This is a genomic window from uncultured Brevundimonas sp. (genome assembly GCF_963975535.1).
GTDB lineage: Bacteria > Pseudomonadota > Alphaproteobacteria > Caulobacterales > Caulobacteraceae > Brevundimonas.
Map to the genome: position 1 here is coordinate 1 of NZ_CAXBHE010000007.1, position 54,869 is coordinate 54,869.

General features: G+C 69.5%; 54 protein-coding genes and 1 tRNA gene (1 of these 55 running past the window's edge). 27 read left to right on the forward strand and 28 right to left on the reverse strand.

The genetic code is table 11. The annotated features are described in order from the left end of the window. The 4 genes from lpxK to AACZ75_RS10785 all read right to left on the reverse strand — a co-directional run. The coding region (lpxK, locus tag AACZ75_RS10770) for a tetraacyldisaccharide 4'-kinase (protein ID WP_339872858.1) at positions 1–1,021 on the reverse strand (1,021 nt) is incomplete at its 3' end. Further along, on the reverse strand, positions 1,018–2,313 hold the full coding sequence (locus tag AACZ75_RS10775; protein WP_339872859.1) for a 3-deoxy-D-manno-octulosonic acid transferase: 1,296 nt from the start codon (positions 2,311–2,313) through the stop codon (positions 1,018–1,020). The genes lpxK and AACZ75_RS10775, both read right to left, overlap by 4 nt. A 1-nt stretch (position 2,314) precedes the next feature. Further along, positions 2,315–3,001: a lysophospholipid acyltransferase family protein gene (locus AACZ75_RS10780; protein WP_339872860.1), complete on the reverse strand. Its 687-nt coding sequence runs from the start codon at positions 2,999–3,001 to the stop codon at positions 2,315–2,317. 52 nt (positions 3,002–3,053) lie between these two features. Then, complete coding sequence (locus AACZ75_RS10785; RefSeq protein WP_339872861.1) at positions 3,054–4,898, reverse strand: ABC transporter ATP-binding protein; 1,845 nt, start codon at positions 4,896–4,898, stop codon at positions 3,054–3,056. A gap of 210 nt (positions 4,899–5,108) precedes the next feature. On the opposite strand from AACZ75_RS10785, the gene AACZ75_RS10790 reads away from it, so the two are divergent. Next, complete coding sequence (locus AACZ75_RS10790) at positions 5,109–6,695, forward strand: PAS domain-containing protein (RefSeq protein WP_339872862.1); 1,587 nt, start codon at positions 5,109–5,111, stop codon at positions 6,693–6,695. 64 nt (positions 6,696–6,759) lie between these two features. Further along, complete coding sequence (locus AACZ75_RS10795; protein WP_339872863.1) at positions 6,760–7,428, forward strand: sulfur transferase domain-containing protein; 669 nt, start codon at positions 6,760–6,762, stop codon at positions 7,426–7,428. A gap of 3 nt (positions 7,429–7,431) precedes the next feature. On the opposite strand, the gene AACZ75_RS10800 is transcribed toward AACZ75_RS10795, so the two are convergent. The 12 genes from AACZ75_RS10800 to folE form a co-directional block, all read right to left on the reverse strand. Beyond that, on the reverse strand, positions 7,432–7,644 hold the full coding sequence (locus AACZ75_RS10800; protein ID WP_339872864.1) for a hypothetical protein: 213 nt from the start codon (positions 7,642–7,644) through the stop codon (positions 7,432–7,434). Positions 7,645–7,722: 78 nt separating this feature from the next. Next, the gene (locus tag AACZ75_RS10805) at positions 7,723–7,971 is read right to left on the reverse strand and encodes a DUF4170 domain-containing protein (protein ID WP_339872865.1); all 249 of its coding nucleotides are present in this window, start codon (positions 7,969–7,971) and stop codon (positions 7,723–7,725) included. Positions 7,972–7,993: 22 nt separating this feature from the next. Continuing rightward, on the reverse strand, positions 7,994–8,800 hold the full coding sequence (locus AACZ75_RS10810; RefSeq protein WP_339872866.1) for a 3'(2'),5'-bisphosphate nucleotidase CysQ: 807 nt from the start codon (positions 8,798–8,800) through the stop codon (positions 7,994–7,996). Next, positions 8,797–10,158 carry a TldD/PmbA family protein gene (locus AACZ75_RS10815; protein ID WP_339872867.1) on the reverse strand — a complete coding sequence of 454 codons (1,362 nt, stop codon included), beginning with the start codon at positions 10,156–10,158 and terminating at the stop codon, positions 8,797–8,799. The genes AACZ75_RS10810 and AACZ75_RS10815 overlap by 4 nt, the downstream gene beginning before the upstream one ends. A gap of 54 nt (positions 10,159–10,212) precedes the next feature. Further along, the gene (locus tag AACZ75_RS10820; RefSeq protein ID WP_339872868.1) at positions 10,213–10,632 is read right to left on the reverse strand and encodes an MAPEG family protein; all 420 of its coding nucleotides are present in this window, start codon (positions 10,630–10,632) and stop codon (positions 10,213–10,215) included. Positions 10,633–10,634: 2 nt separating this feature from the next. Continuing rightward, positions 10,635–12,473: a M14 family metallopeptidase gene (locus AACZ75_RS10825; protein WP_339872869.1), complete on the reverse strand. Its 1,839-nt coding sequence runs from the start codon at positions 12,471–12,473 to the stop codon at positions 10,635–10,637. Positions 12,474–12,525: 52 nt separating this feature from the next. Next, complete coding sequence (locus AACZ75_RS10830) at positions 12,526–14,055, reverse strand: UbiD family decarboxylase (RefSeq protein ID WP_339872870.1); 1,530 nt, start codon at positions 14,053–14,055, stop codon at positions 12,526–12,528. Positions 14,056–14,131: 76 nt separating this feature from the next. Further along, a complete protein-coding gene (locus AACZ75_RS10835) occupies positions 14,132–14,380 on the reverse strand; it encodes a helix-turn-helix domain-containing protein (RefSeq protein WP_339872871.1) in 249 nt (82 codons plus the stop codon). Positions 14,381–14,429: 49 nt separating this feature from the next. Next, entirely contained in the window at positions 14,430–15,266 is an 837-nt protein-coding gene (locus tag AACZ75_RS10840; RefSeq protein ID WP_339872872.1) for an aldo/keto reductase, read from the reverse strand. Between the two features lie 59 nt (positions 15,267–15,325). Further along, a complete protein-coding gene (locus tag AACZ75_RS10845) occupies positions 15,326–15,814 on the reverse strand; it encodes a hypothetical protein (RefSeq protein WP_339872873.1) in 489 nt (162 codons plus the stop codon). A 120-nt stretch (positions 15,815–15,934) separates the two neighbouring features. Beyond that, positions 15,935–16,378, reverse strand: coding sequence for a biopolymer transporter ExbD (locus AACZ75_RS10850; RefSeq protein WP_339872874.1), 444 nt, complete (start codon positions 16,376–16,378; stop codon positions 15,935–15,937). 147 nt (positions 16,379–16,525) lie between these two features. After that, positions 16,526–17,140 carry a GTP cyclohydrolase I FolE gene (gene folE / locus AACZ75_RS10855; protein ID WP_339872875.1) on the reverse strand — a complete coding sequence of 205 codons (615 nt, stop codon included), beginning with the start codon at positions 17,138–17,140 and terminating at the stop codon, positions 16,526–16,528. Positions 17,141–17,301: 161 nt separating this feature from the next. Here folE and cysS point away from each other — a divergent pair, with 161 nt between their 5' ends. Together cysS and AACZ75_RS10865 are read left to right on the forward strand one after the other, a co-directional pair. Beyond that, positions 17,302–18,711 (forward strand): cysteine--tRNA ligase, encoded by a 1,410-nt coding sequence (gene cysS, locus AACZ75_RS10860; RefSeq protein WP_339872876.1) that lies wholly within the window; start codon positions 17,302–17,304, stop codon positions 18,709–18,711. Positions 18,712–18,864: 153 nt separating this feature from the next. Further along, positions 18,865–19,329, forward strand: a complete 465-nt coding sequence (locus AACZ75_RS10865) for a hypothetical protein (RefSeq protein WP_339872877.1) — start codon at positions 18,865–18,867, stop codon at positions 19,327–19,329. A gap of 48 nt (positions 19,330–19,377) precedes the next feature. Here the strand turns inward: AACZ75_RS10865 and AACZ75_RS10870 are convergent, their stop codons facing one another. Then, on the reverse strand, positions 19,378–20,664 hold the full coding sequence (locus tag AACZ75_RS10870; RefSeq protein WP_339872878.1) for a lytic murein transglycosylase: 1,287 nt from the start codon (positions 20,662–20,664) through the stop codon (positions 19,378–19,380). Between the two features lie 162 nt (positions 20,665–20,826). Between AACZ75_RS10870 and AACZ75_RS10875 the strand changes: the two genes are divergently transcribed. The 5 genes from AACZ75_RS10875 to AACZ75_RS10895 all read left to right on the forward strand — a co-directional run bounded on the left by AACZ75_RS10875 (position 20,827) and on the right by AACZ75_RS10895 (position 22,492). Continuing rightward, positions 20,827–20,903, forward strand: a tRNA-Cys gene (locus tag AACZ75_RS10875). 176 nt (positions 20,904–21,079) lie between these two features. Continuing rightward, positions 21,080–21,205, forward strand: a complete 126-nt coding sequence (gene ykgO / locus AACZ75_RS10880) for a type B 50S ribosomal protein L36 (protein WP_006274063.1) — start codon at positions 21,080–21,082, stop codon at positions 21,203–21,205. Positions 21,206–21,379: 174 nt separating this feature from the next. Beyond that, complete coding sequence (locus AACZ75_RS10885) at positions 21,380–21,655, forward strand: DUF2312 domain-containing protein (protein ID WP_300443780.1); 276 nt, start codon at positions 21,380–21,382, stop codon at positions 21,653–21,655. Positions 21,656–21,777: 122 nt separating this feature from the next. Beyond that, a complete protein-coding gene (locus AACZ75_RS10890) occupies positions 21,778–22,098 on the forward strand; it encodes a hypothetical protein (protein ID WP_339872879.1) in 321 nt (106 codons plus the stop codon). Positions 22,099–22,201: 103 nt separating this feature from the next. Next, positions 22,202–22,492 (forward strand): hypothetical protein, encoded by a 291-nt coding sequence (locus AACZ75_RS10895; RefSeq protein ID WP_339872880.1) that lies wholly within the window; start codon positions 22,202–22,204, stop codon positions 22,490–22,492. A gap of 6 nt (positions 22,493–22,498) precedes the next feature. On the opposite strand, the gene AACZ75_RS10900 is transcribed toward AACZ75_RS10895, so the two are convergent. The 3 genes from AACZ75_RS10900 to AACZ75_RS10910 all read right to left on the reverse strand — a co-directional run bounded on the left by AACZ75_RS10900 (position 22,499) and on the right by AACZ75_RS10910 (position 26,420). Continuing rightward, positions 22,499–22,879, reverse strand: a complete 381-nt coding sequence (locus tag AACZ75_RS10900; RefSeq protein WP_339872881.1) for a GFA family protein — start codon at positions 22,877–22,879, stop codon at positions 22,499–22,501. Between the two features lie 107 nt (positions 22,880–22,986). After that, positions 22,987–24,465 (reverse strand): sigma-54 dependent transcriptional regulator, encoded by a 1,479-nt coding sequence (locus AACZ75_RS10905; protein WP_339872882.1) that lies wholly within the window; start codon positions 24,463–24,465, stop codon positions 22,987–22,989. A gap of 125 nt (positions 24,466–24,590) precedes the next feature. Continuing rightward, positions 24,591–26,420, reverse strand: coding sequence for a DUF4153 domain-containing protein (locus tag AACZ75_RS10910; protein ID WP_339872883.1), 1,830 nt, complete (start codon positions 26,418–26,420; stop codon positions 24,591–24,593). Positions 26,421–26,556: 136 nt separating this feature from the next. On the opposite strand from AACZ75_RS10910, the gene AACZ75_RS10915 reads away from it, so the two are divergent. The 12 genes from AACZ75_RS10915 to AACZ75_RS10970 all read left to right on the forward strand — a co-directional run bounded on the left by AACZ75_RS10915 (position 26,557) and on the right by AACZ75_RS10970 (position 37,309). After that, positions 26,557–28,362, forward strand: a complete 1,806-nt coding sequence (locus tag AACZ75_RS10915) for a M3 family oligoendopeptidase (protein ID WP_339872884.1) — start codon at positions 26,557–26,559, stop codon at positions 28,360–28,362. A 45-nt stretch (positions 28,363–28,407) separates the two neighbouring features. Then, positions 28,408–29,760: a serine hydrolase gene (locus tag AACZ75_RS10920; RefSeq protein WP_339872885.1), complete on the forward strand. Its 1,353-nt coding sequence runs from the start codon at positions 28,408–28,410 to the stop codon at positions 29,758–29,760. A gap of 79 nt (positions 29,761–29,839) precedes the next feature. Continuing rightward, positions 29,840–30,091: an aa3-type cytochrome c oxidase subunit IV gene (locus AACZ75_RS10925; RefSeq protein ID WP_339872886.1), complete on the forward strand. Its 252-nt coding sequence runs from the start codon at positions 29,840–29,842 to the stop codon at positions 30,089–30,091. A 154-nt stretch (positions 30,092–30,245) separates the two neighbouring features. Beyond that, the gene (locus AACZ75_RS10930; protein ID WP_339872887.1) at positions 30,246–31,832 is read left to right on the forward strand and encodes an ATP-binding protein; all 1,587 of its coding nucleotides are present in this window, start codon (positions 30,246–30,248) and stop codon (positions 31,830–31,832) included. 87 nt (positions 31,833–31,919) lie between these two features. Then, complete coding sequence (locus AACZ75_RS10935) at positions 31,920–33,053, forward strand: Re/Si-specific NAD(P)(+) transhydrogenase subunit alpha (protein WP_339872888.1); 1,134 nt, start codon at positions 31,920–31,922, stop codon at positions 33,051–33,053. Then, a complete protein-coding gene (locus AACZ75_RS10940) occupies positions 33,053–33,376 on the forward strand; it encodes an NAD(P) transhydrogenase subunit alpha (RefSeq protein ID WP_339872889.1) in 324 nt (107 codons plus the stop codon). The genes AACZ75_RS10935 and AACZ75_RS10940 overlap by 1 nt, the downstream gene beginning before the upstream one ends. Continuing rightward, positions 33,373–33,675 carry a hypothetical protein gene (locus AACZ75_RS10945; RefSeq protein WP_339872890.1) on the forward strand — a complete coding sequence of 101 codons (303 nt, stop codon included), beginning with the start codon at positions 33,373–33,375 and terminating at the stop codon, positions 33,673–33,675. Before AACZ75_RS10940 ends, AACZ75_RS10945 begins: the two co-directional genes overlap by 4 nt. Further along, positions 33,672–33,965, forward strand: coding sequence for a hypothetical protein (locus AACZ75_RS10950; RefSeq protein ID WP_339872891.1), 294 nt, complete (start codon positions 33,672–33,674; stop codon positions 33,963–33,965). Before AACZ75_RS10945 ends, AACZ75_RS10950 begins: the two co-directional genes overlap by 4 nt. Beyond that, positions 33,962–34,351 (forward strand): hypothetical protein, encoded by a 390-nt coding sequence (locus tag AACZ75_RS10955; protein WP_339872892.1) that lies wholly within the window; start codon positions 33,962–33,964, stop codon positions 34,349–34,351. Before AACZ75_RS10950 ends, AACZ75_RS10955 begins: the two co-directional genes overlap by 4 nt. Positions 34,352–34,375: 24 nt before the next feature. Beyond that, entirely contained in the window at positions 34,376–35,794 is a 1,419-nt protein-coding gene (locus AACZ75_RS10960) for an NAD(P)(+) transhydrogenase (Re/Si-specific) subunit beta (protein ID WP_339872893.1), read from the forward strand. A gap of 24 nt (positions 35,795–35,818) precedes the next feature. Continuing rightward, entirely contained in the window at positions 35,819–36,874 is a 1,056-nt protein-coding gene (locus AACZ75_RS10965) for an alpha/beta hydrolase (protein WP_339872894.1), read from the forward strand. A 12-nt stretch (positions 36,875–36,886) separates the two neighbouring features. Next, a complete protein-coding gene (locus tag AACZ75_RS10970) occupies positions 36,887–37,309 on the forward strand; it encodes a hypothetical protein (RefSeq protein ID WP_339872895.1) in 423 nt (140 codons plus the stop codon). Here the strand turns inward: AACZ75_RS10970 and AACZ75_RS10975 are convergent, their stop codons facing one another. Then, complete coding sequence (locus AACZ75_RS10975; RefSeq protein WP_339872896.1) at positions 37,310–37,591, reverse strand: DUF2442 domain-containing protein; 282 nt, start codon at positions 37,589–37,591, stop codon at positions 37,310–37,312. Beyond that, positions 37,584–37,850: a DUF4160 domain-containing protein gene (locus tag AACZ75_RS10980; RefSeq protein ID WP_339872897.1), complete on the reverse strand. Its 267-nt coding sequence runs from the start codon at positions 37,848–37,850 to the stop codon at positions 37,584–37,586. Before AACZ75_RS10980 ends, AACZ75_RS10975 begins: the two co-directional genes overlap by 8 nt. Positions 37,851–37,884: 34 nt before the next feature. Between AACZ75_RS10980 and AACZ75_RS10985 the strand changes: the two genes are divergently transcribed. The 3 genes from AACZ75_RS10985 (at position 37,885) to AACZ75_RS10995 (ending at position 39,313) form a co-directional block, all read left to right on the forward strand. After that, a complete protein-coding gene (locus AACZ75_RS10985; protein ID WP_339872898.1) occupies positions 37,885–38,310 on the forward strand; it encodes a cupin domain-containing protein in 426 nt (141 codons plus the stop codon). Positions 38,311–38,409: 99 nt separating this feature from the next. Beyond that, positions 38,410–38,829, forward strand: a complete 420-nt coding sequence (locus AACZ75_RS10990; RefSeq protein ID WP_339872899.1) for a cupin domain-containing protein — start codon at positions 38,410–38,412, stop codon at positions 38,827–38,829. Positions 38,830–38,887: 58 nt separating this feature from the next. Continuing rightward, positions 38,888–39,313, forward strand: a complete 426-nt coding sequence (locus AACZ75_RS10995; protein WP_339872900.1) for a DUF1801 domain-containing protein — start codon at positions 38,888–38,890, stop codon at positions 39,311–39,313. A 39-nt stretch (positions 39,314–39,352) separates the two neighbouring features. Here AACZ75_RS10995 and AACZ75_RS11000 read toward each other — a convergent pair whose 3' ends face one another. Continuing rightward, positions 39,353–41,581 carry a DEAD/DEAH box helicase gene (locus AACZ75_RS11000; protein WP_339872901.1) on the reverse strand — a complete coding sequence of 743 codons (2,229 nt, stop codon included), beginning with the start codon at positions 41,579–41,581 and terminating at the stop codon, positions 39,353–39,355. A 195-nt stretch (positions 41,582–41,776) separates the two neighbouring features. On the opposite strand from AACZ75_RS11000, the gene AACZ75_RS11005 reads away from it, so the two are divergent. Continuing rightward, a complete protein-coding gene (locus tag AACZ75_RS11005; RefSeq protein WP_339872902.1) occupies positions 41,777–44,071 on the forward strand; it encodes a pre-peptidase C-terminal domain-containing protein in 2,295 nt (764 codons plus the stop codon). Between the two features lie 107 nt (positions 44,072–44,178). Next, positions 44,179–46,740: a cation-translocating P-type ATPase gene (locus AACZ75_RS11010; protein ID WP_339872903.1), complete on the forward strand. Its 2,562-nt coding sequence runs from the start codon at positions 44,179–44,181 to the stop codon at positions 46,738–46,740. Between the two features lie 69 nt (positions 46,741–46,809). Here the strand turns inward: AACZ75_RS11010 and AACZ75_RS11015 are convergent, their stop codons facing one another. Beyond that, on the reverse strand, positions 46,810–47,205 hold the full coding sequence (locus AACZ75_RS11015; protein WP_339872904.1) for a ribonucleotide reductase subunit alpha: 396 nt from the start codon (positions 47,203–47,205) through the stop codon (positions 46,810–46,812). Positions 47,206–47,552: 347 nt separating this feature from the next. Here AACZ75_RS11015 and AACZ75_RS11020 point away from each other — a divergent pair, with 347 nt between their 5' ends. Then, a complete protein-coding gene (locus AACZ75_RS11020; protein ID WP_339872905.1) occupies positions 47,553–49,076 on the forward strand; it encodes an integrase arm-type DNA-binding domain-containing protein in 1,524 nt (507 codons plus the stop codon). Positions 49,077–49,363: 287 nt separating this feature from the next. Here the strand turns inward: AACZ75_RS11020 and AACZ75_RS11025 are convergent, their stop codons facing one another. From AACZ75_RS11025 to AACZ75_RS11040, 4 genes are all read right to left on the reverse strand, one after another. After that, complete coding sequence (locus AACZ75_RS11025) at positions 49,364–49,546, reverse strand: hypothetical protein (protein WP_339872906.1); 183 nt, start codon at positions 49,544–49,546, stop codon at positions 49,364–49,366. Then, positions 49,543–50,727, reverse strand: coding sequence for a PepSY domain-containing protein (locus tag AACZ75_RS11030; RefSeq protein WP_339872907.1), 1,185 nt, complete (start codon positions 50,725–50,727; stop codon positions 49,543–49,545). Before AACZ75_RS11030 ends, AACZ75_RS11025 begins: the two co-directional genes overlap by 4 nt. After that, positions 50,637–52,787: a TonB-dependent siderophore receptor gene (locus AACZ75_RS11035; protein ID WP_339872908.1), complete on the reverse strand. Its 2,151-nt coding sequence runs from the start codon at positions 52,785–52,787 to the stop codon at positions 50,637–50,639. Before AACZ75_RS11035 ends, AACZ75_RS11030 begins: the two co-directional genes overlap by 91 nt. Positions 52,788–53,083: 296 nt before the next feature. After that, on the reverse strand, positions 53,084–54,869 hold the 3' portion of the coding sequence (locus AACZ75_RS11040; RefSeq protein ID WP_339872909.1) for a cytochrome c/FTR1 family iron permease. The gene runs 155 nt beyond the window's last position; 1,786 of the gene's 1,941 nt are visible here — the last part of the coding sequence; the start codon falls outside the window, past its right edge; the stop codon is at positions 53,084–53,086.

Sequence of the window (54,869 nt, forward strand, 5' to 3'; positions counted from 1 at the left end):
CCCCTGCGGGGGAGGATTGGATGGCGTCCCGTACGAACGCCGCGAACCCGGCCTCATCCTCGAACACCGCCGTGACCGGCCAGGAGATGATGCGGTCGCGCCACGCCGGCGGCAGGCGGGACCAGTCCTTTTCGGTGGTGATCAGGCGGGCGTCGAACACGGCGGCCCGGTCGGTCAGGGCGCGCAGGTCGGCCTCGCGGAAGGCGGCATGGTCGGGGAAGGCGGCGAATTCGACCAGATCGGCCCCGGCGGCCTTGAGCGCGCGCTCGACTTTCCACGGCTTGGCGATGCCGGCGAACCCCATCAGCGGACCGGGCGGCGGCGGGGCGGCGGGCTGCAGACGGGCGATGAAGACCGGCAGGTCACCGAAGGTGGCGACCAGGTCCGGATCGACGTCGGCGATGTCGGCGGGCAGCAGGATGACCACGGCGTCGGTGCGGGCGAGGCCCGCCTGCAGGGGTTCGCGCATCGGGCCGGACGGAAAGACCGCCCCGTCGCCGAACGGCCATTCGTCGTCGCGGGTCTCGCCGTCGACGATGACCAGGCTGAGCGTCTTGTGCAGGGCCGGGTTCTGGTGGCCGTCATCCAGCACCACGGCCTCGGCCCCGTCAGCGGCGGCGGCGCGGGTCCCGGCGACGCGGTCGCGGGCGATCCAGGCCGGGCTGTCCAGGGCCAGCATCAGCGGTTCGTCGCCGACGTCGGCGGCGCTGTGGACGGCGGGATCGACGCGGACCGGTCCCGCGAGCCTGCCGCCATAGCCGCGCGACAGGGCCTGGGCGTCGACGCCGGCGGCGCGGAGAAGGCGCAGGACTTCACGGGCGACCGGGGTCTTGCCCGAACCGCCGACGGTCAGATTGCCGATCGAGATGACCGGGATGCCGACAGGCACGGGTGTGGTCCGGGCGATGCGGCGGGCGGTGACGGCGGCCCAGAGCCAGCCGGCCGGGCGCAGCAGCATCCGCGTCACCGGGGCGTGGCGGCGTTCGCGGTCGTACCACCAGCGGGGCGTCGACAGGGTCATCGGCGTCTCCGGGGCGGGGCGGGCGGCAGCAGGGGCTGCAGCCCGGCCCACAGCCGGTCGAGCCCGGCCCCGGCCTCGGCGGCGGCGCGGCGGCCGCGGTCGCCCATGGCCCGGGCGGCCGCGGGATCGGCCAGCAGGGGCGCGAGGATCGCCGGCAGGTCGGCGGGCGTGCGGGCCACGGCCAGACCGCCGGCCTCGACCAGGGTGCGGGTGATGGCGGCCCAGTTGGAGACGTCGGGGCCGGTGACGGCGGGCTTGCCCAGCCGGGCGGGTTCGAGCGGATTGTGGCCGCCGACCGGCGGCGTCTCCAGCGCGGCCGAGAACGACCCGCCCATCACCACGACATCGGCCAGACGCAGGAACAGACCCATCTCGCCGAGGGTGTCGGCCAGATAGATGTCGGTGCGGGAATCGAGCGGCTGGCCCGAGGCGCGGCGGGTGAATCTGAAGCCCTCGCGGGTCAGGGCCGCGGCGATGGCGGCGCTGCGCTCGGGATGGCGCGGCACCAGGATCAGGCACAGGCGGTCGGCCAGGGCGTCCAGCGCCTGGACCAGTGCCAATTCCTCGCCGTCGTGGGTGCTGGCGGCGACGACCACCGGGCGCTCGCCGATGGCGGCGCTGAGGGCGGTGAAGGCGGCCGCGTCATGGGGCAGGGGGCCACCGGACAGTTTCAGGTTCACCTGACCGTCGATGCGGGCTCCGAGCCCTTCCAGCCGGGCGGCCGAGGGATCGTCCTGCGGCAGGACCAGGTCGAAGGCCCCCAGCAGCCGGCGGGCCGCCCCGGGCACCCGGGCCCAGCCGGCGGCGGTCTTTTCGGTGATGCGGGCGCTGACCAGGGCCAGGTTCACACCGCGGGCCCGGGCACCGAGGACCAGATTGGGCCACAGCTCGCTCTCGACGAAGACGCCCAGCGTCGGCTGCCAGTGGTCGAGGAAGGCGGCCACGGCCCCGGGGGTGTCGACCGGGGCGAACTGGTGGATCACCCCGGGCGGCAGGCGCTGCGCCAGCAGGGTGGCCGAGGTCAGGGTGCCGGAGGTGACCAGCACGGCCAGGTCCGGCCGCTCGCGCCCGAACCGTTCGGCCACCGGCAACAGGGACAGGGTCTCGCCGACACTGACGCCGTGCAGCCAGACCAGGTCGCCGTCGGGGCGCGGCCGCCCGGCCAGGCCGAGCCGTTCGTCGACGCGGACGGCGTCCTCCCTGCCGCGTTTGACGCGGGCGTCCAGCAACCGCGGGGCGAGCGGCTCCAGCAGCCGGGTGGCCAGCCGATACAGGATGAGGGCGGGGCTCACGTCACACCCGCGCCAGGCCGACGAGGGCGTCGGCCCGGGCTTCCACGGCATTGAGCCGGTCGGTCCAGTCGCGGGCGACCTCGGCCGGATCGGCCCCCTCGGGGTAGTCGGTGCGGTCCCAGACGATGGCCCCGCGGCCGAACGGCAGGGGCAGCAGGGCCCGGTCCCAGCTGTTCAGCCGGATGGCCGGCTTGCACGACAGGCCGACCAGAAGGACCGGGGCCTTCGACAGCTTGGCCAGCAGGGGCGTGCCCTCGGCCATCTGCCGCGCGGGTCCACGCGGGCCGTCCGGGGTGATGGCCAGACCCCCGGCCTTGAGCTGGCGCAGGCCGTCGCGCAGGGCCCGGGAGCCGCCCTTGGCGCGGTCGGCCTTGTCCTTGTTGGCCGAGGAGCCGCGTACGGCGGGAAAGCCCTGCAGGGCCACGGCCCGGGCGATGAACTGGCCGTCCGGGCTGAGCGAGATCAGGGCCCGGGGGGGCTGGGCCCGCGACAGGGGCCAGCAGGCGGGGGCCAGGCCGATGCGTGAGTGCCAGAAGGCACACAGCACGCCGCCGCCGCCGTCCCAGACGGCCTCGGCCGCGGACGCATTGACGTGGGTCCAGCGGATGGTGGCGAAGCAGAACTGCATCCACCGGGCCAGAAGCCAGGCCAGCAGGCCCTGGATGACCGGATTGCGCAGCGGTCTCATGGGGCCACGCTCGCAAGCCCTCCCCTCAAGGGGGCGATGTCCAGGAGCCCCGTCAACTCACCGCCGCCACGCTGACGGGCTCCCCGTCGAGGGACTGCTGTCGGGCCAGGCGCGAATAGAGGCCGCCGAGGCTGACCAGCTGGTCGTGGGTGCCGGTTTCGACGACCCGGCCGCCGGCGATGACATGGATGCGGTCGGCGTTGCGCACGGTCGACAGGCGATGGGCGATCATCAGGGTGGCACGCCCCTGCATCAGCCGCTCCAGCGCCGCCTGTACGAGGGCCTCGCTCTCGGTGTCGAGCGCCGAGGTGGCCTCGTCCAGCAGCAGGATCGGGGCGTCCTTGAGGAAGGCGCGGGCGATGGCGATGCGCTGGCGCTGACCGCCGGACAGGCGCAGCCCGGCCTCGCCCGCGCGGGTGGCATAGCCTTCGGGCAGGGCGGTGATGAACTCATGGGCGGCGGCGGCCGTGGCGGCCGCGACGATGGCCTCGGCCGTGGCCCCCGGGCGACCGTAGGCGATGTTGGCGGCGAGGGTGTCGTCGAACAGGAAGGGTTCCTGGGTGACCAGGGCGATGCGGGCGCGCAGGTCGTGGATCTTCAGGTGGCGGATGTCCTCGCCGTTGATGGTCACCGCGCCCGCGGTCACGTCATAGAAGCGCGGCAGCAGCGACAGCAGGGTGCTCTTGCCGCCGCCGGACGGGCCGACCAGGGCAACGGTCTCGCCGGGGGCGACGCTGAGCGATACGTCCGACAGGGTCGGCACCCCGCCGTCGGCGGCGGGCGCATAGGCGAAGGAGACCCGGTCGAAGGCCACGGTGGCCGGCACCTCGGCCAGGGCGTGGGCGTCGGCGGCCTCGCGGATCTCGGGCTGGATGTCGAGGGCGGTGAACAGGCGCCGCGCCGCGGTCAGGCCCTCGGCCATCACCGTCTGCAGATTGGTCACCTGGCGCAGGGACTGGCCGGCGGCCATCAGCAGGCCGATGAAGGCGGCGAAGGCCCCGACGGTGATCGCGCCGTCGCGGGCGCGCCAGCCGGCATAGGCCATCACGGCGGCGACGATGATCATCGCCACCAGATTGCTGGCCGGGCCGGCGAAGGCGCGGGAGTCGGCGCTCTTGATCACATGGCGCTGGCGGCGACCGACGACCTCGGCCACCCGGGCCTCCTCGGCGACCTCGCGATTCTCGATCTTGATCAGCCGGACCCCGTCGAGGTTTTCCATCAGGGCGGTCGACAGGTTTTCGGTCTCGGTCATCGCCCCGCGCGTGGCCTTGCGGGTGCGTTTCGAGAAGCGGCGCATGATCAGGCTGACCATGGGTACGCCCAGCAGGACGATCACGGTCAGGCGCCAGTCGATGAAGGCCATGGCCGTGATCACCGCCACCAGGGTCAGGCTGTGCTGGGTGTAGTTGACCACGCCGTTGGTGAAGGCCTCGCGCACCAGGTTGGCGTCGAACAGGACCGAGGAGACGAAGCTGCCGGAATGCTGGCTGCGCAGCCGCGCCAGATCGGCACGGATCATGGCCGCGAACAGACGGATCTGGATATCGCCGACGATGCCGTGGCCGAGCCGGTTGACCAGGGCGGCCTGACCCAGGGCGGCGACGGTCCAGACCAGGGCCACGGCGATGATGATGACGGGGATCCAGATCACCGCCTGGCCGGGCGGAATGTGGATCAGCCCCCAGACCACGACGGGCACCTGTTCGAACAGGCCATTGATCGCCGGCTCCAGCAGCTGCAGCACCGTGGCCGCCATGACCCCGGCCACCGCCGCGCACAGCATGGAGGCGAACAGGGCCGCCTTGTGGTGGGCCAGGTAGTCGCGCCAGATTCGCGCCAGCAGCGGACGCAGCGGTTCCTTCTCGTCGGCGGCGGCGGTGGCGGGCATGGTCATCGGCCTTCGGTCGGACGGGTTGCGCGCCAAGTCAAGCGCGCGGCGGCTCCCCGACACCGTTTCCGCCGGCCGCCGGGTGCCGGCCGCCGGATCGTGGCCCACCCGCGCGCCCGTCGCAGCGGTCCCGCTTTTTGCGCCACGCGGTGGAACCCATTGCAAAACCAGACGCTCGCCGACAGATGCGCGCCTATCGGCGATCCATGAGGGACCATGCACCAGGACATCGAACCGCAGGAAATGAGCCATGCCGCGCTGGCCGAAGAGGTGCGGGTGCTCAGGCTGATCAACGAAACCGGTGCCCGGGTCGCGTCGGAACTCAACCTCGAGCGCAACGTCCAGGCCGTCGTCGACGTCGGGGTGTCACTGACCGGGGCGGAATTCGGGGCCTTCTTCTACAACGGCGTCAGTGATGAGGGGGAGGCGTTCCTTCTGTATGCGCTGTCCGGTGCGGACCCCGCCGCCTTTTCCGCCTTTCCGCACCCGCGCCCGACCCCGGTGTTCGCCCCGACCTTTAACGGCGAGGGCGTCATCCGCTCTGACGACATCACCCGCGACCCCCGCTACGGACAGATGGAGCCGCATCGCGGCATGCCGGCCGGGCATCTGCCGGTGCGCAGCTATCTGGCGGTGCCGGTCGTCTCGCGCTCGGGCCAGGCGCTGGGCGGGCTGTTCTTCGGCCATCCGGAGGCGGCGCAGTTTTCCGCCCGCCACGAACGGATCATGGTCGCCGTCGCGGCCCAGGCCGCCACGGCCATCGACAACGCCAGGACCTATGAGGCCGCGCGGTTGGAAATCCGCAAGCGCGAGGTCGCCGAACTGGCCCTGCAGGACACCGATCGACGGCTGCAGGCCGTGCTCAACAATGCGACGGTGTCCATCTTCCTGATGGATGACCGGCAGCAGTGCGTCTACATGAACGCCGCCGCGGAGGCGCTGACGGGCTACCGGTTCGAGGAAACCCGCGGGCGGACCCTGCATGACGTGATCCATCACACCCGGCCCGACGGCTCGCCGTTTCCGCTGCACGAATGCGCCATCGACCGCGCCTTTCCCGAGAACAACCAGCAGCAGGGTGAGGAGGTCTTCGTGCACAGGGACGGTTCCTTCTATCCGGTGGCCTTCACCGCCAGTCCGATGCGGGACGAGGCCGGCGTGACCGTCGGCACCATCATCGAGGTGCGCGACATCAGCGAGGAGCGTCGCCATGCGGCGACGCGGGAACTGCTGATGCGTGAGGTCGATCACCGGGCCCGCAACGCGCTGACGGTGGTGCAGTCGCTGGTGCAACTGGCGGGGGCACCCGATGTGGGCACGTACAAGACCGTGCTGCTGGGCCGGGTCGGGGCGCTGGCCCGGGCCCAGGGCAGTCTGGCCGACCGCAAATGGGAGGGAGCCCGGGTCCGGGACCTGATCCGCGACGAACTGGCCAGCCTGTGGCCGGAGGAGGCCAGTGACATTCGCGGTCCCGACGTCGCCGTTTCGCCGGATCAGGCCCAGCCGGTGAGCATGCTGATCCATGAACTGGCGACCAATGCGTCCAAGCATGGGGCGCTGAGCGTCGTCGGCGGCCGGGTCCGCGTCGAATGGTCGATGCAGGGGCGTGACCTGGTGCTGGTCTGGTCGGAGTCGGGCGGCCCCGCCCTGACGGCCCCCGAGCGGACCGGATTCGGCTCGCGGCTGGTCGAACAGCTGGCGCGGCAACTGCGGGCGGAGGTGTCGCGCGAATGGCGTCCGGACGGCCTGCAGGTGCGGCTGGTCATGCCGCTGGCCCCGGCGGCCCCGGGCGCGGAGGCCTGATCCCGGTCCCGCCGGACCGTCATTCCGGCATGACGAGGGGGCCCGGACCGGCTATCTGCGTTGCATGACGCGTTACGATCTCAGCACGCCGGCCGGCCGCTTCAAGGCGGGCTGGGACTATGTCTGGAAGGACCACGCCTTCCTGCGGGTCGGGTTCATGAACGCCCACTGGCTGGGCCCGGACCTGGTGCGCACCAACCAGCCGTCGCCGCGGCAACTGGCCTACTGGCAGCGGCAGGGCATCAAGACCGTCATCAACCTGCGCGGCAGCGAGCGCGACGAGGCCTGGTTCGCGCTGGAAAAGGCCGCCTGCGAGCGGCTGGGCCTGACCCTGATCAGCGCGCCGCTGGATTCGCGCGATCCGCCGCAGAAGGACCGGGTGCACCGGGCCCGGGAGCTGTTCCGGACGATCGAATATCCGGCCCTGATCCACTGCAAGTCCGGGGCGGACCGGGCCGGGATGATGGCGGTCTTCTATCGCCATTTCCATCTGGGTGAACCGATGTCGGAAGCCATCGGCCAGTTGTCGAAGAAATACCTGCACCACCGCGAGGGCCTGACCGGGGTGCTGGACTATACGCTGGAGACATACCTGAACGAGGTTGAGCCGACCGGGGTCAGCTTCATCGACTGGGTCGACAGCGACGCCTATGACCCGAAGGCGATCCGGGCCGCGTTCAAGGCGGGCTGGTGGGGCACATTGCTGACCGAGAAACTGCTGCGGCGGGAGTAGGGCTCAGCCCCAGGGGCCGCGCGGCTTGCCCTTCGGGCGGGTCGACCCGCCGTCCTGGCCGAGACGGCGGGCGCGCCGTTCGGCCTCCCACTGCTTGAAGCGGCGGCCATAGTCGCGTTCGCGCGGCAGGACGAACAGCCAGAAGGCCAGCAGCGTCAGCAGCGAGGCGAGGGCGAACAGTTCCTGTCCGTCGAGGGTTCGGCCGAATATGGTCATCGGGCAGCTCCGGATATCGGGCGATCGTGCAACGGTAGCGCTTCAGCCGCGCGACCGTTCCCGAAGGCCGGATCAGATCTAGTGAGCGTCGCCGCGCGGATCGATCATCCGGTGCGCGTGCAGGATGAAATAGCGCATATGGGCATTGTCGACCGTGGCCTGGGCCCGGGCCTTCCATGCCTTCTTCGCCTCGTCATAGCTGCCGTAGGCCCCGACGAATTCGACCTTGGACAGGTCGCGGAACACCGGCGCGTCGAGGTGGCGCAATTCGCCGCCGATGACGAGGTGCAGCAGTTGCGGGGATTCGGTTTCGACAGGAGCGGTCATGCGGCGGGTCCGGAAGCTGGGGTCAGTCTGCGAGCGGGATAGGCGCACAACGCCGCACGATCAACGGGTGAAGCGCCGGGGCGGCGCAGATCAGGCTGCTCTGGCGCGGATCGGCCCGGTTGAACAGCCAGGGTCGCCCGTGGTGGTCGCTGACCCGGCCGCCGGCCTCCTCGGCGATCAGGGCCCCGGCGGCGATGTCCCAGTCCCATTTCGGGGTCAGGGCGATGGCGGCGTCGAAGGCCCCGGCCGCGACCAGGGCCATGCGATAGGCGATGGCATTGCGTTTCTCGAACCGCATCACCGGCCAGGGTTCGGGCCAGATTGGCCCTTCCAGCAACCGGGCGTCGGCCAGGACCGAGGCGTCGTCCAGGGTGGTGACGTCCGAGGCGGTGATCGGCCGGTCGTTGAGGAAGGCCCCGCCGCCGCGGGTGGCGACAAAGGTCTCGTCCAGGGCCGGGGCGTGGATCACGGCCGCGACGGGCAGGCCGTTTTCGACCACGGCGATGGGGATGCACCACCACGGGGTGTTCTTCATATAGGCGACGGTGCCGTCGATCGGGTCGACGATAAAGATGCGCTCGCGCGACAGGCGTTCGGGACCGTCGGCGGTCTCTTCCGACAGCCAGCCGTAGTCGGGGCGCGCCCCCAGCAGAATGTCCCTGAGCAGGGCGTCGACGGCTTCGTCGGCATGGGTCACCGGCGAGCGGTCGGGCTTGGACCAGATCTTCAGTCCGCGCGCGCGCTCGGCCAGGGCGAGGTCGCCGGCGGCGCGGGCGGAGTCGCGGATCAGGTTAAGGTCCTGAATGAAGTCTTCGCTGTAAGTCGTCATTTTCCGGCGATGGCGAGCGCGTCGAACATCAGGGACGGCACGTTGAACGCGCCGCGGAACTCGAGGTCCGAGCCCTGCACCAGACGCCGGTAGATGTCGGGCAGACTGCCGGCCACGGTGACCTCGCTGACCGGATAGGCCAGTTCCCCGGCCTCGAACCAGAAGCCCGACACCCCGGCCGACCAGTCGCCGGTGTTGGGGTTCAGCGACGGGCCGAACATCGAGGTCACCAGCAGGCCGGTGCCGGCGTCGGCCATCAGTCCGGCCAGGTCGCGCTGGCCCGGTTCCATGTGCAGGTTGTGGGTCGAGACCCCCGGCGGTCCGGCCAGGCCGCGGGCCGCGTGACCGGTCGAGGCCAGACCCAGCTGGGCCGCAGCCGAACTGTTCATCAGCCAGGTCGTCAGCACCCCGTCGTCAATGATTGATTGCCGCGTCACCGCCACGCCCTCGTCATCGAACGGGGTCGAGCCGAGCCCGCGCGGGCGGAACGGATCGTCGATCAGGTTCACCGCGGCCGGCAGGACCGGCTGGCCCAGCCGGTCCTTGAGGAAGGACGAGCCGCGCGCGATCGACGGGCCGGAAATGGCCCCGAGCAGGGGCGAGATCACCTGGCCGGCGACGCGGTTTTCGAAGATGACCGGGGCGGTCATCGAGGCGATCTTGCGCGGCCCGGTGCGGGCCACGGCGCGACGTCCGGCCTCGGCCCCGATGGCCCCGGCGCCGGGCAGGTCGGACAGGTGGCGGGTGTGGCGATGCTCGCCGCCGCGCTCCATGGCCCCGTCCTTTTCGGCGATGACCCCGACCCCGAGGCCGAAGCCCGAGCCGTGATAGGCCCCGTCGAAGCCGTCGGAGGTCACCAGCCGCCAGCGGCTGGTCGAGCTGGAGGCATGGCCGCCCTCGGAGCGGACCACGCCGTCGACGGCCATGGCCGCGGCCTCGGTGGCGACGGCGGCGGCTTCCAGCTGTTCGGCCGAGCGGTGGGTGCTGTCGTACAGATCCAGATCGGGGAAGGAGCCGCGCGCCAGCCGGTCCTGCGGGGCCAGGCCGCACCAGGGATCCTCGGGGGCCAGCCGGGCCATGGCCACGGCGCGTTCGACCAGCCGGGCGCGGGTGGCGTCGGACAGGTCCGAGGCGGAGACCGTGGCCTGGCGTTTGCCGATGAACACCCGCAGGCCCAGGTCGCGCGACTCCTCGCGTTCCACCTCTTCCAGGGTGCCGTTGCGCACCCCGACCGACAGGGCCGCGCTCTCGGCCGAGACGGCCTCGGCGGCATCGGCCCCCGCCCTCAGGGCGGCGGCGACCAGATCGGGCAGCAGGTCAGCGGGAATGGTGGCGGTCGACGGGGAGGCATTGGACATACCCCGATATGGCCGACCCCCTGCTGCACCGCAACCATGGGGGCTGTGGCCGGCTCAGATCACCGCGAAGGCGATCAGGGAGACGGCCCCGACCAGCAGGGCGATCCAGGTCATCAGCATGCCCAGCACCCGGCCCAGCGACGGCCCCGTCTGGAACACCAGACCCAGGGCGTGGATCAGGCGGCCGACCACCAGGGTGACGCCGACGGCATGGACCAGCGCCGCCGGGGCCCCGACGAGCGCCAGCAGCACCAGGGCGACCAGGCCGGCGGGGATGTATTCGCTGGCGTTGCCGAAGGCGCGGGCCGCTGTGGTCATCTCGACATTGCCGGCGTCGCCGAAGGCGATCTGGTGCCGCCGCCGCCGCCGGACCACCAGGCCGGACAGGCCGAGCAGGATCAGGATCAGCACCCCGGACCACAGGGCGGCGGCCTGGACGGCGGTCAGCATCTCAATGGGGTGGGCGCTGGTCATGATCAGGATTCCCGGCCGATCGGATAGAGGCGGTAGTGGTCGTCATGGAAGGGCGTACGCACGTAGAACCACTGCAGGCGGGCGTTACCGTCCGCCGCGAACTCCGGATCGGCGGCCAGCCTGGCCTCGAACTCGGCCTTCAGGGCCGGGTCGGCGGCCATCATGGCCTCGGCCAGCGGGGCGATGGCATAGGGTTCGATATATTCGACCCGGCTCAGCACCTCGGTGACCATGCCCCAGGCGAAGAAGCTCTCGCTGGACTGCGGCTCCAGCAGCAGGACGACGATGTCGCCCAGCGGCTGGTCGGTCGGCACCCGCACCGAACCGGCCGGCCAGGTCCGCTCGCGGCGCTCGGCGGTGACGTCGGTGACGCTGGCCTGGACGTGGCCCTCATTGGCGCGGGTCGCCAGCTTGGGATCGTTGAGGCGCAGCATGTCCAGTGACACCGTGCGCGGCGCGGTCAGGGTCTCCATCTCGACGCCCTGCAGCCGCAGCCGTTCGATCAGGTCGGATCGGTAGGCCGGGATCCAGTAGGCCACCGGACGCTTCAGGATCAGCGACGGCCTCGAGCCATAGAAGGGCAGGGACCACAGCGCCGGGTCCGGCTGGCCCAGCCAGCGCACCACGGGCTGGCCCAGCGCCGGGCTGTCGTACATCTCATAGGTGATGCCCTTGAAGGCGCGGGTCGCCGAGGGTTGGTCCTCGGGCACGAAATTGGTCGGGATCTCGGCCGGGCGCAGGGCGCGGTCGGCGGTGATGGCGGCGCGCAGGGCCGGGCCGTCGGCGGCCAGCAGCTTCATCGACTCCTCGAGGAAGACATAGGTGCCCAGCACCCGCTGCTCATAGGGCTTGAGGCTGTGGTTCTCGATCAGGATGGCGGGGACGTGGGCAGCCGAGCCCCAGCCGTTGGAGAAGCGCTCGCCCAGACCGCCGTCGGACAGGCCGGCGCGGGGATTGGCCTCGTCGATGCCGAACACCAGCTCGCCCGGAATATGGCCCTCGGCCTCCAGGGCGGCATTGATGCCGGGCTTGAAGGTGGCGTTGAGCCAGCCGGCGATGGCCGGGCTGCGCGACCAGACGCCGTTCTCGCCGTTGAAGCCGAAGGTGATGTCGTACTGGTAGTCCATGCCGTCGGTGACGTGGATGTCGACATAGAGGTCGGGCCGGTATTTCAGCACCAGACCGCGCACCGCCTGCATCTCGACCTGGTCCAGCTTGATGTAGTCGCGGTTCAGGTTCTGGTTGGTGGCCGTGTTGCGCCAGCCCTGGATGCGGGGCCCGCGCTGGTTGGGGCGGCTGTAGGCGCCGGCCCGTTCGTGACCGTCGACCGACAGGATCGGGATCAGGATCAGGTTGACCTTGTCGAGCAGGCCGCCCTTGTCGCCGAAGGCCATGTCGCGCAGCAGCATCATGCCCGCGTCCTTGCCGTCGATCTCGCCCGGGTGGATGCCGGCCTGGGCCAGCAGCACGGGCTTGGCCGGGTCGAAGCTCGCCCCGTCCTTCGAGGCGATCACGGCGTAGATGGGCCGCCCCTCGGGCGAGACGCCGAACTGTTCGATACGGATCAGGTCCGAGGCCGCGTCCAGACGGTCGAACCAGGCGCGGGTGTCGGCGTAGTTGGGGCTGAAGTCGTGTTCGGGATCGCGCTCGAAATCGGTGACCCAGGGGTGGCTGTCGTCGACCAGCAGCGCCCGGCTGGACCCGTCCCAGGCCGGGGCCGGCGGCAGGAAGGCCTGGTCCCACGGCGCGGTGTTGGAAACGGAGGGCGTGGCGGGACTCTGGGACATGGCGGGACTCGCGGACAGGACAGAAAGGACGGCCAGCAGGGCGAGACGACGCATGGAATAACCTCAGGCTGACCGGAACGATCCGGGACCATAGGCCCGTTCGCCGTTATTTCCAGATCGGCGTGCCGTCACCGGGCAGGCCCAGCCGGTCCCACATGTCGGAGACCCTGCCGATCACCGTCTCGTCCATGCGGATTTCCTCGCCCCATTCGCGCTTGGTCTCGGGCGGCCATTTGTCGGTGGCGTCGAGGCCGATCTTGGAGCCGAGACCGCTCTCGGGGCTGGCGAAGTCGAGATAGTCGATCGGGGTGTTCTCGATCAGGGTGATGTCGCGGGCCGGGTCCATCTTGGTGGCCATGGCCCACATCACCTGTTTCCAGTCGCGGGCGTCGATGTCGTCGTCCACGACGATGACCCATTTGGTGTACATGAACTGGCGCAGATAGCTCCAGACGCCCAGCATCACCCGCTTGGCGTGGCCGGGGTAGGCCTTCTTCATGCTGACCACGGCGATGCGGTAGGAGCAGCCCTCGGGCGGCAGCCAGAAGTCGGTGATCTCGGGGAACTGGGCCCGCAGCAGGGGGATGAAGACCTCGTTCAGCGCCTCGCCCAGGACGCTGGGCTCGTCCGGCGGGCGGCCGGTGAAGGTGGTCAGATAGATCGGGTCCCGGCGCATGGTGATGGCGCTGATCTGGAAGACCGGGAATTTCTCTACCGAGTTGTAATAGCCGGTGTGGTCGCCGTAGGGGCCTTCATCCGCATGCTCGTCCAGCAGGACGTGGCCTTCCAGCACGATCTCGGCCTGGGCCGGCACCATCAGGGGCACGGTCTTGCAGGCGACCAGCTCGGCCTTGGCCCCGCGCAGCAGGCCGGCGAACTGGTATTCGCTCAGCGTGTCCGGCACCGGCGTCACGGCGGCCAGGATGGTGCCCGGGTCGGCCCCCAGCACCACGGCACAGGGCAGGGGGCCCTTCTTTCCCGCCTTCCTGTGCCGGGCATAGTGCTGGGCCCCGCCGCGATGGGCCAGCCAGCGCATGATGCAGCGGTCCTTGCCGAGCACCTGCATGCGGTAGATGCCGAGGTTGAAATCGTCCTCGCGGGCGTCGGACGGCCCCCTGGTGACCACCAGACCCCAGGTGATCAGGGGCGCAGGCTCGCCGGGCCAGCAGGTCTGGACCGGCAGGGCCGCGAGGTCGATCTGGTCGCCCTTCAGCACCACCTGCTGCACCGGGGCGGATTTCACCACCTTCGGGCGCATGGCCATGACCTTCTGCGCCAGCGGCAGCATCTCCATCGCGTCGGACAGGCCGCGCGGCGGGGTCGGGTTCTTGAGGAAGGCCAGCAGCTCGCCGACCTCGCGCAGTTCGGCGGCGGTGGTGCGTTCCTTGTTATCGAGGGTCACGCCCATGGCCACGCGTTTGACCGTGCCGAACAGATTGGCCAGGGCCGGGATCGGGCTGATGGTGCCGTCGGCCATGACCGGCTGTTCGAACAGCACGGCCGGACCGCCGTTGCGCAGCAGCCGGGTCTGGATTTCGGTCATCTCCAGCACGGTCGAGACCGGCTCGGTGACGCGGATCAGCTCACCCTCGGCCTCGAGCATGGCGATGAAGTCGCGCAGGGATTTGTAGGCCATTCTTCGCTCCGTCCGGAGCGTAGGGATTAGGCGGCGCGGCCGCCCGTGTCACGGGGTGGCGGGTGCGACATGCGAGTCAGTAGGCCTGCGTATCCGACATCAACGCCCAGAGCGGCAGGTGCAGGCAGGCGGTGGCGGCGGCGATCTGCAGGCTGTCCAGATGGGCGCGACCGGCCTCGGCCAGGCGAATCTGTTCCGGCGACAGGGACAGGGCCTCGGCCAGGGCGTCGGTGCCGATGCCGCGCGCGCGTCGCCACTGTTTCAGCCGGGTGCCGATGGCGACGTCGGCCGGATCGAGTCCGGGAAACCGGTGGATCGCGCCCATCGGCCTGCCTCCCTGGTGTTCCTCGGGCGGGTCGGGTGCCGCCCTGACGTCAATCCTGATCCCATTTGAAGGCCGGATCAATCCAGTCGCCGATTCGGCCGTCGGGCCGGGCCAGGGCGTGGAGGCGCAGCATGTCCTCGTCGGACAGGATGAAGTCGAAGATGTCGAAATTCTCGGCCGCCCGGCTTGCCTTCGAGGTGCGCGGGATGGCGACCACGTCCTGCTGGATCAGCCAGCGCAGGGTGACCTGGCCCGGCGTCTTGCCGTGGGCCCGGGCGATATCGGCGATGACCGGGTCGTCGGCCACCTTGCCCTGGGCCAGCGGTGACCAGGCGGTCAGGGACGAGCCGAGGTCGGCGGCCGTGGCCTGCAGCGTCTTCTGGGCCAGATAGGGATGGTATTCGACCTGGTTGGTGACCAGCCAGGCGTCGGAGACCGACTGGGCCTCACGGAACTGGGCCGAGGGGAAGTTGGACAGGCCGATCGCGCGGGTCAGGCCGCGCGCCTTCGCGTCGTTCAGCGCCCCGAGGGTCTCGACGAAGTCCGGTTCCGGCTTGGGCCAGTGCAGCAGCAGCAGGTCCGGGGTCAGGCCCAGACGCTCGACCGAGGCGGCGGCGGCGCGCTGCAGGTCACCGGCGGCGAAATCCTCGACCCAGATCTTGGTGGTGACGAAGATGTCGGCGCGGTCGACGCCCGAATCACGGATGCCCTGACCGACTCCGTCCTCATTGTTGTAGATGCGCGCCGTGTCGATGTGGCGGTAGCCGATGCGCAGGGCCTCGGCGACCATGCGCCGGGCATCGACCGGCTCCAGCTGCCAGGTGCCGAACCCGAGCAGGGGGATGGAGACGTCATCGACGGCGACGGCGGGCTGGGTCTGCGTCATGAGGAACTCCGGACAAGGGGGGAGGCCTCATCTGGGGACCCGGCGGGGGCGATCAAGCCTTAGCGGGGCCGGTAGAGGAATTCATAGCCGGTGGACCAGGTCCGGCCGCCGTCGCGCGAGACCTCGCCGGTCTGGCGCACCGCGCCGTTCCCGGCCGGGGCCACCGTCATCCGTTGCCGGACCTCGCCCCGGTCGACGATCAGCACCATGGCCCCGTCGACCGCCTCGCCGGCGAAGGCCGAAACCGACCCGTTGGAGTCGACGTAGAACTGCCGCCAGACCCCGTCGGTCGCGTCGAAGGCGCTGTAACTGTGGCCGCGATAGTCGGTCGGGGTCCCGCCGGGCCCCACGGTCTGGTGATAGGTCTCCTGGATGGCGCAGCCGCCGGCGACGGATTCGATCCGGCTGTCGGCGACGACGGTCCCGCTGGCGACGGCGGTGACGGTCCAGTCGCCGATCCAGAAGTCGAAGGCGCGGTGGTCGGCGTCGGTGCAGTCGACCGGCGTGGTCTGGACCAGGGCGGCGAGGGCGAGAGCGATCAGGGTCATGGCGGGCCTCCTCGGTCCATGGGGCACCCGGCACCGGAGACCGTCAAGCCGGCGGACGCAATGAAAAAGGCCGCCTCCCGGAGGAGACGGCCCTGTTTCAGTCGCCCGGGCGGGTTCGCCTCAGGTGATGTCTTCGTTCAGCAGGCCAACCTTGTAGAAGCCCTTTTCCTGAAGCTTGTTCATGACTTCCATGAAGGCATTGTATTTCACTTCCGGCTGGGCGCGGACGAAGACGCGCTCCTGACGGCAGTCGCCGGTATCGCCGCCGCCGAGGGCAGCGCAGACGTCGGACTCAAGCGTCTCGATCGTCGTCTGCTGCTCGGCGATGAAGATCGAGCCGGATTCCTGGATGGTGATGTAGACCGGGTCTTTCTGCTCACCGTCGACCGGCGGCGTCGCCGGCGGCAGATCGAGCTTGATGGACACGGTGGCCATCGGTGCCGCGACCATGAAGATGATCAACAGCACCAGCATAATGTCCACGAACGGCGTGACGTTGATGTCCGCGTTCTGGGCAATGGTTTTGCCGCCTTGTCCGGCGGGACCTGCAAGTTTGGAGCCCATGCGCTGAAAATCTCCCTCAGGTTCGCCGCGATAGCGACGAACTGCGCCTAGTGTTCATGGTGTCTTGGCGTCATGCGACGCGCTTGTAAAGCGGTCTCGGGCCTCAGTCGGTTCCCGGAAGGCAGAATACCCCCAGGAGGCGAGAAATCAGCCCCTGGCCAGTTTGAGAAAGCGATCCATCAGTGCCGGGTCCGATTTGAACACGCCGGTAAAGCGGGTGGTCAGGGTCGAAACATGGCGGTGGTGGACCCCGCGGGTGGTCATGCACTGGTGTTCGGCGTCGATCAGGACGGCCACGCCGGCCGGGGCCAGGTGCGAATCAAGAGCGGCGGCGATCTCCTGGGTCAGGGTCTCCTGGGTCTGGAGCCGTTTGGAGAAAATTTCGACGACGCGGGCGATCTTGGAGATGCCGACGACCTTCTCGGTCGGGATGTAGGCGACATAGGCCTTGCCCAGGAACGGGGCCATGTGGTGCTCGCAGTGGCTTTCGACCTCGATGTCGCGCAGCAGCACCATGTCGTCATAACCCTGCACCTCCTCGAAGGTGCGCGACAGTTCCTTGGCCACATCGGCGTCATAGCCCTGGAACCAGTCGCCATAGGCGTCGACCACGCGGCGCGGCGTGTCGATCAGGCCCTCGCGTTCGGGATTGTCTCCGGCCCAGGCGATCAGGGTGCGGACAGCCTCCAGCGCCGTCTCGCGCGACGGGCGGGCGGGGGTCGCGTCACTGACCAGGACGGGTTTGACGGGGGTCAGGCTCATGCTCGATCTCAAGGCGGCGAAGTCGCGCCGGAACGAAGGTCCCGGATGGACGCGCGCCACTCTCCCTATAATACACCGCACGGCTGTTCGCGGGTGCGGTAGACCGGCTATATGGGAGACACCCTCCGTCCTGCAAGAAAACTGAAGGCCAACGCCGCAATATGACGCTGACGCTCCACGACACCCTGCACCGTGAAAAGCGCGTGTTTGTGCCCCGCGATCCGGAGCGGGTGACCCTCTATGTCTGCGGGCCGACGGTCTATGACTATGCCCATATCGGCAATGCCCGCCCGCCGGTCGTGTTCGATGTGCTGGTGCGGCTGCTGCGCCGGGAATACGGGGCCGACAGCGTCGTCTATGCCCGCAACGTCACCGACGTGGACGACAAGATCAACGCCCGGGCGACGAAGGAGGGCACGCCGATCGGCGAGGTCACCGCGCGCTTTGAGGCCGCCTATCTGGACGACATGGCCCGGCTTAACGTGTCGCCGCCCGACATCGCCCCGCACGTCACCGACCATATGGACGCCATCGTCGCCCAGATCGGCCAGATCCTTGAGCAGGGCTGCGCCTATGTCGCCGAGGGCCACGTGCTGTTCGACGTCTCGTCCTACGAAAACTACGGCCGGCTGTCGGGTCGCAACCTGGACGACATGATCGCCGGGGCCCGGGTCGAGGTCGCCCCCTACAAGAAGAATCCGCACGATTTCGTGTTGTGGAAGCCGTCGAAGGACGGGGAGCCGTCGTGGCCGTCGCCGTGGGGCGCGGGCCGTCCCGGCTGGCATATCGAATGCTCGGCCATGATCGAGGAGACGCTGGGCCTGCCGATCGACATCCACGGCGGCGGCATCGATCTGGTGTTTCCGCACCATGAGAACGAGATCGCCCAGGGCGTCTGCGCCCACGGCCACGCCCACGCGGCCGACGCTCATGAGGCGTACAGCCGCCACTGGATGCACAATGGCTTCCTGACCGTCGACGCCGAGAAGATGTCGAAATCGGTCGGCAACGTCCTGCTGCTGCACGACCTGGTCCAGGCCCTGCCGGGCGAGGTGGTCCGCTGGGCATTGCTGAGCGCCCATTATCGCCAGCCGCTGGACTGGAACCAGGACCTGCTGGACCAGTCGAAGAAGAATCTCGACCGGCTGTACGGGGCGCTGCGCCGCGCCGCCGAGGTCGCGCCGCTGGGCGACATGCCGTCGCCCGAGTTCCTCGAGGCCATTTCGGACGATCTGAACACCCCGGGGGCGATGGCCACGATGTTCGCCCTGTCCAGCGAGATCGAGCGCGCCATGACCGCCGGCGATCTGCAGGCGGTGGGCATCGCCAAGGCCGAACTGATGGCCTCGGGGGCCATTCTCGGCGTGCTGCTGTCGACGCCGGACCAGTGGTTCGAGAGCGGCGTCGACGACGCGCTGCGGGTCGAGGTCGAGGCGCTGCTGGCGGAACGGGTGACCGCCCGCGCCGCCAAGGACTGGGCCGAGGCCGACCGCATCCGCGACCGGCTCAACGCCCTGAACGTGGTGGTGATGGACAGCCCCGGCGGCGCGACCTGGCGGCTGAAGGGCTGACGCACCGACGGGACCCGCCGTGCGGCATGCCGCCGCAGTGGGCCCGACCCCGGAGGGCGGACGGCCGACACCGCGTACAGACTACAGGAAGCCGACCGGTCCCGACCCTGCTCCGGGGCAGGGCGAACCGGCGGCGCTCACCGGAGACACCCCATGACCAGAATCCAGGTTTCGTCGCTCGCCATCGCCGGCCTGCTGGCCGCGCTCGCCGCCGGCCCCGTGGCCGCCCAGACCGCGCCGGACGCGCATGCCGGCCACGCCGGACACGCGGCCATGACCCAGACCGCGCCCGCGGCCCCGGCCGCTGACGCCCATGCCGGTCACGCCGGACATGCCGCCATGGGTCAGGCCGCTCCGGCCGCTGACGCGCCTGCCTGTCACGGCATGGCGGGCATGGATCATTCGGCCATGACGCCCGAGCAACATGCCGCGATGATGGAACACCACCAGACCATGATGGCGGGCATGGACCCCTCGACCATGACGGCCGAGCAGCATGCGGAAATGAAGGCCAAACACGAGGCCATGATGGCGTCCTGTGCCGGGATGGCCGGCATGGACCACGGCGCACATCATCCGGCCCCCGAGGCCGCGGCGGAACCCGCCCACCAGCACTGAGACGAGCCCCCGCCGCGCGCCCTCAGGCGTGCGGCGGGGTGCCGGTGATCAGCGCGCGCTCATCAGCTCATTGGCGATTTCGGCGGTCAGATAGCCGTCGGCGATCCGGCCGTTGGCGATCTGCCAGCGGCGCAGGGCCGCGCGGGTGTTGGAGCCGATGACCCCGTCGATGCCCTGGGTGTCATAGCCGCGCCGGGTCAGGGCCGCCTGGGTGCCGATACGCTGCTCGCGCGACAGCGGGGCGTCGTCGGGCCATGTGCCCACCAGACCGGGCTTGCCGGCGATGCCGTCGGCAGTCAGGCCGATGGCCAGGGCATAGCTGACCGAATTGTTGTAGCGGCGGATCACATAGTGGTTGGGCAGGGCCAGGAAGGCCGGTCCACGCGCGCCCTGCGGCAGCAGCAGGGTGGCGTCTTCCAGCGCCTCGGCCGCCGTCGGCGTGCCGCCGCGGGCCAGGGTCACGCCGCGCGCGGCCCAGAAGCGCCACGGATGTTTCGGCCCCTCGGCCTCGGCATAGTCGAAGCCGGACGGCAGGGTGACCTCATAGCCCCAGGCCTGACCCCGCTTCCAGCCGGCCCGGGCCAGCAGATTGGCGGCCGAGGCCAGGGCGTCGGCCTCGGAACCCCAGATGTCGACCTTGCCGTCGCCGTCCTGGTCGACGCCGAGGCGGAGGTAGTTGTCGGGCATGAACTGGGTCTGGCCCATGGCCCCGGCCCAACTGCCCTTGAGGCCGGCGCGATCGCGGCGACCGTCGACGACGATGTCGAGCGCATCCTTCAGCTGGGCCTCGGCCCAGTCGCGGCGGCGGCCGTCATAGGCGAGGGTGGCCAGCGAGCGGATCACGTCATGGTCGCCCTGGACCTGGCCGAAGCTGCTCTCATTGGCCCAGATCGACACCAGGATCTCGGCCGGGACGCCGAATCGCTGGGTCACCGCCCACGGCACCCGGTCATAGCGCTGACGCGCCTGGGCGATTCGCGCCGGGCTGGCGGCGTTCTGGATATAGGCCCCGGCGGGGCGGCTGAACTCGGGCTGGTTGCGGTCGAGGCGCAGAACCGTGGCGTCGGGGGTCAGCCCGGCCAGTTCACGCTCATAGGCGGCGCGGCGGTTGCCGCCGTGGCGGGACAGGAAACCCTGCTTCCAGCCCTCGAACCCGGCCTGGTCATTGGCGTCGGCCTGGGGCGGCACCGGTGCCGGCACCGGCGCGGGCACCGGCGTGGGGGCCGGGGCAGGCACCGTCGCGACCGGCCCGGGCAGGGGCGGCAGTCGCTCCGGCAGCATCGGCGCGCAGGCGGCGACGCTGCCGATCAAAAGGAGGCGAGTGCTGAACCGCATGATTTTAGACATATGTCCCCGACGACGACTTGAACAACGCTAGCGCGTGAATGATGAAATTGTTGCCCCGACTGGGCGCAGGCAAAGATGAAATTGCCGCTAACCACCTTCCTATACCGCGTTGAAGGCCGCATCGGTCATTGTCGCCGGGTTCCTCTCGATGGCCCGGTGGCGGAGTGGTGACGCGGCGGGGGTGCAACCCCGCAGACCCTCCGTTCGATCCGGAGGCCGGGCCTCCATTTCTTGAGGGCGCTAACGCGAGGGACGCGGTCCCGCGCTGCCTGAGCGCGATGTGGAGCGGTGGCGCGAGGCATCTGCAGCAGGGCGTTGACGAAGTGGCCCCCTCTCTCTATACGCACCGCTCCGCCGCCGGCTCGCCTGCGGCTTTTCTGTTTGCATTGCCCAGGACAAGACCATGAAGGTCCGTAGCTCGCTCAAGTCGCTCAAGGGTCGCCATCGCGACTGCAAGATCGTTCGCCGCAAGGGCGTGGTCTATGTGATCAACAAGACCGACCCGCGCTTCAAGGCGAAGCAGGGCTAGGAACGGCGCTCAAGCCGCCCGTCGCCGCGCGACGGGCGTTTGCGCAGCCGGTTCTGAACTACCCACAGGGTCGCGGGCTTTGTCCGCGGCCTTTTTCGTGCCTGCCGTTGAGGCTTTCGCCCCGGCATGGTTAGCGTCCGCGCCTGAGTTTTGTACTGACCCGAGGAGATCCCCATGGCCGATGACGCCACCTTTGACGCCAGCCCGGACATCCTCAACGCCACGGCCCAGGGCCGTCTGCGCACCATCATCGAGCGTCTCGAGCGACTCGAGGAGGACAAGGCCGCCATCATGGCCGACATGAAGGAGGTCTTCCTCGAGGCCAAGGGCGAGGGCTACGACGTCAAGATCCTGCGCAAGGTCATCCGCATCCGCAAACAGGACAAGGCCAAGCGCCAGGAAGAGGATGCGATCCTCGACCTCTATATGTCGGCGCTGGGCGAGATCTGAAGCCGAGGAATTAGGGCTTAGGGCTTGGGTCTTAGGGAGCAGCCTGACGGGCGACAACGCGGGCAGGGCAGGTGTAGGCTTCGGCCTAAGCCCTAAGACCTAAGACCTAAGCCCTACACCCCATGAAACCCAAGCGGCCCGTCAGCCCGTTCGAAGCCCAGCGTCAGGCGGCGCAGCGTGCCGCGCTCAACGCCCTGAAACGCGCCCGCCGCTCGGCCGAGAAGGCGGGCGTTTCGCTGTCGGAGTGGGAGGGCGAGTTCCTCGACTCGGTCGGCGAGCGGGTGAAGACCTACGGCCGCGCCTTCGGTGACCCCGAAAAGGGCGCGCCCGGCCAGGCCCTGTCGTCGATGCAGGGCCGCAAGCTCAAGGAAATCACCGCCAAGGCCAAGGGCGAGGCCCCGAAGCGGCGCTGGGGGCGGAAGCCGAAGGCGGAGCCCGAGTGACGGCCCTCTCCCGGGGGCGAGGGAAGCGCGTTTATCCCGCCTCTTTTCGCTCATCCCGGCGCAGGGCAGGGTCAAAGCGTTACCCATGCAGGGAGTGAAGGCAATGGCGAAGACGATGGACACCGGTGGCCGGGCGCGGGGCCGATGGAACCCGGTCCTGTGGGGCGGGGCGGGACTGCTGCTGTTGCTGCCGCTGGTGGCGATGCAATTGACCGACGAGGTCAACTGGACCGCATTCGACTTCATCGTCTTCGGGGCCCTGCTGGCGGTCGCCCTCGGCGGCTGGGAACTGGCCTCCCGGCGGATCGGCCGGCGGGCCTGGCGGGTTGTCGCCGCCATCGCGATCGTGGCGGCCTTCCTGCTGGTCTGGGCCAGTCTGGCCGTCGGGCTGTAGTCCGCTCTATTGCCGGTTCTGCGGCAGGCCGTCGGCGATGTCGTAGTAATCGCCCTTGTCGGCCACGAAGATATGTCCCCGGAGCCGGGTGCCGGTGGGCGTGTCGAACAGCCCCATGGCGACGGCGATCGAGTCGCGAAACAGCGGGTCCCAGAACAGCCACGTGCCACAGACCGCGCAAAACCCCCGCCGGACCTTCTCCGACGAGGCGTACCAGCGGACGCTGTCCGCGCCGTGGACCGTCAGGGCGGCGCGGGGCACGTCGGTCGAGGCGAAATAGTGCCCCGACTGTTTGCGGCACTGGCGGCAGTGGCAGGCGTCAGGGGCGGGGAGTTCCCCCGTCACCTCGACCCGAACCGCCCCGCACAGGCAGGAGCCCTTGTGCATGTCGGTCTCCTCGATCGCTGCGTGTCAGAGGACGGAAGATCGGCGCAACAGGGTCCTGCCGTCAATCGGGGGCGAGAGGGTGTCCGGGCGAGGGTCTGGTCCGAGCCTCACCCCGCCTCTTTCAGCACGCCTTCCAGCCCCTGTTCGCGGACCTTGCGGTACAGGGTGGAGCGGCCGATGCCGAGGCGGCGGGCGATCTCGGACATGTGGCCGGCATAGACCTCGATGGCGTGCTGGATCAGGTCGCGTTCGATGTCTTCCAGCGTGCGCAGGTGGCCGCGGTCGTCGAGGATGCGGATCGGCGTGTCCGGCAGGGGCGGCAGGTTGGCATAGGGCTCGGCGGGGTTGGTGGTGGACCCCTCCACCGCTTCGCGGTCCCCCTCCCCATGTTCCATGGGGAGAAGACAGGCGGAAACACCGGAGATGGCCGGGAAGTCGTGCGGCTGCAGGAAGGGCGCGTCGGCCAGGACGATGGCGCGGTAGACGCTGTTTTCCAGCTGGCGGACATTGCCGGGCCAGTCGAAGGCGCTGAGCAGGGCGATGGTCTCGGGGGCGCAGCCGGCGATGCGGCGGCCTTCCTCGACGTTGAAGCGGGCGACGAAATGCTCGATCAGGGCCGGGATGTCCTCGCGCCGTTCGCGCAGGGACGGGGCCTCGATCGGGAAGACGTTGAGGCGATAGAACAGGTCCTCGCGGAAGGCCCCTTCCTTGACCTGCTGGGCCGGGTCGCGATTGGTGGCCGAGACGATGCGCACATCGACCTTGACCGCGCGCTTGGCCCCGACGGGGTCGACCTCGCCCTCCTGCAGCACGCGCAGCAGCTTGACCTGCATGTCCAGCGGCAGTTCGCCGATCTCGTCGAGGAACAGGGTGCCGCCGTTGGCTTCCATGAATTTGCCGAGGTGTTTGTCGCTGGCGCCGGTGAAGCTGCCCTTCTCGTGGCCGAACAGGATCGACTCGACGAGGTTGGCGGGCAGGGCCCCGCAGTTGACGGCGACGAACGGCTTGCCGGCGCGGTCGCTGACGCCGTGCAGGGCGCGGGCGATGACTTCCTTGCCGACGCCGCTCTCGCCGGTGATCAGCACCGGAATGGTCGATTTGGCGGCGCGGGTGCCCAGGGATTTGACCATCCGCATGGCCGGGCTGGTGCCGACCAGATCGTCGAAGGTGGTGCGACCGGCCACGTGTTTCTTGAGTCGCCCGACCTCGGCCGTCAGCTGGGTCAGCTGCAGGGCGTTGCGCACGCCGATCAGCAGGCGCTCGGCCGAGACCGGCTTGACGAAGAAGTCCTGGGCCCCGGCCTGCATGGCCTTGACCACGGTCTCGATGCCGCCGTTGGCGGTCAGGACGATGACCGGGGTGGTGATCCCGGCGGTGCGGATCTCGGCCAGACACTCCAGGCCCGACATGCGCGGCATGACCATGTCCAGCAGGATCACGTCGGCCCCGCCGCCCTTGGTCAGACGGTCGATGGCCTCGCCGCCGCTCTCGGCCTGGGCCACGGCATAGCCCTCGCGCTCCAGCACCGCCTGGACGAGGCGGCGTTGGGTCGGGTCGTCGTCGACCACCAGAACAGTCTTGGCCATGGCAGAAACACCCCTTGTCATCACCGGTTACGGCCCGTCCTCATTCAAGCGGGACTGGCTCGTTTCGGGACGGTTTTACCTCCGGCAAGGTGAAGATCGGGTTGGAAGGGGTGGTGAGTCGGGGGTTAACGGTGCGGCTCGCCCGGGGGGCCGCAGGGGCCGTTCGGCGCAAGCCGCATCCGGGTCGAGCCGTCCAGCGACAGGTCGGCCCAGAGCGGGGCCACCGGCTTAACGGTTCCGGCCTTCAGGGCGTCGCGCGGATCGATCCGCGTCTCGCCGGGGCAGAACGACTGGGTTGCCCGACCCGTCTCGGTCCAGACGCCATCCTCGGCCCGGCTGTACATGACGACGCCGTGCTGTCGGGCGAGCAGGATTTCCATCGGGCCGTCGCCGTTCAGGTCCATCAGGGTGACGACGCACTCATCGGGCTGGTCGCAATGGGCGCGTTCGTCATCGGCGGGGACCGTGGCCGTGAACCCGGCCGGCAGGACTGTGCCGGCCGGCCAGACCGCGAACACGGGTGTGACCGGCGGAGCCCCGACGCGACTGTCGTGGCGGTCCGTCGCGGCCTGCACCACCCGGGCCCGGTTGGCGATGTCGGCATTGGTCGAGGCGGCCAACCGGGCCAGGGCGGCCTCGCCGGCGCGACCGCTTTCGAAGCGCAGGAAGCGGTAGTCGAACGTGTCGGGCGTCACCGCGCCGCGCGCCAGCCGGGCGGTCTGGTCGGCGACTGACAGCCGCGCCGGGTCGGCCAGGGGGCTGAACAGGGCCAGGATGACGCCGACGCTGAGGATGGCCGTGGCGACATTGCTCGGCTCCAGCGGGCGCATCCAGTCGCCGCGCCGCCAGAACGGCTGCAGGGCGGCGAAGCCGTAGCCGGCGGCATAGGCGAAGCCGACCACGGTACAGGCGGCGGCGATGATCCGGTCCGGCGTCAGACCGTGCTGGCCGATGCGCAGGGCCAGGCCCCAGACGGCGATGACCATCAGCGGGGTCAGCAGCACGGCAGCGACGCGCACCGCGATGCGCAGCACCACCGGCGGCAGGTTGTCGGCCAGGCCGTCCTGATAGGCGGTGTTGATCAGGATGATCAGGGCCGCCGCCGCCGCCAGCACCAGGGCGGTGGCGCTGCCGGTGTCCCACAGGCCGTCGAGTCCGGTGAAGGGCAGGGCGGCGAGGAAGCCCGCCACCAACACGGTGATCACCAGCAGCAGCCACGACAGCAGCATCAGCACCACTGACCGCACGCCGCGGATCAGGGCGTCGCGCACATCGGTCAGCTGCACGGCGATGGCGAAGGCCAGGGTGGTGACCGGAATGGCGAACCACTCCTTGTCCAGCAGGTCCTCGAGGAATTTCAGCCCGATGATGTTGAACAGGGCGGCGCCGAGATGAAGCAGGATCCAGAAGGCCCCGGTGAAGCCGATCGACAGGGCCAGCTGGACCCCGGCCTTCCAGGCGGTGTCGAAATAGGCGGGGAACGGGGCGAACCGTCGCCGCGCCTGATCCGCCGGCACGACCAGATGGTGGGCAATGAACAGGGCGGCGGCGGTAAAGGCCACCATGGGGAAGGTGAGGAAGGGCGGCTCCTGGAGCGCGCCCGGCGACTGACGCGCCACGTCGTGCCAGGCCAGCAGGGCCAGGGTCACGCCGGCCACGACGGTCCAGAGCGCCAGGGTGGTCAGACGCAGCCGTCCGACCCCGGCCAGCAGCACCACGGGCAGGAAGGCGCTGACCAGCAACAGGGGGGCGAACAGGGTCGGGATGGTGGCCGGCCAGGCACGGACGGCATCCGCGCCGAAGCCGGTGCCGACCGAACGCCACAGCAGATACAGGACCAGGCCCTGGGCCAGACCGATGCCGATACGGGCCAGGGCCAGACCGCGCCGGTCGCCGGTGGTCAGGCTGGCGCGGCCGGTGCCGCCGCCGGTCTCATTGTCGCCGAAGATGGTCATACGCGCGTCCCCCAGACCGAAGCGTGACCGGAGGTTGCCTCCGGCACCGGGCAATTGAAAGGGGAGCCGGGTTGCCGCGACGATCCGGGGGGCGGCGCGGTTGCGCCGGGGGGTGGCCCTGCCCACACTAGAGGGCATGAACGCACCCTTCAAAGCCCCGACCGCCCCGACCGCCGACGCCCCGCTGTGGGACCTGTCCGACCTCTATGCCTCGCGCACCGACCCGCGCATCGCGGCCGATCTGGAGCGGGGCCGGGTGCTGGTGGCCGAGCTGACCGGCCTGCAGGGGCAGATGCTGGCCCAACGGGCCGACGCGGCGGCGCTGGGTGCGACGCTGGACCGGGTCATCAGCCTGTATGAACAGTCAACCGAGGCCCTGGGCGGGCTGGGGGCCTATGCCTTCCTCGCCGCCTCGACCGATCGCAATGACGCGGCGGCCCAGGGATTCGAGGCCAGTCTGCGCGAGAAGACCACGGCCATCGTCACCCCGACGGTGTGGGTGACGCTGGAGATCAACCAGCTGGACGAGTCCGAGCTGGCCGCGGCGCTGAAGGCGGTGCCGGCGGCGGCGCGCTGGACCCCGTGGCTGCGCCGGGTGCGGGCGATGAAGCCACATGAACTGTCGGAAGAACTGGAGACCTTCATCGCCGAGAGCATGCCGATCATGGCGCAGTGGCCGCGCCTGTTCGACGAGACCCTGGCGGCGATGACGGTGTCGGTCGGCAAGGAGTCCCTGACCCTGGCCGAGACCCTGAACCGGCTCAGCGATCCCAAGGCGGCGCGGCGCAAGGCGGCGGCCGAGGGGCTGAACGCGGCCCTGGCGGCCCGCAGCGCGACCCTGGGGCTGGTGATCAACACCGTGGCCGCCGACCAGGCGCTGGAAAGCAAATGGCGCGGCTTCAAACGCCCCGCCGACAGCCGCCACCTGGCCAATGAGGTCGACGGCGAGTCGGTCGACGCGATGGCCGAGGCCGTGGCCGCCGCCTATCCGAAACTGTCGCACCGCTACTATGCGCTGAAGGCGAAGGCGCTGGGCAAGCCGACGCTGGACCAGTGGGACCGCAATGCCCCGATCGAGACCAGCGCCCCGCGCGGCTTTGACTGGGCCGAGGGCAAGGCCCTGGTGCTGGAGAGTTTCGCCGACCTCGGTCCCGAGTTCGCCGAACGGGCCGGGCGCTTCTTCGACAAGCCGTGGATCGACGGCCGGGCGCGGGCGGGCAAACAGTCCGGGGCCTATTGCCACCCGGTCAGCGCCAACCGGCATCCCTATGTGTTCATGAACTGGATGGGCGAGCGCCGCGACGTCCTGACCCTGGCCCATGAACTGGGGCACGCGGTGCACAACACCCTGGCCGCCGACCAGGGCACATTGCTGGCCGACACCCCCCTGACCCTGGCCGAGACCGCCTCGATCTTCGCCGAGGGCCTGACCTTCGACCGGCTGCTGGCCACGGCGCCGAAGGACGAGCAGCGTGGCCTGCTGGCCGGGCGGATCGAGGACGGGCTCAACACCGTGGTGCGCCAGATCTCCTTCCACCGCTTCGAGACCCGCTTTCACGACGAGCGGGCCGCGGGCGAGGTCTCGGCCGAGCGCATCGGCGCGATCTGGATGGAGGAGATGGGCGCGGCGCTCGGTCCGGCGGTGACGCTCAACCCCGGCTATGAGCACTGGTGGAGCTACGTCAGCCATTTCGTCCACGCCCCCTTCTATGTCTATGCCTATGCCTTCGGTGACCTGCTGGTGGCGGCGCTGATGGAGACCCGGGCGAAGGACCCCGAGGCCTTTACCCCCCTGTACCGCGACCTGCTGGCTGCAGGCGGGACCCGCACCTATGTCGAGGCCCTGGCCCCGTTCGGGCTGAACCCGCGCGACCCGGCCTTCTGGACCATCGGCTGCCGCCGGCTGGAACGGCTGATCGACCAGTTCGAGGCGCTGGTCTGATCCGAAGCGATTGACGGCGGCGGTCCGGCGCGCGAGCGTCGGTCCATGCGCACCCTGATCCTTGCGGTCGTCCTGGCCGTCGCCCCGCTGGTCCCGCCCGCCATGGCCCAGACCCCGCCGTCCGCCAGCGCCGAGGCGCGGGCCTCGGCGGCGGGCTACAAGGCCCTGACCCTGTGCAGCGCCATTCATAACGCCCGGGCGGCGGGCGGTGCGCGCAGCCCCGAAAGCGTCGCGGCCCATGAGTTCGTCGGCATCTATCCGACGCTGGATCCGCTGATCCGGGACCTGAACGCGACCTTTGACGGACCGCGGGTCAGCGTCGACTGGGACACGGCGATGCCGCCGCGCGTGGCGGTCTGGCGCGACGGGGGCGGGTGTTCGATCCTGCCGGTCGGCTGGACCGGCCCGGCCGGGGCACCGGCGGCCGTGGCGTCGCCGACGGCACCGCCGGGGGTCGACATCCCGGTCGCCGCCTTGCGCGGCGACGGTCCGGGCTTTGCCGTCGCCGTCGTCGGGGCCATGGGCGAGGCGTATGGCGACGGCACCGACACGACGGCGGTCGTCGTGGTTCAGGACGGCCATCTGATCAGCGAATCCTATGCCCCCGGCTTCGGCCCCGACGTGCCGCAACGGACCTGGTCGGTGGCCAAGAGCCTGGCCGGCACCCTGATCGGCGCGGCGGTGCAGCGCGGCGAGGTCGACGTCGAGGCTCCCGCCGCCATCGCCAACTGGCAGGTCGAGGGTGACCCGCGCCGGGCCATCACCCTCGATCAGCTGATGCGCATGGCCTCGGGCCTGACCAGCGACACGGCCGGCAACCGCACCGACGCCCTGTATTTCGGCGGCACCACCGTCGACGAACAGGTGCCCGGCTGGCCGCTGCTGGCCCGGCCCGGTAGCCGCTACCGCTATGCCAACAACGACATCCTGCTGGCGGTGATGAGTATCGCGCCGACCTTCGCCGAGCATCCGCCTGCCGCCCTATTCGCGCAGCTGGGCATGCAGGACACGGTGGCCGAGACCGACTGGCGCGGCAACTACATGCTGTCCAGCCAGGTGTGGTCCACCGCCCGCGACCTGGCGCGCTTCGGCCTGTTGTATCTGGACGACGGGATCCAGGACGGGCAGCGGATCCTGCCCGAGGGCTGGCTGGCCCATGTCTCGCGGCCGTCGGGACCGCAGCCCGAGGGCGAGTTCGGCTATGGCGCGACCTTCTGGCTGATGAACCGGTCCGACGGCGTGCCCGCCGACACCATCGCCGCCTTCGGCAACCGGGGACAGTATGTGGTGATCGTGCCCAGCCGGAAGGTCGTCATCGTCCGGCGCGGCGAGGATCCGGCGGGCCATCGCTTCGATATCGCCGCCTTCACCCGCGATCTTCTGGCCTCGCTCGACTAGACGCGGGTCCCGGCCCTTGAGCCGGACGCCGGCATCGCTATAAGACGGCGCATCGACTCCCTCTGTCCGGACACTTCCCATGGCCGATCCCCGCAAGCCCACCGCCGCCCACCCCTATGTGCACGGCTCCCAGGCGATCGATGAGCAGAAGGCGACCTTCAGCCTGTTCATCACCCTGAGCAAATGGGGCTCGCTGGCGATCGCCGTCCTGCTGACGCTGCTGACCCTGTGGTTCCAGCCGGGTGGCAGTTTCGTCCCCGGCTTCATCGCCGCCGCGGTTCTGGCGGTCGCGGGCTGGTTCGCGCTGCGCTCCAAGCCTGCAGCCCACTGAGCGGTTCGGGCCGACCGGCCACCGTCTGCCCCCCGCCCGGGTGGTTTGAAGACGGCCGGGGTCCCCGGAAAACATCACCGAACGCAGGTGATTGCGCCGACGGGCGGAACCTTGGCCGTGCCTCGCGCCTTTAGGCGCGGAACGGGAGTGGTTCTTGCTTAAAGGTATTACCTCAGTCCAACGCGCCCTGCTGGTCTTCGCTGCGGCGCTGACCCTGCCGACGGTCATCCTGTTCGCGGTGTCGCTGACGATGGCGCTGACGCGTCAGAGCGAGCGTGTCGAGGGCCGCGCCGCGGAAACGGTACAGCAGACGCTGGCCGACATCGACGCCCAGCTGCTGTCCGACCGCAACGCCCTGCGGGTGCTGACCACGGCCAACGCCCTGCAACAGGGTGATGTGGCCAGCTTCCGCAACCGCGCCCTGCAGGCGGTCGACCTGCTGCCCGGGTGGAAGGGGGTCCTGGTTATCGAGGGCGACGGCGATGTCCTGATGGACACGACGGACCGGATGGCGGCCCGGCAGCCCCGGCCCCTGCCGACGGCCTCGGTCTGGCGCAACGGCGCGCCCTGTCCCTGTATCGCCATCGCCGAACCGATTCCGGGCCGGCGCGGCCAGTACCTGGTCGCCCTGACCGATCCCGCCCAGTTTCAGACGCTGCTGATGAAGGGGGTGGAGCCGGGACAGGTCGGGGCCATCGTCGATCGCCAGGGGCGGTTCGCCGCCCGGTCGCTGGACTATGTGGATCGTGTCGGAAAGCCGGCCACCATCTATGTCCGTCGGGCGGTCGATCGTGGCGGGGCGGGCACCTATGAGGGCACCACCTATGAGGGGCTGGTCAACTACACCTCCTACCGGGTGTCCCCGGATACCGGCTGGTCGGTGCACCTCGCGGTCAACCGCAATGTGCTGGATTCGCCGCGACTGTGGCGCTTCATCGCCATCGTCGGCGGGGCCTTCCTGTCGCTGCTGGTCGCGGGCGTCCTGATTCTCTGGGCCTTCCGCGACATCACCCTGCGACGGCGCGAGGCGCAGATGATGTTCGACCGCCAGCGCACGGAGGCCATCGGTCAGTTCGCCAGCACCGTCGCGCATGACTTCAACAACCTGCTGACGGTGGTTCTGGTCAATCTGGAACGTATCCAGGCCCGGGCCGAGGCCCAGCCGATCAAACAGGCTGCGGCGCACGGGCTGGAGGCGGCGCGACGCGGGTCGCGGCTGGTCAACCAGCTGCTGGCTTTCGCCCGGGACGGCGGTGCCGAACTGACGGTGGTGGATGTCGGGTCCGCAACCCGGGGGATGACGGATCTGCTGCGCCAGTCGGCGGGTGGCGGCGTGCTGCTGGAGGTCGCCGCGGATGCGGAAGCGCTGCCCGTGACACTGAACCTGGACCAGTTCGAGGTGGCCCTGGTCAATCTGGTCATCAACGCCCGCGATGCGATGAACGGTACCGGCACGATTACGGTTCGGGCCGAAGCGGCTGGCGAGGAGGCGGTGATCACGGTCACCGACACGGGCCCCGGCATCGACGAGGCGACCCGCGACCGGCTGTTCGAGGCCTTCTTCACCACCAAGGCTGAACAGCAGGGCACGGGCCTGGGTCTGGCCCAGGTGGCCGGGATGGCGCATCAGGCCCGCGGCACGGTCACCGTGCACAACCGGCCGGCCGGCGGGGCCGTGTTCGAGATCCGCCTGCCGCTGGAGCGCCGGTCCGAGGCGCGCGACGACCCCGCCGCCGTCTGATCCGCCCCCGGACGACAGCCCGTCTTTGACGCGTGCTGGCGGTTGGGCCTAACGTCGACAGGTTCAGTCGGAACAGGGGAGATTCGCTTGGCCATCGCCATTGCCGTGACGCGCGAACGCCGGGAAGGCGAGACCCGCTGCGCCCTGACACCGGAGACGGCGAAAAAGCTGATCGCCATGGGCGCGACCGTGACGGTCGAGGCCGGCGTCGGTGCCGGCTCGTCCATTCCCGATGCCGACTATGTCGAGGCCGGGGTCACCGTGGCCAAGGACACCAAGGCGGTGCTGGACCGGGCCGACATCCTGCTGAAGGTGCGCGGTCCGACGGCCCAGGAAACCAGTGCGATGAAGCCGGGGACCATCGTCGTGGCCCTGCTGGACGCCTTCCGCGACAAGGACACGGTGGCGGCCATGGCCGGGGCCAATCTGACGTCGTTCGCGATGGAATTCGTGCCGCGGATCAGCCGCGCCCAGGTGATGGACGCCCTGTCGTCCCAGGCCAATCTGGCCGGCTATCGCGCGGTGATCGAGGCGGCCTATGCCTTTGGCAAGGGTTTCCCGATGATGATGACGGCGGCGGGCACGGTCGCCCCGGCCAAGGTCTTCATCATGGGCGTCGGCGTTGCCGGGCTGCAGGCCATCGCCACGGCGCGGCGGCTCGGGGCGGTGGTCACCGCCACCGACGTGCGCCCCGCCACCAAGGAACAGGTCGAGAGCCTCGGGGCCAAATTCCTCGCCGTCGAGGATGAGGAGTTCAAGAACGCCCAGACCGCCGGCGGCTATGCCAAGCCGATGTCGGCCGAATACCAGGCCAAACAGGCGATCCTGACCGGCGAACACATCCGGAAACAGGACATCGTCATCACCACGGCCCTGATCCCGGGCCGCGCCGCGCCGGTGCTGGTCACGGCCGAACAGGTGGCGACGATGAAGCCGGGCAGCGTGCTGATCGACCTGGCGGTCGAGGCCGGCGGCAATGTCGAGGGCGCCAGGGCCGGCGAGGTGGTCACCACCCGCAACGGGGTCCAGATCGTCGGCTACACCAACCTGCCGGGTCGCATCGCCGCCGACGCCAGCGCCCTGTACGCCAAGAACCTGTTGGCCTTCACCGGCCTGCTGATCAAGGACGGGGCCCTGACCCTCGACCTCGAGGACGAGATTCTCAAGGCCGCCGTCGTCACCCACGGCGGGGCCGTGGTGCATGAAGGAGTACGCGGCTGATGGAACACGTCGACCCCACCGTCTTTCGTCTGGCCATCTTCGTGTTGGCCATCTTCGTCGGCTATTACGTCGTCTGGAGCGTGACCCCGGCCCTGCACACGCCACTGATGGCGGTGACCAATGCCATTTCCAGCGTGATCATCGTCGGCGGCCTGATCGCCGCGGCCTCGATCTCGGGGGACGTCTCCGGTCCCAATGCCATGATCGCCAAGGGCGCGGGCGTGCTGGCGGTGACCCTGGCCAGCGTCAACATCTTCGGCGGCTTCATGGTGACCCGGCGCATGCTGGCCATGTACCGCAAGAAGGAGAAGCCCGGGGCATGACGACGGCGATGATCTTCACCGCCCTGATACCGGTCGCCGTGGTCCTGGCCCTCGGGGCCGCGCTGCTCGGTGCCCGGCTGGAGCCGACGCTGCGCACGCGCGTCGAGCGCGTGGTGGCGGCGATCATCTATCCGCTGTTCGCGGCCTTCTGGATCTGGCGGGCGCTGATCCATCTGGGTGACGACCAATTGCTGCAGGCCTGTGTGATGGCGGTGCTCGCCGGCTTCTTCGCGGTCGAGGGCGTCAAGGCGGTCCGGCGCGGACGCGTGATCGCCGCGCGTCTGCCGGTGGCGTCATGATCTTCGACCTGCATCTGTTCGCGACCATCGTCTCGTGGGTGGCCACGGGGGCCGGGCTGGGCCTGTTCATCTGGAGTTTCGTGCGCGAGAGCGACGCCATTCGCCGGCTGCGCTTCCAGGATTTCGCCGTGGTGCTGATGTTCGGCTCGGTGCTGCTGCGCGTCGTGGCCCAGACGCGGCCGATGACGGTGTTCGACTGGGCCTGGGTGGTGCTGTCGCCGATCTTCATCGCCGCGGCCCTGTGGCGGCTGGACCGCACCAGTGGCCAGCCGGGATCCGGCAAGCGATGAGCGCCCGGCTTGCCGCGGCCGCCGCCGCCGCCGTCGTCTTCAGCCTGGCGGGCGGGGCCTCGGCCCAGACCCATGTCGGCACCGTGCGGGCCGCCGGTCTGCCCTGGTCTGTGGCCGCGCCCGGCGGGGCCAGCTGGGCGCTGGCCTGCCGCTTCTCGCCGGTGACCATGGACATGAGCCGCTACGATCGCAAACACTGGGCCAACGGCCTGACCCGCAGCGGCCAGGGGGCCATGCGCGGACGGCTGCCGGTCGACAACGGCTGGTGCATCCTGACCAAGACGGGCGGTTCCGGGGTCGTGGCCATCGCCATGGTCAAGGATGGCGAGGCGCGCGCGCGGGCCACCAACGATCCGGCGCAGCCGGCCCGTGTCGGCTTCGTCTAGGGTGAACATTATGAGGGGGACGCCATGAATGCATCCATCGCGGCTCTGGCCTATCTGGCGGCCGGCGTGCTGTTCATTCTCAGCCTGCGCGGACTGTCCAGTCCCGAGACCAGCCGGCGGGGCAACACCTTCGGCATGGTCGGCATGGGGCTGGCCATCGGTGTGACCCTGCTGACGCTCGGCACGACCGGGGCGCTGGATCGCATGACCGTGGCCCTGCTGGCCGGCGGCGTGATCGTCGGCGGCGGAGCCGGGGCCCTGATCGCCAAAAAGGTCGCCATGACGCAGATGCCGCAACTGGTCGCGGCCTTCCACTCGCTGGTCGGCATGGCCGCCTGCCTCGTGGCCATCGGGGCCGTCTATGCGCCCGAGGCCTTCGGCATCTCCAACGGTCTGGGCGGGATCAAGACCCTGTCAATCATCGAGCTGTCGCTGGGCGTGGCCATCGGGGCCGTGACCTTCACCGGCTCGGTCATCGCCTTCGCCAAGCTGAACGGCAATATGAGCGGCGCGCCGATCATCCTGCCCGCCCGGCATCTGATCAACATCGGCCTGGCCCTGGCCCTGGTGTTCCTGATCGGCATCCTGATCGGCACCGGCGGCGGCGCGATCTGGGCCTTCTGGGGGGTGTTCGCCATCGCCCTGGTCCTCGGCGCGACCCTGATCATCCCCATCGGCGGGGCCGACATGCCGGTGGTGGTGTCGATGCTCAACTCCTATTCCGGCTGGGCCGCGGCGGCCCTGGGCTTCACGCTGGAGAACATCGCCCTGATCATCACCGGGGCGCTGGTCGGCTCGTCCGGTGCGATCCTCAGCTACATCATGTGCAAGGGCATGAACCGCAGCTTCATCAGCGTCATCCTCGGCGGCTTCGGCGGGGATGCGGGACCGGCGGGAGCCGAGGGCGCGGCCGAGACCCGGCCGGTCAAACAGGGCAGTGCCGAGGATGCCGCCTTCATCATGAAGAACGCCTCCAAGGTCATCATCGTGCCCGGCTACGGCATGGCCGTGGCCCAGGCCCAGCACGCCCTGCGCGAGATGGCCGACAAGCTGAAGGAAGAGGGGGTCGAGGTGAAATACGCCATCCACCCCGTCGCCGGCCGCATGCCCGGCCACATGAACGTGCTGCTGGCCGAGGCCAATGTTCCCTATGACGAGGTGTTCGAGCTGGAGGACATCAACAGTGAGTTCTCCTCGGCCGACGTGGCCTTCGTCATCGGGGCCAATGACGTCACCAACCCCGCCGCCAAGACCGATCCGCAGAGCCCGATCTACGGCATGCCGGTGCTGGACGTCGACAAGGCCGGCACCGTGCTGTTCATCAAACGCGGCATGAGCTCGGGCTATGCCGGGGTCGAGAACGAACTGTTCTTCCGCGACAACACCATGATGCTGTTCAGCGACGCCAAGAAGATGGTCGAGGGGATCGTGAAGGCGCTTTAGGGCGCACGCCGGGGGAGAGACGCGATGACCGTACGGCGATGGTGCATCGCGCCCCTGCTGCTGGCGATCTGCCTGGCGGGGGCCGCCTGTCGTCAGGCCGATCCCGTCAGCGAGCCTGAGCGGGGCGAGCAGACCCGTCAGCCCAGCCCGGCCGCCGACCCGTCCGCCCGGGTCGAGGTGCCCAAGGTGGAACGCGAAGGTGTCTGGCAGCCGACCGCCGACGGGACCCAGATTCCGCTCTGGCCCGAAACCGTCCCTCTCGCCAAACCCGACAGCGGCGATCACCCCGAGACGACCGGCAACGGCTCGCCGCTCGTCGCCGGCCGGAAGTGGCACTGGGCCACCTACATCACCCGTCCGACCATGACGATCTACCGGCCAAAGGGACGCAATACGGGGGCCGCGATGCTGGTCCTGCCCGGCGGCGGCTTCCATGCGGTGGCGATGGACCTCGAGGGTACCGAAATCTGCGACTGGGTCGTCCGGCAGGGCATGACCTGCGTCGTGCTGAAATACCGGACGCCCCAGGTGTGGCCGAGGGAGAACGGGCATCAGCGGCGGCCGGACGTGTTGCTGGGTCTGGAAGACGCCCAGCGCGCGATGGGATTGCTGCGCGAGCAGGCCGGATCCTATGGCATCGATCCGCACAAGATCGGGGTCATCGGCTTTTCCGCTGGTGCCTATCTCGTGACCAACATGAGCAATACCGAGGCGCGCACCTATCCGCTGACCGATGCGGCGGATCGACAGTCGCCGCGGCCCGACTTCGCGATCGTCGCCTATACGGCCCGCGTCCTGGACACCAGCAAGGGGCGCAACGAACTCGAACTGGCCCCCTGGGTGACCATCAGCCCGAACGCGCCGCCGACGCTGATCATCCACGCCATGAACGACTCCGTCGACGACATACGCCAGCCCATGGCCTATGCGCTGGCGCTGAACGATGCGGGCGTCCCGGTCGACCTGCGCCTCTACGCGAAGGGCGGCCACGCCTACGGCCTGCGCCCGACCGCCGATCCGATCACACGCGAATGGCCGGGGCAGGTCGAGCAATGGCTGCGCTCGCTCGGAATCCTGTGAGGCCGGCCCGCGATGGCTCAACCTGACAAGACCTACGTCCGCTTCGTCTGCTTTCACACGGTCGAAAGGCAGCGAAACCGCCTCGGCGTGTTTCAGGCCGTCCACCTTGCAGAGGACAGTGACGTCGCCCCCGATTGGGCTCTGGCCGAGCTGAAGGTTCTGAACGACTGGTTCACCGACAATCTGGCCCGACCTGCCAGTTTCGCCACCGGCCGCGAACGCTTCTCGAAGGGCGACTGGATTCAGGACGGACAGACGGGCCTGTCGTGGTTCAAGCCTGAGGCCGTCGACCATATTCGCCAGATGCACCGGCTGAAGATCGCGCTCAAGGAATGCGGCATTCATGTCGAGGTGGTGACCACCCGCGATCCCGGAAAAATCGTCTGGCAGGACGGCCATCAATTGGTGGCCGAGCCGGGCCGACGTCGATTTTGATCACGCCGCCGCCGTCACCGGCCGCAGCGCACCCTTTGCCGCCAGCGTCATTCGCGCATTGATCGGGTCGATGTCGCAGCCGTTGGGCCAGGTCGGGATGCCCGTCTCAAGGAAGACGCGGGCAAAGAAAGCGGGGTCACCCAACGGCTCGGTTATCGGCCCCAGGGTCACGAACTCGCTGAGGTCAACCACACCCATGGTGTCGTCGCTGAACACAATCTCCAGCCGGTAGTCGGGCAGGGGCCTGACCCGGCGGGCGGTTACGATCCTGATCTCACTCATCGTTCAGACCCTCGATCCTGAAGGTGGCTTGCCCCGTCGACGCCAGATCCCAGTTCCGCATCAGGTCGTCGCGGTGTGTCGACATCCACTCTACCATATAACGGGTCTCGCGGCGTGGCAGGCGACCGGCGATGACCTGACCGGTCCGGATCTCGAACAGGGCTTCGGCGTCACCATGAAGCGCATGGAGATGCGGCGGCGCGTGGTCGCGGAAATTGATGCGAACCACGATACCGAAGAAGATCGAGATGATTGGCATGCCGTAAGTGTAACACGGATAGATTGTATTCCTCATGACCGCTGACGAGATCATCCGCCTTCTCGACCTCAGGCCCCATCCCGAGGGCGGCCATTATCGCGAGACCTTTCGTGATCCCCGGCAGGTCGACGGGCGGGCGGCGTCGACGGCGATCCTGTTCCTGCTGAAGGCGGGCGAGCGGTCGCACTGGCACCGGGTCGATGCGGTCGAGATCTGGCATTTCCACGCCGGGGCCCCTCTGGCCCTGAGCGTCGAGGGGCAGGGCGTGATCATCCTCGGCACCGATCTGGCGGCCGGCCAGACGCCGCAGGGTGTCGTGCCGACCGGCGTGTGGCAGGCGGCGCAGAGCCGGGGCGACTGGACCCTGGTCGGCTGTACCGTGGCCCCGGGCTTCGACTTCGCCGGCTTTGAACTGGCCCCGCCGGGCTGGACCCCGGAGGGGTGGTCGCCCGCGCACTGACGTCGTCGCTCCGGGCTGCGCCGCGCCGACGAGGACCGGCTGTGTCCGGGTGACGCCCGCGCTAGGGTGCCCGCAAGCCACCCGGACCCGATTCGACCCATGATGACCGCCGCCGAAATCATCGCCCTGCTCGAGCTTCAGCCGCTGGAGGGGGGCGGGCATCATCGCGAGATCTTCCGCGATCCCCGTGAGGTCGACGGGCAGTCGATGGGGGTGACCGCCTATCTGCTGCTGGCGGCGGGCGAGGTGTCGACCTGGCACCGGGTCGCGGCGACCGAGCTCTGGCAGTATTACGACGGTGCGCCGCTGGAGATGCAGATCGCCGGGGCGGTGACCGTCACCGCCACCGTCGGCCCCGGCCTGACCGGTGACCAGCAGCCGCAGCTGGCGACGCCGGCCGGGGCCTGGCGCACGGCGCGCAGTCTCGGCCCCTGGACCCTGATCGGCACCACGGTCGCGCCGGGACTGAACCTGGGCGGCGGTTTCGAGCTGGCCCCCGACGACTGGTCGCCGGTCTGAACGGTTCCCCTGCGCGGTGATCGGCGTCACACTGCGGTCCAGCGAACTCGGAGCCCGCATGGCTGACGCCCCCAAGACCCTGCCGACCGAGGCCAGCGTGGCCGACTTCATCGCCGCTGTGCCCGACGCGCGCCGTCGCGCCGAGGCGGACACGGTCTGTCGCATGCTGGAAGAGGTCAGCGGCCATCCCCCGGTGATGTGGGGCCCGTCGATCGTCGGCTTCGGCCGCTATCAGTACGTCTATGCCAGCGGACGTGAGGGGATCTGGCCGATCATCGGCTTCTCGCCGCGCAAGACGGCCCTGACCCTCTACATCATGGCCGGGTTCGAGGCGGCACGGCCGGATCTGATGGCACGCCTGGGGCCGGTCAAGACCAGTGTGTCCTGCCTCTACATCCCGCGCCTCGACAAGGTGGACGTCGACGCCCTGCGGGACCTGTGTGTCTGGGATGTCGAGACGATGCGCGATCGCTATCCGGCCTGACCGAGCCGACCCCGGATCACCGGGGCCGGACCGACGTCATCAGCTGCGCGGGGTCTTGCCCTTGTAGGGCTTTGCCGGCGGCTTGCCGCGGGCGTCCTTGGGGGCCCAGGGACGGTCGCCGCCCTTGGGCTTGCCCTTCCAGGCCTGATCCCCGGCGGCGGCCGGTGCGGCCGCGTCGGATTTCGGGGCCCAGGCCTTCTTCTCGCCGGACGGCGCGGGCTTGCCGCCGTCGGTTTTCTTGACCCAGGGCTTCTTCTCGGCCGCGCCCATGTCGACGCGACCGGCCCAGGGTTGTTTCTCGCCCGTGGCCGCAGCCTCGCGCTTGACCCAGGGTTTCTTCTCGCCGTCGGCCGGAGCCTCACGCTTGACCCAGGGCTTCTTCTCGCCGGTCGGGGCGGCATTGTCGCGTTTGACCCAGGGCTTCTTCTCGCCATCGGCGGGAGCCTCGCGCTTGACCCAGGGCTTTTTCTCACCGGCCGGGGCGGCACTGTCGCGTTTGACCCACGGCTTCTTCTCACCGTCGGCCGGGGCCTCGCGCTTGACCCAGGGCTTCTTCTCGCCGCCCTCGGACCGGCCTTCGTAAGGCTTGCCGCCCGGACGCGGACGCCGCTCGGCCGGCTCGCGCGGGCCGGGGGCCACGGCGGAGTCGATCTTGACCCCGTCCTCGAGGCCGGTGGCGATGGCGGCGAGGAATTTGGCCTCGGCCTCCTTGGTGATCTCGAACTTGGTCTCGCGATCGAAGATGCGGATCGAGCCGATGTCGCGCTTGGTCACATGACCCAGGCGGCAGATGGTCGGCATCAGCCATTTCGGATCGGCGTTCTTGTCGCGGCCGACATTGATGCGGAACCAGCTCATGTCGCCGCCGCGGGCGAAGTCGGTATAGGGCATGTCCGGCTGGCCCTTGTCGTTGACCCCGGCCTTCTGCTGACGCTTCATCCGCTCGTCGTCATAGACGTCTTCCGGGGCCGGCAGCTTCTGCTGGTACAGGCGGATCAGGGCGGCGGCGATCTGCTCGGGCGAGCTGGTCTCCAGCAGCTGCCTGCCCAGGGCCAGCATGGATTCGTCCTCGACCGGGGCGATCAGCACCGGATCGGCCAGCATGCGCTCGCGGTCCTTGGCGACGATCATCTCGGCACTGGGCGGGCCCGACCATTCGGCCGTGATCGAGGCCGAGTTCAGCATGATCTCGACCTTGCGGCGGCGCGTGTAGCTGACCAGCAGGACGGAGACGCCCTTCTTGCCGGCGCGACCGGTGCGGCCCGAACGGTGCAGCAGGCCGGCCTTGTTGACCGGGATCTCGGCATGGATGACCAGACCCAGATCGGGCAGGTCCAGACCGCGGGCGGCGACGTCGGTGGCGACGCAGACGCGGGCATGGCCGTCACGCAGGGCCTGCAGGGCCTCGGAGCGCTGGCTCTGGGTCAGTTCGCCGGACAGGCCGACGACCGAGAAGCCGCGCTCGCGCAGGGACGAGGTCAGGTGTTTGACGCGCTCGCGGGTGTTGGCGAACACCAGGGCCCCGGGGGCCTCGAAATAGCGCAGCACATTGACGACCGCGAGTTCGACCTCGTTGGGGGCGACGCGGATGGCCTTGTATTCGATGTCGGCGTGCGAGGCGTTGCCCGCGACCGTGTCGATGCGCAGCGCGTCCTTCTGATAGGTCTTGGCCAGCTGCACGATGTCGCGCGCCAGGGTGGCCGAGAACATCAGGGTCCGGCGCTCGGCCGGGGCGGTCTCGAGGATGAAGGTCAGGTCCTCGTGGAAGCCCATGTCGAGCATCTCGTCGGCCTCATCCAGCACGACGGCCTTCAGGGTGGTCAGGTCCAGCGATCCGCGCTCGAGGTGATCACGCAGGCGGCCGGGCGTGCCGACGACGATGTGGCAGCCGCGGTTCAGCGCCTGGCGTTCGACCTTGGGGTCCATGCCGCCGACGCAGGAGACGATGCGCGCGCCGGTCTGGGCGTACAGCCACTGCAGCTCGTTGGAGACCTGCAGGGCCAGTTCGCGGGTCGGGGCGATGACCAGGGCGACCGGCGCGCCGTATTCGGTGAACCGGTCGGCCCCGCCCAGCAGGGTGTGGGCCAGGGCGAGGCCGAAGGCGACGGTCTTGCCCGAGCCGGTCTGGGCCGAGACCAGCAGGTCGCGGCCGCTGCCGTCCGTGTTGGGCGCGGCCTCCAGAACGGCGGACTGGACAGGTGTGGGCTCGGCATAGCCGCGTTCGGCAAGGGCGCGATCGAGGGCGGGGTGGCTGGCGGGGAAGGGCATACAGATTCCGTAGGGCGCCGGGGCGACAGGGGCCAGCCACAGGGCGGGCGTACAGGGGGCGCGGGGGCGGCCATGTGCGGCATGAACAAGGCCGAATGGTGGTGCGGGCGACTCCTGTCGGTCGATTCCTGTTATTTGAGGGTTAATCGTAGCGGCCAAGCTTTGGGTCCCGGCCAGATTTCTCACGGGGGTAGCATGTTCAGGATCATTCTCTTCGCCGGTTCGGCCCTGGCCGTCATGGTCTCGCCCGTCCCGGCCCTGGCGCAGCAGCCGTTGCGCCTGGGCAGTGAGGTGACGGGGACCCTGCGGGAGGGCGATGACCGGCTGGACAGCGGGGAATACCGGGACCTCTACGAATTCCGGGGCCGGGCCGGACAGCAGATCGGCCTGCGCCTGACCTCTGACGATTTCGATCCCTATCTGATGGTGCGCGGCCCGGGCGATTTCTCCGAGGACAACGACGACGCCTCGGAGTCGGACCGCGGTGCCCTGCTGAACCTGCGCCTGCCGGCGGACGGTGCCTACAGCATCTCGGCGACCAGCTACCAGGGCGGCGAGCAGGGGACCTATCGGCTGAGCCTGATCGGCGGGGCCATCGCCGTGCCGCGGACGGACGTGACGCAGCCGACCGGGGGCGTGCTGGGCACCGGGTCGACCCGCGGTGAGCTGGCGCGGGGCGACCAGACCCTGACCGGCGGGGAATTCGTCGATCGCTATACCCTGCCGGTGCGGCGGGGGCAGCGCTATGAGCTGACGCTCAGGGCCGAGGGCTTCGACCCCTATCTGCTGGTGCGCGGCCCCGGGGGGCTGAGCGAGGACAATGACGACGATCCGGCCCGGCGCGGCACGCGCGACAGCCGCATCCGCTTCACCGCCCCGGCTGACGGTGAGGCCACGGTAGCGGCGACCAGCTATGCCGCCGGCGAGACCGGCCCCTATGTGCTGAGCCTCGACGGGCGCGGGTCCCGGCCGCCGGTGGCGCAGGCCGGTCCGGAGGTCGAGACCCTGCGCCTGGGCGAGACCCGCGAAGGCTGGCTGAGCCCGTCGGATCGCTCGCTGGAGAGCGGTGAGTATACCAACAGCTTCGTCTTCGAGGGGCGGCGCGGTCAGCGGCTGGACCTGCGTCTGGCCTCGGGCGATTTCGACCCCTACCTGGCGATCAGCGGCCCCGAGGATTTCTCGGCCTTCAACGACGACGCCGACGGGGGCACGGACAGCCGGCTGCGGGTGACCCTGCCGGTCGATGGACCGTATCTGATCACGGCCACCAGCTATGCGGCCCGGGAGACGGGGGCCTATCGGCTGTCGGTGCGGGCCGACACCGGGCCGGGGCGGGCCGAGCCGGCGTCGCGCGCCGATGAGCGGGCAGGCGCGGGCGGCCGGATCGCCGTCGGCCAGACCGTCGCCGGCACCCTGGGCAGCGGCGACGAGACCCTGGACAGCGGCGAATATGTCGACACCTACCGCTTCACCGGTCGACGCGGACAACGGGTGGCGGTCGAACTGACCTCCTCGGCCTTCGACGCCTATACCATCCTGCGCACCCCCTCGGGCGAGCAGCGCGAGAATGACGACGGCCAGGACGGCACCGACAGCCGGCTGGACACGGTCCTGGCCGAGGACGGTGACTATCAGGTGATGGTCACCTCCTATGCGCCGGGCGAGACGGGATCCTACCGGTTCAGCGTCCGGCCCAGCCTGGGATCGCCGCGTCAGGCGGCGGTGCAGTCCGGGGCCCGGGTGTTCGCGATCATGGTCGGGGTCTCCGACTACGGCGGGGTCCAGAACAATCTGTCCTACACCGACGAGGACGCCATCAAATTGTCCGAGGCCCTGCAGCGGGAAGGGGTGCTGAACAGCGCCAGCGTCGTCCTGACCAATGCCCAGGCCACGGTCGGCGGCGTCCGCGACGCCTTCGCCCGCGTCGCGGCCCAGGCCGGTCCCGACGACATGTTCCTGTTCTTCTTCTCGGGTCACGGCGACCAGAGCGACACTCCGGTCAGCGGCCTCGAGCCGGACGGTCGCAGCGAATCCATCGTGCTGCGTGACGGCCGGATCGACGACGTCGAGATGTCGCGCCTGTTCGGCAGCCTGAACACGCGACTGGCCCTGCTGGTGCTGGACTCCTGCTATTCAGGCGGCTTCGCGCGCAATGTCGTGGACCGGCCGGGCGTCATGGGCCTGTTCAGTTCGGAAGAGGACCTGACCAGCGCCGTGGCCGACAAATTCCGCGCCGGCGGCTATCTGTCCCACTTCCTGCGCACCGGCATGGCCGGCGCGGCCGACGGCGACGGCGACCGTCTGGTCACGGCCGGGGAACTGGCCACCTATCTGCGCCGCCAGTTCCGCACCGAGGTCGAGAGCGTCGAGGCCGAAACCGCCGACGGCCAGCGCAACTACCAGAACCTGGTCATCGATCGGGGCGGCGTCCAGGTCGATGACGTCATCCTGCGGCTGGCGTCGGCGGGCCGTGCGGTCGGCGCGCGCTGAGACGACGGACCGGCCTTGATACAGGTCATGGCCGGGCCCGGCGCGGATCGGGCATGGCATGACGGGCGGGACCGGATGGCCGGGCCTGACCGGTTTCGGCGGCGTGAATGACCCTGGACAGCCTGCGCGGACTGGATGAGGCCGAGGCGGCGCGGCGGCTGATCGCGGCCGGTCCCAATGCCCTGCCGGCGAAGGCCCGGCGTGGCGTGCTGCGCATCGCCGGCGAAACCCTGCGCGAGCCGATGTTCCTGCTGCTGGTCGGGGCCGCCGTTCTGTATCTGCTGCTCGGAGACCTGGGCGAGGGCCTGTTCCTGGTGGCCGGGGCCCTGGCCTCGATCGGCCTGGTGGTGGCCCAGGAGTCCCGCAGCGAGCGCGCCCTTCAGGCCCTGCAGGCCCTCGGGCAACCGCTGGCGCGGGTGATCCGCGCGGGCCGTGAGGGCACGATTCCGGCGCGTGACCTGGTGCCGGGCGATCTGCTGCTGATCGGCGAGGGCGACCGGGTCCCGGCCGACGCCTGGCTGATCGGCGGCGACGTCCTGGCCGTCGACGAGTCGACGCTGACCGGGGAGTCGGCCGCGGTGTCGAAACCTCCCGCCGATGCCGGGCCGCCCGCGGGTGAGGATCCGGAGCCGGGGGCACAGACCGGACCCTGGCTGTTTTCGGGAACCCTGGTGGTGCGCGGCCAGGGGGTTGCCCGGGTGACCCGGACCGGGGCCGGCTCGGCGCTCGGCCGGATCGGGGCGTCGCTGGCGGGGATCGTCCGGACCCCGACCCCGTTGCAGCAGGCGGCGGGCCGTCTGGTGGGGCTGCTGGGCGGTCTGGCCCTCGGTTTCTGCCTGATCGTGACCCTGGCCTATGGCCTGGTCCGGGGGGACTGGATCAGCGGAATTCTGGCCGGAATCACCCTGGCGATCGCCCTGATTCCCGAAGAGGTGCCGATGGTCCTCGTCGTCTTTCTCGCCCTGGGCGGCTGGCGGCTGGCGCGCCGCCAGGTGCTGGCGCGGCGCGGCGCGGTGATCGAGACCCTGGGCGGGGCCACCGTCCTGTGTGTCGACAAGACGGGCACCCTGACCGAGAACCGGATGCAGGTGTCGCGTCTGTGGGCCGCCGGCACCGATACGGTGATCCCGGGCCCGATGCCGGCCGGCGATCCCGCCGCCGCCCTGGTCCGGCTGGCGGCCCTGGCCTCGGCGGTGCGCCCGGTCGATCCGATGGACCGCGCTGTTCGCGCCCTGGCCGCGGACATCCGGGGCGGGGCGGACGGTCTCGGCGGCGACGCCCCGGATCGAATCTGGCCGCTGCGCCCGGACCGGATGGCCGTCATCCAGGCCTGGCCCCGTCCGGACGGGACGGGTCTGGCGGCGGCCAAGGGGGCCCCCGAGGCCATCTTCGCCCTGTGCCGGCTCGAGGCCGCGGCGATCGCCCCCCTGCAGGCCGTGGTCGAACGCTATGCCGCCGCCGGGCTGCGGGTGCTGGCCGTGGCCTCGGCCCCGGTGGCGGCGATTGCCCCGGCGGACCCGGCCGGGCTGGACTTTACCCTTGCGGGGCTGGTCGGCTTCGTCGACCCGCTCCGGCCGGATGTTCCCGCTGCCCTGGCCGAGGCCCGCGCGGCCGGGATCGTCGTGGTGATGATCACCGGCGATCATCCGGCCACGGCCCTGGCGACGGCCCGGGCGGCCGGACTCGACACGACGGCCGGGGTGTTGGGCGGCGCCGAGGTCGCCGGCCTGTCCCGCGAGGCACTGGCGGCGCGGCTGCGCACCGTCCGGGTCTGTGCCCGCATCCAGCCGGCGCAGAAATTGCGCATCGTCGAGGCCCTGAAGGCCGACGGTCAGGTGGTGGCCATGACCGGCGACGGGGTCAATGACGCCCCGGCGCTGGAGGCGGCCCATATCAGTATCGCCATGGGGGTGAAGGGCACGGACGTGGCCCGCGAGGCGGCGGACCTGGTGCTGCTGGACGACAGTTTTACCTCCATTGTCGGCGGGGTGCGGCTGGGCCGCCGGATCTTCGCCAACCTGCGCCGGGCCCTGATCTATATCACCGCCATCCATGTGCCGATCGCCGGTCTGGCCCTCGGCCCGATCCTGTTCGGCCTGGCGTCGCTGCTGTTTCCCATGCATGTGGTGCTGATGGAGCTGGCCATCGATCCCCTGTGTGCCCTGGTGTTCGAGGCCGAGCCCGATGACGCGGCGGCGATGCGTCGGCCGCCGCGCCGCCGTGACGAGCCCCTGTTCGGTCCGGCGCAGCTGGCGCGGGCGGCGCTGCAGGGGCTCGGCGTCCTGATCGGGGTGCTCGGCCTCTATGTCTGGGCCCTGGGCGGTTGGCCGGAAGCCATGGCCCGCGGCGCGGCCTTCGCCGCCCTGGTGATCGGCAACCTGGGCCTGGCCCTGGCCGATGCGGCCGGATCCGGGCGGCTGTTCGCGCCGTATCGGCGGGCCTACTGGCTGATCGCGACGATCATCCTCGTTGTGCTGACCGGGGTGTTCACCGTCCCGGCCTTCGCCGCCGTATTCGGGGTGGCGCGGCCCGACGCGACCCTGCTGGTCGCGGCCCTGGTCACCGCCGTGATCGCCGCCGGCTGGATGCCGCTGGCGGACCGGGTGAAGCGGTGGCGGTTCGTCGATCCCGACCGGTCGACCGGTGTTGAGCGGCCCCCTTCGGTCTGAACAGGCCCCGCGACCGGGATGGCGGCGGCACCCGCCCCGGACAGCGCCGCCGGCCCTGACGTCAGCGCGTCAGGCGAGTTCGAGAAACGCGCCCTCGGGCCCGTAGGCCGCGTAGCCGCCGATCCGGCCGGTGCGCACGGCCTCGACCATGATCTGCAGGGCCGTCTCGACCTGCCCCTTGTCGGGGGCCAGTCCGCCGCGTCCCGACAGGCTGGCGGCGAACACCACGCTCCAGGGCGGACCGGCACGCTGTGACTCCGCCACCAGGGCCGCGAAATCGGCGAGGTCCGACGGGGCCTTGTCGACGCACATCAGCGGGGCCAGCGCCCCGCCCTTGCCGGCGTGGAACAGGCGCGCCTGCTCGGGCGTGGCCCTGTCGGGCAGTTCGGCCCCGGCGAAGACAAACAGCAGCCGTTGCGGCTCGGGCTGGGCGGCGGCGGCAGCCAGAAGCTGCGCGAAATGCATGTTACGGTCCATGCGCTGCGGCATACGCGAAAGCGCGCGCCCTGTCCTGCGACACCGTGAAGCTGTGGGAGGGGCGGCGACGGCGCGCCCGACCGACCTCGGAAGGAAATGGTGGATGCGACAGGGATTGAACCTGTGACCCCCTCGGTGTGAAGCGCCTCAAAGGCAATTTCAGGACATTTCATGGCTGTGCATAACTCGATAAGACACAGAAAAACCGGCATTTAATTTTTCAGCGTTTTTCTTGCTTTTTCGCGAAATTCTGCATTCGGTGCCCCACTGGCGCCCCAGAAAATGCTAGTTTGGGTGGCGTTTGATTTGCAGCGCAGGCGCGAGGAGAGCGCGTGGTGGCCCGCCTTCAACTTAGCACGGACCGCCAGATCGCGGGCCTGAAAGCCGCTGAAAAGGTCTACGAGATGTCCGTCGGCGACAGTCGCGGGCTCGGGGTTCGTGTCTTTCCTGGCGGGCTGAAGCAGTTCGAATTCCGCTATGTCGCCACCAACGGTACGCGACGGCGTCTCTGCCTCGGGGCCTATCCGGATCTGTCACTCGCCAAGGCGCGATCGAAGGCCGCTGCATTGCGGATATCGGTCGTCGACGGTGGCGATCCCGTCGCGGAGATGACCGCGGCCCGCGAGCGGGCGCGAACAGGCGAAACCCTCGATGAGCTGGCCGAGGCCTATTGGCAGGCGGCGACGGTTGGACTTCACGGGGGACGCCGCCGGCCCAAGCGAGAGGTCACCCTCAACCACGAACGCCAGACCTGGCGTAACCATATTCAACCGCGGCTGGGGTCACGACCGTTCACTGAGATCCGCCGCGCGGACATCAAGATATTCATGCGGACCCTGGTGACCGAGACCGGCATGGCGGCCGCCAGTGTGGCGTCGATTGGCTCCCTGCTTCACGCCGTTCTGGGCTTCGCGGTACTCGAGGAGCGGATCGAGGCCAATCCCGCGCTCGGTCTGGCCCGGCCGCTGGCGCTGACGCCGCGTGAACGGATGTTTGACGACGCGGCCCTGGGAACGCTCTGGGACGCGGCGTCGGAGGCGTCGGTGCCACGCGCCCCGGGAGAGAAGACGGCGGGCGTCCATGCGCGACTGGAGCCGGTCATGGGACTGGCGATCCAGCTGTTGATGCTGACCCTGACCCGCCGCACCGAGGTCGCCGGGGCCCTCAAGACCGAGTTCGACCGCGCCGCGAAAATCTGGACGATCCCGTCCGAGCGGGCCAAGGCCAGACATCAGCACGTCGTACCCCTCGGGGCCGATGCGCTCGAGATCCTGGAGGTGGCCTGGGCGCTTGATCCGGGCAGTCCATACCTGTTCCCGTCCGCCAGATCTCCGGGGCAGCATCTGGATCCGCACGCCATCACCCGTGCGTTCGCGCGGACCTGCACGCGCAGAAAACTGGCGGTGGGCTCACCCCACGACGTCAGACGGTCCGGCGCGACGACGCTCACGGGGCGTTACGGCGTCAGCCGCTTCGTGGTCGGGCTGGTGCTCGGACATACGCCCAATGAAGGGGCGGCGGTCACGAGTGTGTATGACCGCCACACCTATGTGCCGGAAAAGCGGACGGCCCTGGAGTTGTGGGCGAACCACCTCGTCAGGCCCGGGAAAGCCGTCGTGCCGACGCGCGAGGCTTTGTCGGTTGGTGCCGATACGCATGTCGACGAAGCCAAGGCGAGGGCATTGGCCCTGTGTCAGAAAGGAGAACTGCATGAGGCGGTGCTGTCGATCTGCATGGACCTGTCGAGCCATCCGGCCACGGCCAGTCCGCATCTGTCCATCCTTGGAAAAGCCGGACTTGAACTCGCGGCAGTTGGGTCGAGCGCACAGGTGGAAGACTGGGTTAAAGGCTTTCGGTAAACGATCAGACGTTCCGAGAATGGTGGACGGGCCGGCTCCCGGCTTGTCCGGCCCGTTCCCCATGAGTCTGGAGCCATCGGAGGGCCGGAGCCGAACCGGGATCACCATGCTCGGACGGCTTCGTCCTGATGAATCAGCCCTTTGATCAAAGCGGCGTTTTCGGGGGCGGGGGAGGGCGGCCAATGACCATCATTGACTCGTAGCGGCGATTCACAAAGTCCGCTTTGCGGCCGAATGCCAAATCCAGCTTTGGACGCGAAGCCGAGGCACGAGAAACAGCCGCGTTGCTACGTCCGGTGGCCAAGGCGGGCCCAAAGGATTGCACCGAAGCTCGTAACCAGCAGTCCGGTGCCGATCATATCCCAGACACCGTCGGCGAGGAGGGCCCCCACCAGACCGGTCAGGCTGAGCAAGGTCAGGGCCAGCGGCATCCGGAAGATGGTGCCGAGGCTGAGGTCTCGCCGGCTCATGACGCCCGCCGCCGTTTGGTCAGCCACAGGTAGAGGCCCGAGCCGAGGATGATGATGGTGGCCAGGTCCAGCAGGGCCCAGACGATCTTTAGCCCCAGACCGCCGTAGTCGCCGAAATGCAGCGGCTGGGACAGGGACAGGGCCTTCACATACCAGGGCGACGGGGCCACGGCGGCCAGGGCCCCGGTCCGCACGTCGATCAGGGCCGGGGTGGTCAGATGGGTCGTCAGCGGCGTGTCGCCGTGGAAGAAGACGGCATAGTGGTGGTCGGTCGAAAACTCGGTACCCGGGAAGGCGACGAACTGCAGGGTGCGGCCGGGCAGGGCGGCCCTGGCCCGGTCGACGGCGGCGTCCAGCGAGGCCCATTCGCCCGGGGCGGCGGGGGCGTCATGGGCGGCGGTCAGCTCCGCCAGGGCCGTGTCCTTCCAGTAGGCGAGGATGGGCGTCGCCAGGGTGTTGACCACCCCGGTGGTGCCGACGACCAGGACCCAGGCCACGGTGACGATGCCCAGCAGGTTGTGCCAGTCCAGCCAGCGGGTGCGGGCCGCCTTGTCCAGCCGCAGGGTGCCGAACGGCAGGCGGCGCATGAAGGGGGCATAGAGCACCACCCCGGACACCACCGCCACGATCAGCAGCAGGCCCATGGCCCCGAGGAACAGCATGCCGGCCAGGCCGAGGAACATGTCGGTATGCAGCTGCAGCAGGAATTCCAGCACCGGATGGCCGGCGACCAGTGGGGCCGCGTCGCCGCTGGTCTGGTCGATGGGCTGGAAGTTGTACTGGCCGGCGGGAGCGTCGGGCGCGCGGCTGGTGACGTTCACTACCGGCCGGTCCTCGTCGAAGCTCATGAAGGCGGGGACATCCCCCGGATGGCGCGACAGGGCCACGGCCAGCACCTGATCGAGGTCCAGACCCGCGCCGTTCGGATCGGCGGGGGCCCAGACCTCGTCCAGAAGGACGTGGTTCAACTCGTGGCTGAAAACCAGCGGCAGGCCGGTGATGCAGAGCATCAGCAGGAAGCCGGTCGCGACGAGGCTCGACCATTTATGGACCCAGGACCAGGCGCGGAGGGTGCGGGTCTTCATCCGGTTCAGAAGTCTGTCGACAGCGACAGCCTGAAGGTCCGCGGCGCGCCCAGGGTCAGATAGTTGGCCCCGGGATAGCCGCCGACGGCGACCCATTGGTCCTCATCCGCCAGGTTTTCGATGCGGGCGCGCAGGGTGACCGGCCGACCGGCGATGTCGGCGGCATAGCGGACGCCGGCGTCGAACCGGGTCCAGCTGTCCAGCTCGACCGTATTGGCGGCATTGACCGGCTGTTCGCCCGTATAGACGAGGCGACCCTCGAGGGTCAGCCCGGCCAACTGCGGCACGTCCCATTCGACGTTGAGATTGCCCTGCAGCTCCGGCGTGCCGATCGGGCGTTTGCCGTCCAGCGTGCCGCCGGCGGTGCGGGTCATCTCGGCATCCAGCCAGGTCCAGCCGCCCAGCAGGCGCAGGCCGTCGCGCGGTTCGCCGAAGAAGGCGATCTCGACGCCGCTGTTTTCCTGTTCGCCGTTGGCGGCGAAGACGTTGTTGTCGACATAGGCGCTGGGGAGGGTGGAGCGGAACAGGCTGATGCTACCGCCGAACCGGCCGAGATCATATTTCAGGCCGACCTCGACCTGTTCGCCGCGGAAGGGGGAGAGGGCCTCGCCGGCATTGGTGACCGGCACGCCGCCGCTGAGGGCGGGGGCGATCTGGCCGGGGATCAGGGCCTCGGCATAGTTGGCATAGAGGGAGATCTGGTCGATCGGCCTGTAGACCAAGGCGAACACCGGAGTGACCGCGTCGCCTGCATAGGCCGAGACCAGGGTGCCGCTGTTGTAGTCATAGGAGCGGGTCTCGATCTCCTGATAGCGGACACCGGCGGTGACGATCAGCCGGCCGTCCATGAAGCCCATCATGTCGGCCAGGGCGAGGCTGGCATTGTCGACGCGTTCGGTGACGTTCGGATTGGACAGGTCGCCGCCGGTGAAGAAATTCGCGGCCGGAGGCGCGACCGTGACCGGGGCGTACAGGTCGCTGGCGAAGCCGCCGAAATTGGAGAAGGCGTAGGCGTTGCGCGATTTCGACTGGACCTGGGAGGCGGAGGCCACGAGCCGGTGGCTGACCGGGCCGGTGGTCAGTTCGGCGCGGATGCCGACGTCACCCGACCAGACGATGTCTTCGCGCGCATTGTCGAACCGGTAGGCGCTGAGGGTGCCGTTCGGCTGGGCTGTGGGGTTGGCCAGCACATTGGCCTCCCGACCCTGGCGGCCGCCGAAGGCCGCCCAGGCCGAGACCCGGTCGCTGAGGTCGAACTCGCCGCGGGCGACGCCGAACAGCTGTTCCTCGTCGGTATAGGTCCAGGGCTGGGCGTAGTTGCCGTCGGCTGACGGCGCGGCCGGCACGGCCCCGGCCGGGGTCACGGACGGGCGCGGGGCATTGATGTGGTGATCCTGATATCCGAGGTCGGCCGAGAAGCGGGCGCGGTCGCCGCGGCGATCCAGCCCCAGGCCGATGGCGGTTAGCTGGCGATCCTCCCCCTTGATACCGGCCTCGCCGTCGCGGCGGGCGATGTTGAGGCGGCCGCCCCAGTCGCCATCGGCACCGAAGCGGCGCGCCAGGTCGGCGGCCAGATAGACTTCGCTCTCGCCGTCCACGCCCGCCGTCAGCCGGTTCAGCGGCGTGTTCGGGGCCCGTTTGGGGGTCAGGTTGAAGGCCCCGCCGACGCCGCTGCCACCGGGGGCCGCACCGTTCAGGAAGGCCGTCGCCCCGTGGAAGACCTCGACCCGCTCAAGGAATTCCGCCGCCACGAACTGGCGCGGCAGGATGCCGTAGAGGCCGTTGTACGTCATGTCGTCGGAGTAAACCGGGAAGCCGCGGATGACGTACAGCTCCTGGAAGTTGCCGAAGCCCTTGGAGACCCGCACGGCGGGATCGTTCTGCAGCACGTCGCCGACGCTGCGGGCCTGCTGGTTGCGGGCGAGATCTTCGGTGTAGCTGGTCGTGGCGAAGGGGGTGTCCATGGTGTTCAGCGCACCGAACAGGCCGACGCGCCCGCCTTGTGCGACCTGGCCCCCGGCATAGGGCGCGGTCAGGTTGACCTGCGAACCGGTTACGACAACCTCGTCGAGTTCGGTCGGGGTGATGTCTTGAGCCATGACCGGGCTGGCCAGCGCCATGGCGCAACACGAGGCGAGCAAGACAGGGCGGATCATGGGCGGAGGCCTTCTGCGAATGAGAACGCGTCGCAATATAGGTGTCAGACAAAGTCTGCAAGAGAAGGCAACGTGACGTTCGAGCAGGTGAGGATTTGAAACGGCGATGCGCTTGACGATCAGAAAGGGCCGCGTCTCCCGCCCAGGGTGATGGCACTTACTGGCGCATCCTCAGATTTCGCCAATTTGGTGAGTATTGAGGCAGTCTGTCGATCGCTCGCCAAGTCTGGCGAATGGTCGGAGCAGGCCCCAACAGGGCCGCGCCCGCCCGACAAAAATCGAAGTGGGTGAACATGTCAGTCCGAGGGGGCGATGGTTCTGTCGCGGGACGAACCAGTGGTCCGACCGAAACCGATTACCAGCACGGCGATCGTCGCACACTGGGCCACGACCCCTTCAATAGTCGGATAGACACCAAGGATGTCGAGGCGCGGGACCCAGGACAGGGGGTGGACGTCGATCCAGCCGGCCTCCTGCAGGGCCGCGACGCCCTTGCCGATCAGGACGATCGACAGCCCGGCCATCAGGATGGCGCTGAGCGAGAAGAAACGGCCGATCGGCAGGCGTTTGCTCCAGGCCAGAAGAGCCCGGGCCGTGATCGCAAGCAAGACGAGCGCTGCTCCGGCACCGGCCAGCATGCCGAGATGGCCGCCCTGACTCCAGATGGCGGCGAAGAACAGGATGGTCTCGAACACCTCGCGATAGACCACCACGAAGGCCAGCAGGAACAGGAACCAGGCCGAGCGCCCGGACAGGGCGGTGGTCAGCTTGTCGCGGATATAGATCTGCCAGGCATCGGCGCGGGACTTGCCGTGCATCCAGATTCCGACAGACACCAGCACCACTGCGGCCAGCAATGAGCCGAAGCCTTCGGTGAGTTCCCGGCTCGCGCCACTGATGGAAATGAAGAAGGTGGCCGCCGCCCAGGTGGCTGCGCCGGCAAGCAGCGCGAAGGTCCAGCCGCCGTGGACATAGCGCAGCATGTCAGGACGTTCGGCCTTGCGCAGGAAGGCCACCATGGCGACGACGATCAGCAGGGCCTCCAGCCCTTCGCGCAGCAGGATGGTGAAGGCCCCGAGGAAGCTGGCGACATTGTCGACTTCCTGGGGGGCCAGGGCCCGTTCGGCGGTGTCGAGCAGGGCGGCCACCCGCTCGGTCCGGGAGGCGACTTCCGCCTCCGGGGCGCCGCGTCCGATGGCGGCCCGCAGCTCGGTCATCGCCGTTTCGATCCGGCGCAGCAGCGCGGTGTCACGAGCCCCCAGCACCGGCTCGACCGGCTCGAAGCCGTCGAGATAAGCGGAAAGCGCCAGATTGGTGGCCTGTTTGCGGTCGCCCTGGCGGTAGGCCGCCAGGCTTTCGGCGAGACGGGTGCGGGCCAGCACGAGCGTACCGTCCGTGCTCTGGTTCGCCGCCTCGGGATGGCGGCGAAGATAGGCGGTGATCGCCCGGGCCTTGCTCTCGCCGATCCGCGCCGTCAGATCTGCCGGCGTCGCCTGGGTGACCGCCGCGAGGTTGGGAAACGCCGCCCGGATCGACGCATCGCTCTCCCAGAGTCGCTCGCCCTGGACGGCCTCGGCGTCGGTGAAGGCGAACCGGCCGACATAGAAGGCAAGGGCCCAGCGATCCTCAGCCGGTAGGTGGGCGAAGCTGGTCATGGAAGTGCCCTCCAGACCCTGATCGATTACCTGGTAGAGACCGAACACGCTGCGCTGGCGGGCGCGTTCGACATCGGCAAAGGCGATCGGCGCCGGATCAAGCCCCTGCGCCGCCTCGCCGTCACCACGTCCGGAAACACCATGGCAGGCTGCGCACTCGGCGTTGTAGAGCGTCGCGCCCCTGGCAAGATCCGGCGGGAAGGAAGGGGCGAGCGGACTTGGATAGGCGGCGAGCAGGGCCCCGGCGAGGGCCTTGGCCTCGGCACCGACGACGTCCGGCGCCGCCCTGGCCTGGATACGGCCTTCCAGCGCGGCGGCATCGCGGACGAGCGCGGCCTTGGCGCCGGTCTGCGGCAGGCCGTCGATCCGGGTCCGGATCTGGCCGGCGAACTCGACCATCTCGCCGTATTCGGCGGGGTTGACCACC

Bases quoted from the DNA above. Each gene is read 5' to 3' on its own strand.
- cysS (WP_339872876.1), top strand. From the start codon at position 17,302: ATGACGCTGACGCTCCACGACACCCTGCACCGTGAAAAGCGCGTGTTT.
- AACZ75_RS10790 (WP_339872862.1), top strand. From the start codon at position 5,109: ATGCACCAGGACATCGAACCGCAGGAAATGAGCCATGCCGCGCTGGCC.
- AACZ75_RS10945 (WP_339872890.1), top strand. From the start codon at position 33,373: ATGACGACGGCGATGATCTTCACCGCCCTGATACCGGTCGCCGTGGTC.
- AACZ75_RS10965 (WP_339872894.1), top strand. From the start codon at position 35,819: ATGACCGTACGGCGATGGTGCATCGCGCCCCTGCTGCTGGCGATCTGC.
- AACZ75_RS10940 (WP_339872889.1), top strand. From the start codon at position 33,053: ATGGAACACGTCGACCCCACCGTCTTTCGTCTGGCCATCTTCGTGTTG.
- AACZ75_RS11035 (WP_339872908.1), bottom strand. From the start codon at position 52,787: ATGATCCGCCCTGTCTTGCTCGCCTCGTGTTGCGCCATGGCGCTGGCC.
- AACZ75_RS11025 (WP_339872906.1), bottom strand. From the start codon at position 49,546: ATGAGCCGGCGAGACCTCAGCCTCGGCACCATCTTCCGGATGCCGCTG.
- AACZ75_RS10910 (WP_339872883.1), bottom strand. From the start codon at position 26,420: ATGACCATCTTCGGCGACAATGAGACCGGCGGCGGCACCGGCCGCGCC.
- AACZ75_RS10800 (WP_339872864.1), bottom strand. From the start codon at position 7,644: ATGACCATATTCGGCCGAACCCTCGACGGACAGGAACTGTTCGCCCTC.
- AACZ75_RS11000 (WP_339872901.1), bottom strand. From the start codon at position 41,581: ATGCCCTTCCCCGCCAGCCACCCCGCCCTCGATCGCGCCCTTGCCGAA.
- AACZ75_RS10960 (WP_339872893.1), top strand. From the start codon at position 34,376: ATGAATGCATCCATCGCGGCTCTGGCCTATCTGGCGGCCGGCGTGCTG.
- AACZ75_RS10920 (WP_339872885.1), top strand. From the start codon at position 28,408: ATGCGCACCCTGATCCTTGCGGTCGTCCTGGCCGTCGCCCCGCTGGTC.
- ykgO (WP_006274063.1), top strand. From the start codon at position 21,080: ATGAAGGTCCGTAGCTCGCTCAAGTCGCTCAAGGGTCGCCATCGCGAC.
- AACZ75_RS10850 (WP_339872874.1), bottom strand. From the start codon at position 16,378: ATGGGCTCCAAACTTGCAGGTCCCGCCGGACAAGGCGGCAAAACCATT.
- AACZ75_RS10890 (WP_339872879.1), top strand. From the start codon at position 21,778: ATGAAACCCAAGCGGCCCGTCAGCCCGTTCGAAGCCCAGCGTCAGGCG.
- AACZ75_RS10985 (WP_339872898.1), top strand. From the start codon at position 37,885: ATGACCGCTGACGAGATCATCCGCCTTCTCGACCTCAGGCCCCATCCC.
- AACZ75_RS10865 (WP_339872877.1), top strand. From the start codon at position 18,865: ATGACCAGAATCCAGGTTTCGTCGCTCGCCATCGCCGGCCTGCTGGCC.
- AACZ75_RS10950 (WP_339872891.1), top strand. From the start codon at position 33,672: ATGATCTTCGACCTGCATCTGTTCGCGACCATCGTCTCGTGGGTGGCC.
- AACZ75_RS10885 (WP_300443780.1), top strand. From the start codon at position 21,380: ATGGCCGATGACGCCACCTTTGACGCCAGCCCGGACATCCTCAACGCC.
- AACZ75_RS10805 (WP_339872865.1), bottom strand. From the start codon at position 7,971: ATGACCGCTCCTGTCGAAACCGAATCCCCGCAACTGCTGCACCTCGTC.
- AACZ75_RS10980 (WP_339872897.1), bottom strand. From the start codon at position 37,850: ATGCCAATCATCTCGATCTTCTTCGGTATCGTGGTTCGCATCAATTTC.
- AACZ75_RS10795 (WP_339872863.1), top strand. From the start codon at position 6,760: ATGACGCGTTACGATCTCAGCACGCCGGCCGGCCGCTTCAAGGCGGGC.
- AACZ75_RS10825 (WP_339872869.1), bottom strand. From the start codon at position 12,473: ATGCGTCGTCTCGCCCTGCTGGCCGTCCTTTCTGTCCTGTCCGCGAGT.
- AACZ75_RS10870 (WP_339872878.1), bottom strand. From the start codon at position 20,664: ATGCGGTTCAGCACTCGCCTCCTTTTGATCGGCAGCGTCGCCGCCTGC.
- AACZ75_RS11005 (WP_339872902.1), top strand. From the start codon at position 41,777: ATGTTCAGGATCATTCTCTTCGCCGGTTCGGCCCTGGCCGTCATGGTC.
- folE (WP_339872875.1), bottom strand. From the start codon at position 17,140: ATGAGCCTGACCCCCGTCAAACCCGTCCTGGTCAGTGACGCGACCCCC.
- AACZ75_RS10835 (WP_339872871.1), bottom strand. From the start codon at position 14,380: ATGGGCGCGATCCACCGGTTTCCCGGACTCGATCCGGCCGACGTCGCC.
- AACZ75_RS11030 (WP_339872907.1), bottom strand. From the start codon at position 50,727: ATGGGTCGCCGTCGGCGGCTATCCCGGGGCCAACTATCTGACCCTGGG.
- AACZ75_RS10785 (WP_339872861.1), bottom strand. From the start codon at position 4,898: ATGACCATGCCCGCCACCGCCGCCGCCGACGAGAAGGAACCGCTGCGT.
- AACZ75_RS10840 (WP_339872872.1), bottom strand. From the start codon at position 15,266: ATGACGCAGACCCAGCCCGCCGTCGCCGTCGATGACGTCTCCATCCCC.
- AACZ75_RS10995 (WP_339872900.1), top strand. From the start codon at position 38,888: ATGGCTGACGCCCCCAAGACCCTGCCGACCGAGGCCAGCGTGGCCGAC.
- AACZ75_RS10905 (WP_339872882.1), bottom strand. From the start codon at position 24,465: ATGGCCAAGACTGTTCTGGTGGTCGACGACGACCCGACCCAACGCCGC.
- AACZ75_RS10915 (WP_339872884.1), top strand. From the start codon at position 26,557: ATGAACGCACCCTTCAAAGCCCCGACCGCCCCGACCGCCGACGCCCCG.
- AACZ75_RS10810 (WP_339872866.1), bottom strand. From the start codon at position 8,800: ATGACGACTTACAGCGAAGACTTCATTCAGGACCTTAACCTGATCCGC.
- AACZ75_RS10815 (WP_339872867.1), bottom strand. From the start codon at position 10,158: ATGTCCAATGCCTCCCCGTCGACCGCCACCATTCCCGCTGACCTGCTG.
- AACZ75_RS10780 (WP_339872860.1), bottom strand. From the start codon at position 3,001: ATGAGACCGCTGCGCAATCCGGTCATCCAGGGCCTGCTGGCCTGGCTT.
- AACZ75_RS10975 (WP_339872896.1), bottom strand. From the start codon at position 37,591: ATGAGTGAGATCAGGATCGTAACCGCCCGCCGGGTCAGGCCCCTGCCC.
- AACZ75_RS10900 (WP_339872881.1), bottom strand. From the start codon at position 22,879: ATGCACAAGGGCTCCTGCCTGTGCGGGGCGGTTCGGGTCGAGGTGACG.
- AACZ75_RS11010 (WP_339872903.1), top strand. From the start codon at position 44,179: ATGACCCTGGACAGCCTGCGCGGACTGGATGAGGCCGAGGCGGCGCGG.
- AACZ75_RS10895 (WP_339872880.1), top strand. From the start codon at position 22,202: ATGGCGAAGACGATGGACACCGGTGGCCGGGCGCGGGGCCGATGGAAC.
- AACZ75_RS10970 (WP_339872895.1), top strand. From the start codon at position 36,887: ATGGCTCAACCTGACAAGACCTACGTCCGCTTCGTCTGCTTTCACACG.
- AACZ75_RS10830 (WP_339872870.1), bottom strand. From the start codon at position 14,055: ATGGCCTACAAATCCCTGCGCGACTTCATCGCCATGCTCGAGGCCGAG.
- AACZ75_RS10955 (WP_339872892.1), top strand. From the start codon at position 33,962: ATGAGCGCCCGGCTTGCCGCGGCCGCCGCCGCCGCCGTCGTCTTCAGC.
- AACZ75_RS11015 (WP_339872904.1), bottom strand. From the start codon at position 47,205: ATGCATTTCGCGCAGCTTCTGGCTGCCGCCGCCGCCCAGCCCGAGCCG.
- AACZ75_RS10925 (WP_339872886.1), top strand. From the start codon at position 29,840: ATGGCCGATCCCCGCAAGCCCACCGCCGCCCACCCCTATGTGCACGGC.
- AACZ75_RS10845 (WP_339872873.1), bottom strand. From the start codon at position 15,814: ATGACCCTGATCGCTCTCGCCCTCGCCGCCCTGGTCCAGACCACGCCG.
- AACZ75_RS10990 (WP_339872899.1), top strand. From the start codon at position 38,410: ATGATGACCGCCGCCGAAATCATCGCCCTGCTCGAGCTTCAGCCGCTG.
- AACZ75_RS10820 (WP_339872868.1), bottom strand. From the start codon at position 10,632: ATGACCAGCGCCCACCCCATTGAGATGCTGACCGCCGTCCAGGCCGCC.